This is a genomic window from Azonexus sp. GW821-FHT04F04 (assembly GCF_059420025.1).
Genome location: NZ_JBWKSX010000001.1, coordinates 449464 through 505430 on the forward strand (window position 1 = coordinate 449464; position 55967 = coordinate 505430).

The 55967-nt window shown below is 57.9% G+C and carries 59 protein-coding genes (2 of these 59 only partly in view); 33 read left to right on the forward strand and 26 right to left on the reverse strand.

The window, feature by feature from the left end:
• The 3 genes from pncC to AC07TV_RS02195 form a co-directional block, all read left to right on the forward strand.
• Nucleotides 1–257, forward strand: the 3' portion of a protein-coding gene (pncC, locus tag AC07TV_RS02185) for a nicotinamide-nucleotide amidase (RefSeq protein WP_494646756.1). It extends 244 nt beyond the left edge of the window; only the last 257 of its 501 coding nucleotides appear in the window; the start codon falls outside the window, past its left edge; its stop codon occupies nt 255–257.
• 82 nt (nt 258–339) lie between these two features.
• Nucleotides 340–1479: an FIST signal transduction protein gene (locus tag AC07TV_RS02190; protein ID WP_494646757.1), complete on the forward strand. Its 1140-nt coding sequence runs from the start codon at nt 340–342 to the stop codon at nt 1477–1479.
• Nucleotides 1476–4031: a response regulator gene (locus tag AC07TV_RS02195; protein ID WP_494646758.1), complete on the forward strand. Its 2556-nt coding sequence runs from the start codon at nt 1476–1478 to the stop codon at nt 4029–4031. Before AC07TV_RS02190 ends, AC07TV_RS02195 begins: the two co-directional genes overlap by 4 nt.
• Before the next feature lie 56 nt (nt 4032–4087).
• Here AC07TV_RS02195 and AC07TV_RS02200 read toward each other — a convergent pair whose 3' ends face one another.
• The 3 genes from AC07TV_RS02200 to ubiB form a co-directional block, all read right to left on the reverse strand.
• Nucleotides 4088–4528, reverse strand: coding sequence for a DUF302 domain-containing protein (locus AC07TV_RS02200; protein WP_494646759.1), 441 nt, complete (start codon nt 4526–4528; stop codon nt 4088–4090).
• An 87-nt stretch (nt 4529–4615) separates the two neighbouring features.
• A complete protein-coding gene (locus AC07TV_RS02205) occupies nt 4616–7894 on the reverse strand; it encodes a DEAD/DEAH box helicase (protein ID WP_494646760.1) in 3279 nt (1092 codons plus the stop codon).
• Nucleotides 7895–7900: 6 nt separating this feature from the next.
• A complete protein-coding gene (gene ubiB / locus AC07TV_RS02210; RefSeq protein WP_494646761.1) occupies nt 7901–9421 on the reverse strand; it encodes a ubiquinone biosynthesis regulatory protein kinase UbiB in 1521 nt (506 codons plus the stop codon).
• 209 nt (nt 9422–9630) lie between these two features.
• On the opposite strand from ubiB, the gene AC07TV_RS02215 reads away from it, so the two are divergent.
• From AC07TV_RS02215 to AC07TV_RS02280, 14 genes are all read left to right on the forward strand, one after another.
• Nucleotides 9631–11151, forward strand: a complete 1521-nt coding sequence (locus AC07TV_RS02215; protein WP_494646762.1) for a GGDEF domain-containing protein — start codon at nt 9631–9633, stop codon at nt 11149–11151.
• Between the two features lie 14 nt (nt 11152–11165).
• Nucleotides 11166–11672 carry a DNA-deoxyinosine glycosylase gene (locus AC07TV_RS02220; RefSeq protein WP_494646763.1) on the forward strand — a complete coding sequence of 169 codons (507 nt, stop codon included), beginning with the start codon at nt 11166–11168 and terminating at the stop codon, nt 11670–11672.
• Nucleotides 11673–11724: 52 nt separating this feature from the next.
• The gene (gene argS / locus AC07TV_RS02225) at nt 11725–13488 is read left to right on the forward strand and encodes an arginine--tRNA ligase (protein WP_494646764.1); all 1764 of its coding nucleotides are present in this window, start codon (nt 11725–11727) and stop codon (nt 13486–13488) included.
• A 9-nt stretch (nt 13489–13497) separates the two neighbouring features.
• Nucleotides 13498–14112 (forward strand): SPOR domain-containing protein, encoded by a 615-nt coding sequence (locus AC07TV_RS02230; protein ID WP_494646765.1) that lies wholly within the window; start codon nt 13498–13500, stop codon nt 14110–14112.
• A gap of 9 nt (nt 14113–14121) precedes the next feature.
• Nucleotides 14122–14769, forward strand: a complete 648-nt coding sequence (locus tag AC07TV_RS02235; RefSeq protein WP_494646766.1) for a thiol:disulfide interchange protein DsbA/DsbL — start codon at nt 14122–14124, stop codon at nt 14767–14769.
• Nucleotides 14770–15549 carry an SDR family oxidoreductase gene (locus AC07TV_RS02240; protein WP_494646767.1) on the forward strand — a complete coding sequence of 260 codons (780 nt, stop codon included), beginning with the start codon at nt 14770–14772 and terminating at the stop codon, nt 15547–15549.
• Nucleotides 15550–15553: 4 nt separating this feature from the next.
• A complete protein-coding gene (gene thiS, locus AC07TV_RS02245) occupies nt 15554–15757 on the forward strand; it encodes a sulfur carrier protein ThiS (RefSeq protein WP_494646768.1) in 204 nt (67 codons plus the stop codon).
• A 12-nt stretch (nt 15758–15769) separates the two neighbouring features.
• Nucleotides 15770–16552, forward strand: a complete 783-nt coding sequence (locus AC07TV_RS02250) for a thiazole synthase (RefSeq protein ID WP_494646769.1) — start codon at nt 15770–15772, stop codon at nt 16550–16552.
• The gene (gene trmB / locus AC07TV_RS02255) at nt 16549–17280 is read left to right on the forward strand and encodes a tRNA (guanosine(46)-N7)-methyltransferase TrmB (protein WP_494646770.1); all 732 of its coding nucleotides are present in this window, start codon (nt 16549–16551) and stop codon (nt 17278–17280) included. The genes AC07TV_RS02250 and trmB overlap by 4 nt, the downstream gene beginning before the upstream one ends.
• A gap of 64 nt (nt 17281–17344) precedes the next feature.
• Nucleotides 17345–17965 carry a c-type cytochrome gene (locus tag AC07TV_RS02260; protein WP_494646771.1) on the forward strand — a complete coding sequence of 207 codons (621 nt, stop codon included), beginning with the start codon at nt 17345–17347 and terminating at the stop codon, nt 17963–17965.
• A 203-nt stretch (nt 17966–18168) separates the two neighbouring features.
• Nucleotides 18169–19086, forward strand: coding sequence for a recombination-associated protein RdgC (locus AC07TV_RS02265; RefSeq protein ID WP_494646772.1), 918 nt, complete (start codon nt 18169–18171; stop codon nt 19084–19086).
• Nucleotides 19083–19481, forward strand: coding sequence for a YchJ family protein (locus AC07TV_RS02270; protein WP_494646773.1), 399 nt, complete (start codon nt 19083–19085; stop codon nt 19479–19481). The genes AC07TV_RS02265 and AC07TV_RS02270 overlap by 4 nt, the downstream gene beginning before the upstream one ends.
• A 16-nt stretch (nt 19482–19497) precedes the next feature.
• Nucleotides 19498–21177, forward strand: coding sequence for an ABC-F family ATP-binding cassette domain-containing protein (locus AC07TV_RS02275; protein WP_494646774.1), 1680 nt, complete (start codon nt 19498–19500; stop codon nt 21175–21177).
• An 83-nt stretch (nt 21178–21260) separates the two neighbouring features.
• Nucleotides 21261–21671, forward strand: coding sequence for a YidB family protein (locus tag AC07TV_RS02280; protein WP_494646775.1), 411 nt, complete (start codon nt 21261–21263; stop codon nt 21669–21671).
• On the opposite strand, the gene hemW is transcribed toward AC07TV_RS02280, so the two are convergent.
• Genes hemW through AC07TV_RS02305 form a run of 5 tightly spaced genes read right to left on the reverse strand, consistent with a single transcriptional unit; the run spans nt 21668 to nt 26059 of the window.
• Nucleotides 21668–22819 (reverse strand): radical SAM family heme chaperone HemW, encoded by a 1152-nt coding sequence (gene hemW / locus AC07TV_RS02285; RefSeq protein ID WP_494646776.1) that lies wholly within the window; start codon nt 22817–22819, stop codon nt 21668–21670. The two genes, AC07TV_RS02280 and hemW, sit on opposite strands and share 4 nt — an antisense overlap.
• Nucleotides 22820–22867: 48 nt before the next feature.
• The gene (rdgB, locus tag AC07TV_RS02290; RefSeq protein ID WP_494646777.1) at nt 22868–23455 is read right to left on the reverse strand and encodes an RdgB/HAM1 family non-canonical purine NTP pyrophosphatase; all 588 of its coding nucleotides are present in this window, start codon (nt 23453–23455) and stop codon (nt 22868–22870) included.
• Between the two features lie 8 nt (nt 23456–23463).
• The gene (gene rph / locus AC07TV_RS02295) at nt 23464–24180 is read right to left on the reverse strand and encodes a ribonuclease PH (protein WP_494646778.1); all 717 of its coding nucleotides are present in this window, start codon (nt 24178–24180) and stop codon (nt 23464–23466) included.
• A gap of 8 nt (nt 24181–24188) precedes the next feature.
• Nucleotides 24189–25115, reverse strand: coding sequence for a PP2C family protein-serine/threonine phosphatase (locus AC07TV_RS02300; RefSeq protein WP_494646779.1), 927 nt, complete (start codon nt 25113–25115; stop codon nt 24189–24191).
• Nucleotides 25112–26059, reverse strand: a complete 948-nt coding sequence (locus AC07TV_RS02305) for a serine/threonine protein kinase (protein WP_494646780.1) — start codon at nt 26057–26059, stop codon at nt 25112–25114. Before AC07TV_RS02305 ends, AC07TV_RS02300 begins: the two co-directional genes overlap by 4 nt.
• A 76-nt stretch (nt 26060–26135) precedes the next feature.
• Here AC07TV_RS02305 and AC07TV_RS02310 point away from each other — a divergent pair, with 76 nt between their 5' ends.
• The 5 genes from AC07TV_RS02310 (at nt 26136) to AC07TV_RS02330 (ending at nt 30939) form a co-directional block, all read left to right on the forward strand.
• Nucleotides 26136–27002 (forward strand): YicC/YloC family endoribonuclease, encoded by an 867-nt coding sequence (locus tag AC07TV_RS02310; RefSeq protein ID WP_494646781.1) that lies wholly within the window; start codon nt 26136–26138, stop codon nt 27000–27002.
• Nucleotides 27003–27169: 167 nt separating this feature from the next.
• Nucleotides 27170–27571, forward strand: coding sequence for an Arm DNA-binding domain-containing protein (locus AC07TV_RS02315; RefSeq protein WP_494646782.1), 402 nt, complete (start codon nt 27170–27172; stop codon nt 27569–27571).
• The gene (locus AC07TV_RS02320) at nt 27559–28836 is read left to right on the forward strand and encodes a tyrosine-type recombinase/integrase (RefSeq protein ID WP_494646783.1); all 1278 of its coding nucleotides are present in this window, start codon (nt 27559–27561) and stop codon (nt 28834–28836) included. Before AC07TV_RS02315 ends, AC07TV_RS02320 begins: the two co-directional genes overlap by 13 nt.
• Nucleotides 28837–28972: 136 nt before the next feature.
• Nucleotides 28973–29485: a hypothetical protein gene (locus AC07TV_RS02325; RefSeq protein WP_494646784.1), complete on the forward strand. Its 513-nt coding sequence runs from the start codon at nt 28973–28975 to the stop codon at nt 29483–29485.
• A 56-nt stretch (nt 29486–29541) separates the two neighbouring features.
• On the forward strand, nt 29542–30939 hold the full coding sequence (locus AC07TV_RS02330; protein ID WP_494646785.1) for an RES family NAD+ phosphorylase: 1398 nt from the start codon (nt 29542–29544) through the stop codon (nt 30937–30939).
• Here the strand turns inward: AC07TV_RS02330 and AC07TV_RS02335 are convergent.
• From AC07TV_RS02335 to AC07TV_RS02350, 4 genes are read right to left on the reverse strand one after another with little or no spacing between them, the layout of a single operon-like run.
• Nucleotides 30936–31550, reverse strand: coding sequence for a PIN domain-containing protein (locus AC07TV_RS02335; protein ID WP_494646786.1), 615 nt, complete (start codon nt 31548–31550; stop codon nt 30936–30938). The two genes, AC07TV_RS02330 and AC07TV_RS02335, sit on opposite strands and share 4 nt — an antisense overlap.
• Nucleotides 31525–32709 carry an ImmA/IrrE family metallo-endopeptidase gene (locus AC07TV_RS02340; protein WP_494646787.1) on the reverse strand — a complete coding sequence of 395 codons (1185 nt, stop codon included), beginning with the start codon at nt 32707–32709 and terminating at the stop codon, nt 31525–31527. The genes AC07TV_RS02335 and AC07TV_RS02340 overlap by 26 nt, the downstream gene beginning before the upstream one ends.
• On the reverse strand, nt 32706–34067 hold the full coding sequence (locus tag AC07TV_RS02345; RefSeq protein WP_494646788.1) for a 7-cyano-7-deazaguanine synthase: 1362 nt from the start codon (nt 34065–34067) through the stop codon (nt 32706–32708). Before AC07TV_RS02345 ends, AC07TV_RS02340 begins: the two co-directional genes overlap by 4 nt.
• The gene (locus tag AC07TV_RS02350; protein ID WP_494646789.1) at nt 34064–34627 is read right to left on the reverse strand and encodes a hypothetical protein; all 564 of its coding nucleotides are present in this window, start codon (nt 34625–34627) and stop codon (nt 34064–34066) included. The genes AC07TV_RS02345 and AC07TV_RS02350 overlap by 4 nt, the downstream gene beginning before the upstream one ends.
• Nucleotides 34628–34961: 334 nt before the next feature.
• On the opposite strand from AC07TV_RS02350, the gene AC07TV_RS02355 reads away from it, so the two are divergent.
• The 4 genes from AC07TV_RS02355 (at nt 34962) to AC07TV_RS02370 (ending at nt 38534) form a co-directional block, all read left to right on the forward strand.
• The gene (locus tag AC07TV_RS02355) at nt 34962–35309 is read left to right on the forward strand and encodes a hypothetical protein (RefSeq protein WP_494646790.1); all 348 of its coding nucleotides are present in this window, start codon (nt 34962–34964) and stop codon (nt 35307–35309) included.
• A gap of 168 nt (nt 35310–35477) precedes the next feature.
• The gene (locus tag AC07TV_RS02360) at nt 35478–36446 is read left to right on the forward strand and encodes a DUF932 domain-containing protein (protein WP_494646791.1); all 969 of its coding nucleotides are present in this window, start codon (nt 35478–35480) and stop codon (nt 36444–36446) included.
• Between the two features lie 87 nt (nt 36447–36533).
• The gene (locus AC07TV_RS02365) at nt 36534–37541 is read left to right on the forward strand and encodes a YqaJ viral recombinase family nuclease (protein WP_494646792.1); all 1008 of its coding nucleotides are present in this window, start codon (nt 36534–36536) and stop codon (nt 37539–37541) included.
• A gap of 75 nt (nt 37542–37616) precedes the next feature.
• Entirely contained in the window at nt 37617–38534 is a 918-nt protein-coding gene (locus tag AC07TV_RS02370; RefSeq protein WP_494646793.1) for a recombination directionality factor, read from the forward strand.
• A 10-nt stretch (nt 38535–38544) separates the two neighbouring features.
• Here AC07TV_RS02370 and AC07TV_RS02375 read toward each other — a convergent pair whose 3' ends face one another.
• On the reverse strand, nt 38545–38805 hold the full coding sequence (locus AC07TV_RS02375) for a helix-turn-helix domain-containing protein (protein WP_494646794.1): 261 nt from the start codon (nt 38803–38805) through the stop codon (nt 38545–38547).
• Between the two features lie 361 nt (nt 38806–39166).
• Here AC07TV_RS02375 and AC07TV_RS02380 point away from each other — a divergent pair, with 361 nt between their 5' ends.
• Entirely contained in the window at nt 39167–39976 is an 810-nt protein-coding gene (locus AC07TV_RS02380) for a hypothetical protein (RefSeq protein ID WP_494646795.1), read from the forward strand.
• Nucleotides 39977–40218: 242 nt separating this feature from the next.
• Here AC07TV_RS02380 and AC07TV_RS02385 read toward each other — a convergent pair whose 3' ends face one another.
• The 3 genes from AC07TV_RS02385 to AC07TV_RS02395 are packed head-to-tail and all read right to left on the reverse strand — an operon-like array spanning nt 40219 to nt 43355.
• Nucleotides 40219–40833 carry a response regulator transcription factor gene (locus tag AC07TV_RS02385; protein ID WP_494646796.1) on the reverse strand — a complete coding sequence of 205 codons (615 nt, stop codon included), beginning with the start codon at nt 40831–40833 and terminating at the stop codon, nt 40219–40221.
• Nucleotides 40826–42388, reverse strand: a complete 1563-nt coding sequence (locus tag AC07TV_RS02390; RefSeq protein ID WP_494646797.1) for an ATP-binding protein — start codon at nt 42386–42388, stop codon at nt 40826–40828. Before AC07TV_RS02390 ends, AC07TV_RS02385 begins: the two co-directional genes overlap by 8 nt.
• Nucleotides 42389–42398: 10 nt before the next feature.
• Entirely contained in the window at nt 42399–43355 is a 957-nt protein-coding gene (locus AC07TV_RS02395; protein ID WP_494646798.1) for a calcium/sodium antiporter, read from the reverse strand.
• Between the two features lie 177 nt (nt 43356–43532).
• On the opposite strand from AC07TV_RS02395, the gene AC07TV_RS02400 reads away from it, so the two are divergent.
• Genes AC07TV_RS02400 through AC07TV_RS02425 form a run of 6 tightly spaced genes read left to right on the forward strand, consistent with a single transcriptional unit; the run spans nt 43533 to nt 47672 of the window.
• Nucleotides 43533–44801 (forward strand): putative Na+/H+ antiporter, encoded by a 1269-nt coding sequence (locus tag AC07TV_RS02400; protein WP_494646799.1) that lies wholly within the window; start codon nt 43533–43535, stop codon nt 44799–44801.
• Nucleotides 44801–45169: a hypothetical protein gene (locus tag AC07TV_RS02405; RefSeq protein WP_494646800.1), complete on the forward strand. Its 369-nt coding sequence runs from the start codon at nt 44801–44803 to the stop codon at nt 45167–45169. Before AC07TV_RS02400 ends, AC07TV_RS02405 begins: the two co-directional genes overlap by 1 nt.
• A complete protein-coding gene (locus AC07TV_RS02410) occupies nt 45156–45533 on the forward strand; it encodes a hypothetical protein (RefSeq protein WP_494646801.1) in 378 nt (125 codons plus the stop codon). The genes AC07TV_RS02405 and AC07TV_RS02410 overlap by 14 nt, the downstream gene beginning before the upstream one ends.
• A 1-nt stretch (nt 45534) precedes the next feature.
• The gene (locus AC07TV_RS02415) at nt 45535–46029 is read left to right on the forward strand and encodes a universal stress protein (RefSeq protein WP_494646802.1); all 495 of its coding nucleotides are present in this window, start codon (nt 45535–45537) and stop codon (nt 46027–46029) included.
• A gap of 58 nt (nt 46030–46087) precedes the next feature.
• A complete protein-coding gene (rodA, locus tag AC07TV_RS02420) occupies nt 46088–47239 on the forward strand; it encodes a rod shape-determining protein RodA (protein WP_494646803.1) in 1152 nt (383 codons plus the stop codon).
• A 13-nt stretch (nt 47240–47252) separates the two neighbouring features.
• On the forward strand, nt 47253–47672 hold the full coding sequence (locus AC07TV_RS02425; protein ID WP_494646804.1) for an ExbD/TolR family protein: 420 nt from the start codon (nt 47253–47255) through the stop codon (nt 47670–47672).
• A gap of 78 nt (nt 47673–47750) precedes the next feature.
• Here AC07TV_RS02425 and AC07TV_RS02430 read toward each other — a convergent pair whose 3' ends face one another.
• The 10 genes from AC07TV_RS02430 to AC07TV_RS02475 form a co-directional block, all read right to left on the reverse strand.
• Nucleotides 47751–48374 (reverse strand): CBS domain-containing protein, encoded by a 624-nt coding sequence (locus AC07TV_RS02430; RefSeq protein WP_494646805.1) that lies wholly within the window; start codon nt 48372–48374, stop codon nt 47751–47753.
• 253 nt (nt 48375–48627) lie between these two features.
• On the reverse strand, nt 48628–49761 hold the full coding sequence (locus AC07TV_RS02435; protein WP_494646806.1) for an acyltransferase family protein: 1134 nt from the start codon (nt 49759–49761) through the stop codon (nt 48628–48630).
• 119 nt (nt 49762–49880) lie between these two features.
• Entirely contained in the window at nt 49881–50732 is an 852-nt protein-coding gene (locus AC07TV_RS02440) for an EamA family transporter (protein ID WP_494646807.1), read from the reverse strand.
• Complete coding sequence (gene phnP / locus AC07TV_RS02445; protein ID WP_494646808.1) at nt 50725–51495, reverse strand: phosphonate metabolism protein PhnP; 771 nt, start codon at nt 51493–51495, stop codon at nt 50725–50727. The genes AC07TV_RS02440 and phnP overlap by 8 nt, the downstream gene beginning before the upstream one ends.
• Nucleotides 51486–52052, reverse strand: a complete 567-nt coding sequence (gene phnN, locus AC07TV_RS02450) for a phosphonate metabolism protein/1,5-bisphosphokinase (PRPP-forming) PhnN (RefSeq protein ID WP_494646809.1) — start codon at nt 52050–52052, stop codon at nt 51486–51488. The genes phnP and phnN overlap by 10 nt, the downstream gene beginning before the upstream one ends.
• 11 nt (nt 52053–52063) lie before the next feature.
• Nucleotides 52064–53218, reverse strand: coding sequence for an alpha-D-ribose 1-methylphosphonate 5-triphosphate diphosphatase (locus AC07TV_RS02455; protein ID WP_494646810.1), 1155 nt, complete (start codon nt 53216–53218; stop codon nt 52064–52066).
• A complete protein-coding gene (gene phnL / locus AC07TV_RS02460) occupies nt 53215–53937 on the reverse strand; it encodes a phosphonate C-P lyase system protein PhnL (protein WP_494646811.1) in 723 nt (240 codons plus the stop codon). Before phnL ends, AC07TV_RS02455 begins: the two co-directional genes overlap by 4 nt.
• 10 nt (nt 53938–53947) lie before the next feature.
• A complete protein-coding gene (locus tag AC07TV_RS02465; RefSeq protein ID WP_494646812.1) occupies nt 53948–54778 on the reverse strand; it encodes an ATP-binding cassette domain-containing protein in 831 nt (276 codons plus the stop codon).
• Nucleotides 54775–55671, reverse strand: a complete 897-nt coding sequence (locus tag AC07TV_RS02470) for an alpha-D-ribose 1-methylphosphonate 5-phosphate C-P-lyase PhnJ (protein WP_494646813.1) — start codon at nt 55669–55671, stop codon at nt 54775–54777. Before AC07TV_RS02470 ends, AC07TV_RS02465 begins: the two co-directional genes overlap by 4 nt.
• Nucleotides 55668–55967: the end of a carbon-phosphorus lyase complex subunit PhnI gene (locus AC07TV_RS02475; RefSeq protein WP_494646814.1), read on the reverse strand. It continues 825 nt past the right edge of the window; only the last 300 of its 1125 coding nucleotides appear in the window; the start codon falls outside the window, past its right edge — the gene reads right to left on this strand; its stop codon occupies nt 55668–55670. The genes AC07TV_RS02470 and AC07TV_RS02475 overlap by 4 nt, the downstream gene beginning before the upstream one ends.

Here is a 55967-nt window from a genome sequence, read left to right on the forward strand (position 1 = left end):
GGGCCATGGCTCAGGGAGTTCTGGCAAACAGTCGAGCCGACTGGTCGGTGGCGATTACCGGCATTGCCGGGCCGGGAGGCGGTTCACCAGAAAAGCCAGTGGGGATGGTTTGTTTCGCCTGGGCCCGTAAAGACGGGGGGTGCGAGGCTCAGACCTGTCATTTCAGCGGCGACCGGGCCATGGTTCGCGAGCAATCCGTCCGCCACGCACTTGCCGGCCTGATCGACCGCCTGACCGCGGCTGTCTATATCGCTTGAGGCGGTCGGGGTTTTCCGGGATACTCGTAAACAATACAAAAATTCAAAAAATGCACCATGGAAAGTCGGCCGGGTGAGATCGATGCTTTACGTTGAACTGAATCGCGAGTCCATCGAGCAGGCGCTGAACGAATGGTCTCCGAGGCAAGCCGCGGCGGGGGTTGTCGCCTTGTTGCCGGAAGCGGAAAAAGACCGTCTGCCTGTATTGCAGGCAGCCTGCCGGCAGCATGGGTTGGCGTTGGCCGGGGGAATCTTTCCTGCGCTGATTCGGCAAGAAACTTTTTTGACCCATGGCGTCTGGCTGCTTTGCTTCGATCAGATGCCGCCGCATTTCTTGTTGCCTGCCGTGAACGCCACGGATAATGCTGCCAGCGCTGTTGTCGCGGCGGCACGTGAGGGCTTGAAGAACTGTCCGCCCGGGGCGCCAAAACCGACATTGTTCCTGCTCTTTGATGGCATGGTGCCGAACGTGGCCAGCATCCTTGACGACATCTATCTCGAACTCTCGAATCGTGTCGAATATGGCGGGGTCAACGCGGGGAGCGAGACTTTCCAGCCGATGCCTTGTCTGTTCGACGAAATACAGGTGGTCGGCGATGGCGTACTTGGCCTGCTGTTGCCCGGCAACATGGCGCCGACACTCGAGCATGGCTTCGCGCAGCCTGAGCAGGCGATGAGCGCGACGTCGACCGAAGGCAACCGGATCGCGATGATTGACTGGCGACCTGCATTCGACGTCTATCAGGAAATTATCAAGGCGCAATACGGCATCGATCTGCAGCGCGACAATTTCTACGAATACGCCGTACATTTTCCCTTCGGTATCCTGCGTGCCAATGGCGATGTCGTGGTGCGTATTCCCGTGGCTTTGACCGATGATGGTTCGCTCTATTGTGTCGGCGAAATTCCCGAGAATGCCATGCTGGTGTTGCTGCAGGCGCCGGCGGCGGGCGCGCACGGCTGCATTGTGCGGCTGGCTGATCGTCTGCGTGGCGCCCATGGCCCGATGCAGGGAGCTCAGGTGCTGACCTTTTATTGTGCCGGTCGGCGCATGCATCTTGGTAAAGATGCTGAAAAGGAACTGGCCGAGCTGCAGGCGGAAACGAGGGCTGGCGAGATGGGGGGCGCCCTCTCGCTGGGGGAAATCGGCAGCACGGTGCGCTGGGGCTACCCGATGTTCCACAATGCTACGCTGGTTTGTTCGCCTTGGCCGATGGCATGAACCGCGAGCAGATTCTCAGTGTTCTCTATGACCTTTCGCTGACGATAGGTGGCGAGCTAGGTCTCGATAGTCTGCTCAAAAAAACGCTGCAACGCCTGTTGTTTCATACATCTTTCCCGGCTGGTGTTGTCCTTGCCGCACCGAATGCCACTGAGTTCGGGATGTCGGCCATTCTGGAGAACTCCATCGGCGATTACCTGCTGGCCGAGCGTCACGGGACGCGTTTTAACTTGCCGAGTGGCCTGTTGTCCGGAAAGGTCAGGTTGCTGGATGATCCCGACTTGCTTCGTCCCTTGTCGATCGATCAAGCCTACAGCCATTGTCTTCTACTGCCGGTCGACGAGCGCTACACCATCCTGCTCCTGGCGCCTGCCGCACCCCCCTCCGATCTGCCGCTGACGCAGATATTCCAGCCGGTCCTCGCCAATCTGGCCAAGGCGATCATTCTTTGCCGCAATAATGAGCGCTTGACCCAGGCTCTGGCCGACGACCGCGATGACGCGCGGGCGGAACTGGCGGTGGCCTTGGCCCAAAGTGAACGTGAGCGGGCTTTTCTCGATTCGCTCTATGACGCGATTCCCGACCTGGCCTGGGTAAAGGATCCGAACGGCGTTTATCTGTCGTGCAATCCGGCCTTTTCCCGGCTTTACAATGCCAGCGAATATGACATTGTCGGTCGCACCGATGACGATTTCGTCAGCCATGAAATGGCCGAATTTTTCCGTGCCAATGACCGTGCGGCTGCTGCCGCTGGTGGTCCGACGGTGAATGAGGAGTGGCTGACCTTCGCCGATAACGGCTATCGTGGGCTGTTTGAGACCATCAAAACGCCGATGCGCGACAAAGACGGCTATTTGATCGGCGTGCTCGGCGTATCGCGAGAAATTACTGAGCGGCGCCGCATCGAGGAGGCCTTGCGCAAAAGCGAGGCGGAACTGGAGCAGCATCGGCGCCATCTTGAAGCGATGGTGGCTGAACGCACCCGCGATCTGGCGCAAGCCAATGCCAGACTTGAACAAACCCAGTTTGCGATGGACCGGGTCGGGCTGGGTATTCATTGGGTCGATGCTGACGGGCATTTTGTTTACGTCAATCATGTCGCGGCCGAAATGCTCGGGTATTCGGTCGACGAACTGCTTCACCTCAGCGTGCCCGATATCGACCCGACCATCCGGCCCGGCGGCTTTGCCGAGGCGACGACGGAAATGCGGCGAACCGGCGGGGCCAGCATGGATACGACGAACCAGCATCGCGACGGCCATCTGATCCCGGTGCACATCAACATCTATTACCGGCCGGAAAGTGCAACTGAACCAGCGCGCTACATCACCTTTGTCAGCGACATCAGTGAACGCAAGCGGGGCGAGCAGGAGTTGCGCGAGGCGAAGGATCTCGCCGAGTCGGCGACCAAGGCGAAGAGCGCCTTCCTGGCCAACATGAGCCATGAAATCCGGACGCCGATGAACGCCATCCTCGGCTCGGTGTACCTGATGCGTCGTGGCGGGGTGGATGACGCCTTGAGCGTGCCCTTGAATCGCATCGAAGCCTCGGGCCAGCATTTGCTGGCGATCATCGATGACATTCTTGATCTGTCGAAGATCGAAGCCGGGAAGCTGGTGCTCGAACAGGCGCCGCTTGTGCTGTCCCGCCTGATGAATGAAGTCGCCGAGATGCTGGCTGGGCGGGCGCGTGAGAAGAATCTGGCCTTGCGCGTCGAATCGGCGGTCTTGCCCGGCTGCCTGCTCGGTGACGCGACGCGGCTGCGCCAGGCGTTGCTCAACTATGCCAACAATGCGATCAAATTTACCGAGAGCGGCACGATCCGCCTGCGCAGCAAGGTGCTTGAGGAGAATGCCGACAGCGTGCTGATCCGGCTTGAGGTGTCGGATACCGGCATCGGTATCGAGCCGGACGCCTTGGTCCGGCTGTTTTCCCCGTTCGAGCAGGCCGATGCGTCGACCACCCGCAAGTACGGCGGCACTGGCCTTGGGCTGGCGATTACCCGGCATCTGGCCGTGTTGATGGGCGGCGAGGCAGGGGGCGAGAGCACACCCGGCAAGGGCAGTGTTTTCTGGATTACGGCGCGCCTGAAACGGCAGCTGGCCGAGGTCAGAAACCCGTCATCCCCGCTGCAGGGCGGCGATATCGAGGCCATGCTCAGCCGCAAATTTGCCGGGCGCCTGGTGCTGCTGGTCGAGGACGACCCGATCAATCTGGAAGTGGCGCAGATGCTGCTGGAAGATGTTGGCCTGGCGATCGATGTTGCCGAGGACGGGGCCAAAGCGGTCGCCAAGGTGGCCAGCAAGGAATATGCACTGGTCCTCATGGACATGCAGATGCCGCGTATGGACGGACTCGAGGCGACCAGGCGCATCCGCCAGCTGGCCAATCGCCAGGACTTGCCAATCCTGGCGATGACCGCCAATGCCTTTGCCGAGGACCGCGAACAATGTCTGCAGGCCGGCATGAATGACTTCGTCGCCAAACCGGTCAATCCGACTTTGCTCTATACGGCCCTTTACCACTGGCTCGGCGGCACACTGGTCGTCTGACCGAGTTTTTCCGGGCTTGCCACGGTCAACCGGAAAAAACCGCCAAATTTGAAGTCCTAAAGACCCGCTTCGGCGGCAATCGCCTGGAGCAGCGGGGCAACTATCTTGGCGGCGGGGCCTTTCGGCTGCCGATAGCTGACCCAGGTTGTATTTTTCTCGCCGGGCAGCGTGTAGATCGAGATCGCAAATGGACAGAACACGATGTTGTGCGGGTCCATTTCCATCATTTTGCGCGACAGACCGGCCGAGCAGAATTCGATGATTTCCGCCTGCTCGAAGATCTGACGCGTTGCGCCGATGTCACTGCCGGTGCGGTTCAGCATGTCGGCAATATGCGAGGTGTAATTGATCACCAGCCCGCGGTTTTCGATGGCCATGACGACAGCGTCGCGGGTGTCGGCAAAATTGCTGGTCAGCTTTCTCTTGACCATCCACTCTTCGGCCTGGGCCACTGTAGCGGCCAGCGCGAAGCAAAGCAGAAATGTGAGGTGGCGCATGTTGGTTCCTGTATTAGCGATTACTGATGCGCTCATTGTAGGCGATGTCCCTCGCCTGCGGTCGACGCGAAAAAACGGCCCAAAACCTTATTCTGGCAGCGGCTCGAACAGCGCGGCGAGATCGTCCGTGCCGAACTTGACGTCGACGCGATAGTCGTCTGACAGGATACCGGCAGCCAGTTCCGCCTTGCGTTCCTGCAGGGCGAGGATCTTTTCCTCGATGCTGCCGCTGACGATCAGCTTGTAGACGAACACTGGCTTGTCCTGGCCGAGGCGGTGGGCACGGTCGGTGGCCTGGTTTTCGACGGCCGGATTCCACCACGGATCGTAGTGGATCACGGTGTCGGCAGCGGTCAGGTTAAGGCCGACGCCACCAGCCTTGAGGCTGATCAGGAAGATCGGCACTTCGCCATCCTGGAAGCGGCGGATCGGCACTTCGCGGTCTACCGTGTCACCGGTCAGCGTGACGTAGGCGATGCCCATCTTGTCGAGTTCGTGCTCGATCAGGGCCAGCATGCTGGTGAATTGCGAGAAAACCAGAACCTTGCGGCCTTCATCGACCAGTTCGGGCAGCATCGCCATGAGCAGGTCGAGCTTGGCCCGTTCCGGCACCTTGCGGGCCGCCGTGGCCTTGACCAGGCGCGGGTCGCAGCAGACCTGACGGAGCTTGAGCAGGGCATCGAGGATGACGATCTGGCTGCGCGCAAAGCCGCGATTGGCAATTTCATCGCGGACCTTGGCATCCATCGCGGCGCGTACCGTTTCGTAGAGGTCGCGCTGGGCGCCTTCGAGTTCGACGCTGCGGATGATGATGGTTTTCGGCGGCAGTTCCTGGGCGACGTCTTCCTTTTTTCGGCGCAGGATGAAGGGCCGGATGCGGCGGGCGAGCAGGGTGCGGCGCCGGAGGTCGCCCTGCTTCTCGATCGGCGTCCGCCAGTGGCGGGTGAACTGCTTGCTGGTGCCGAGGAAGCCGGGGAGCAGGAAGTCGAACTGGCTCCACAGTTCCCCTAGGTGGTTCTCCAGCGGCGTACCGGTCAGGCACAGGCGATGCCGGGCATCGACCTTGCGCACCGCCTCGGCGCTCTGGCTCTGGGCGTTCTTGACCGTCTGCGCCTCGTCGAGAATGAGCAGGTGGTAACTGTGCTGCATCAATTCCTCAGCATCGCGCCAGAGCAGCGGATAGGTCGTCAGCACCACGTCGTGCTGCATGATTTGCGGGAACAGGACCTTGCGTTCCGGGCCGTGCAGTGACAGCACCTTGAGGCCGGGGGCGAAGCGCGCTGCCTCGTTCTTCCAGTTGAAGATCAGCGAGGTCGGCAGGATGATCAGCGCCGGCTTGTCGAGGCGCCCGGCTTCCTTTTCCATCAACAGATGGGCCAGCGTCTGGGCTGTTTTACCGAGACCCATGTCGTCGGCCAGGATGCCCGACAGATCGTGCTCGCGCAGGAACTGCAGCCAGGCCAGGCCTTCTTTCTGGTAGGGGCGCAGTTCGAGCTTGAAGCCGGCCGGCGGCTCGACGTCGCCGATACCCTGCGCCTTGAGCAGGCGCTCGGCCAGCGCCATGATGTCGCTCTGGCCGCGGAACTGCCAGCGGCTGATATCGGACAACTCGGCCAGGCGTGGTGCGTCGAAGCGCGACAGGCGTAGGGTATTGCCGCCGGTAAAGCCGTCGAACAGGTCGATCAGCGTCGCGGCCAGCGGCTTGAGACGACCGGCCGGGACGCGCAGGCGCTTGCCGCGGGCGGTGTAGAGATCAATGCCCTCGTCATCGGGAACGCGCTCGAGTTCGGCCGCTTCCAGCCAGCGCGGGTCGGTGCGGAACAGGTTGGCCAGCAAGGGCGCCAGCGGCAGACGCTCGCCCTCGACCATGACGCCCATGTCGAGGTTGAACCAGCCGTTGTCGGCCTCGTAAAGTTCGGCCTCCCAGCCATCGACCTCGATGACGTGGTGACGGAAATCCTCGGGGAATTCGACCTGCCAGCCAGCTTCCTTGAGACGCTGGGTACCATCCTGCATGAACGGCACCCAGCTGGCCTCTTCGGCCAGCCCGTAAATGCCTTCCGGCGGGCTACCAAAAGTGTGCAGCGTGTGCCCGGGGATCTTTTGCAGGCCACAGCCTTCAAGCGCCTGCAGCGCCTTGGCTTCATCTTCGGGGCGGCGCATCAGGCGGATGGTCTCGCCTTCCGGCAGGGTGATGAACTCGCTCTTTTCTTCGGGGCGAACCTCGGCATCGCCATAGCGGAAAATAATCTTGGCGACATCAAAGGGGCCGCCGCCGAAGTTCTGAGGATAGCTGCGCCAGGCCCGGTGGCCGTGCGTGTGCAGGGTTTCCAGTTGCAGGATCGGAATCAGCGGAGCGTCAACCAGGCGCAGGCGGGCGCCGGCATCGGAGCCGGGCAGCGGCAGGTCGGGCGCCAGTTCGGACAGTGCTTCGGCGACCAGCGCGGCTTCGTTGGCCGAGAGCGGCGGCAGCGAGAACAGGCGGTTGATCACGTCCGGGTTGCCGGTCACTTCCAGCGGCCCGGCCTCGCCCTCGGCCAGATCGATGTACCACGGGGGATCGACGGCGACGATCATCTCGGCAGATGGATCTGGCTTCAAATGCGGCCGCTGGAAACCCATGCCATCGACCTGCCAGCCGATGCTGGCCGGCCGGGTCGGGCCGGCGTTGAGCGGCAGCCCGAGGTCGTCCTCCGGGTAAAGCCGGTGGCTGGCCGCCATACGCTGCAGGATTTCGGCTCCATGCTTGGGGCCCAGGCCAAAGGCACGCAAGCCGGTTTCGTGGCCACGGTCAGCCCAGATCAGGCGCAGGATGCCGAGGTCTTCTTCATTGACGAACTGCGGCGGCGTGACCAGCGCCCGGTCCACCTTCCACCATTCCTCGGCGCTCTCCGGATACTTGCCCTTGCGGATCTCAATGCCGAACTGACGCTTGTCGGCCGTCCATTTCAGGATGTAGAAAAGTTGCTGGCGGGCGCTGGCCGGCCGGGCTTTCTTTTTGGCGACAGCGACCGAGACGCGGCGCAGGTCTTCGAGCCAGGACAGGGCGCTGCCACTGACCGGTTCCTTCGGATTGCGTTCTTCGATGGCCCTAAGCAGCATGGCGGCAACGTGCTTGCAATGTTTGCCGGCTGAGCAGGTGCAGCGGCTGATTACCGTCATTTCGCCGCTCTGGGCCTGACTCAGGTAAGCCTGTGCGACGTAAGGCTCGCTTGACGAACCGGGGACCAGGGCACGCATCTGGCTGCCTTCGATGGTCAGGTCGCGCACCAGGTCGACGTAGGGGCGGGCCTTGTTGATATCGCGTGTGGCGAACCACTCGGCGATGTTCTCTTCAGTGAAGGTGGTGAGGTTGACTACGGCCATCGGCGGTCAGGCAAGCAGCGCGCCGAGGAGCAGGGCGAGAAGCAAGGCGATAACGGCCAGCCAGCGGTTTTGCTGGTGCTGGGCAGCGATCAGGCGATCGATTTGCGGTTGCAGGTCAGGCCTGGCCGGCTGGGCCAGCGCCTGATGGACAAGGCGCGGCAGTTGCGGAATGGTGCGGGCCAGATAGGGAGCTTCCTGTTTGAAGCTGCGGATCAGTCCGCGCCAGCCAATCTGCTCACTCATCCAGCGCTCAAGGAAGGGCTTGGCGGTGGTCCACAGGTCGAGTTCCGGGTCGAGCTGGCGACCGAGGCCTTCGATGTTGAGCAGCGTTTTTTGCAGCATGACCAGTTGCGGCTGGATTTCGACGTTGAAACGGCGCGAAGTCTGGAACAGGCGGAGCAACACCTTGCCGAATGAAATGTCCTTGAGGGGACGATCAAATATTGGTTCGCAGACGGCGCGGATGGCGGCTTCGAACTCGTCGACCCGGGTGTCTTTTGGGGCCCAGCCGGATTCGATGTGCGCTTCGGCAACGCGTTTGTAGTCGCGGCGGAAGAAGGCCAGGAAGTTCTGCGCCAGGTAGTTCTTGTCGGAATCGGTCAGCGTGCCGACGATGCCGAAATCGAGCGCGATGTAGCGGCCATCCGGGGCGACGAAAATGTTGCCGGGATGCATGTCGGCATGAAAAAAGCCGTCGCGGAAAACCTGGGTGAAGAAAATTTCGACGCCGGCCGCAGACAGCTTGGAGAGGTCGATGCCATCGGCGCGCAGTTTGTCGATCTGCGAGATCGGCGTGCCCTTCATGCGCTCCATGACCATCACGGTCGACGTGCAGAAGTCCCAGTAAATCTCGGGGACGATCAGCAGCTTCGAATCGGTGAAGTTGCGGCGCAGTTGCGAGGCATTGGCTGCTTCGCGCATGAGGTCGAGCTCGTCGCGCAGGTACTTGGCAAATTCGGCGACCACTTCGCGTGGTTTCAGGCGCTTGCCATCGGCCCACAGCTTTTCTAGCAGCATGGCCAGGTTGTCCATGAGCGCCAGATCGTGCTCGATGACCGAAAGCATGTTGGGGCGCAATACCTTGACGGCTACTTCATGGCCGCCATCTTCGGCATGCAGCTTGGCGAAATGGACTTGGGCGATCGACGCCGAGGCGATTGGCGTCGGGTCGAATTCGGCAAAGACCTCGCTGGCTGGTCGGCCATAGGCCTTCTCTATTTCGGCGAGGGCGAGATCGGAGGCGAAAGGCGGGACGCGATCCTGCAGTTTGGCCAGTTCGTCGGCAATGTCCATCGGCATCAAGTCGCGTCGCGTAGACAGTACCTGGCCGAACTTGACGAAAATGGGCCCGAGCGATTCGAGGGCAAGGCGCAGGCGAACGGCGCGTGGCGTGGACAGGTCGCGCCAGAATTGCAGGGCGTTGGCGAGGCGTACCAGGCGACCGCTCGGCTCGTGTTCGAGCACCATTTCGTCGAGGCCGAAACGGCTGGCGACTGAGGCGATCTTGAGCAAACGAAAGAGACGCATGTGGACTGTAAACGCCGGCCGGGCCGGGCAAAATCGCTAAACGAGCATGTTAACACGCCAACGGCGGTTACGCCCCCGTGATTTGTGACTGTTTGAGGCGGCAGGGTGGGGCACCAACAATCTTGCAAGTTGGTGTGGGCAATAGGATAAACTCAATAATGAAACCTGCCGGTGTCATGCTTAGCCACCATTAGTCATTCGAAGCGTCGATGAACGAACCGAAACACCCCTCCGTTATTGCTCGTGAGGCGCTCAAGCGTCTGGCGACCAGTCAATTGGCTCCGACGCCGGCCAATTATCAGGCTTGCTACAATGAAATCGCCAATCTACCCAATCTGCCGCCGTTTCCTGAGGGGCCGCTACGCGAGTTGCTGAGTGACTTGCCGGCCCGGAATGAAGAGCAGGAGAGGCAGTTGGACAGGCTCGCCAGCGCAATTTCCAAGCGTAGCTGGCAGGGGATCAAAGAGTCCTTGGTTGCCTTTGCTCTGGCTGGCGAGTCCCGCGTCCTTGAGGGGGGTGTGCAACACCTTGCGCAGCCCTTGCCCCGTGAGTTCGCTGGCAAGCTGGCGCGTTTTGTCGAATGCGTGCTGCCGGCACTTGGTGAGGAAGACTCCCGGGTTCTCAGTGTGGCCGGCGAGTTGCTGCTGTTGCTGCGGCAGCCGACGGTAGATATTGCGCAGGTCCAGGCACTTTTTGGCAGCCTGACGCATCAGGCTGTCTTTGCGGCGGAGGAGCAGGTCGAGATCAAGGGCTCCCTGCTCAAGTTGCTGCATCTGATTATTGAAAATATCGGTGAATTAAGTACGGACGACAACTGGCTCAAGGGGCAGATCGACGGCCTGCTGGCCAGTGTGGCACCGCCGCTGACGCTGCGCCATCTTGATGAAATGGAGCGTCGCCTGCGCGACGTGATGGAAAAGCAGGGGCGTGCCAAGTCGCGTTCGGTCGAAGCGCAGGCAGAAATGCGCCAGATGCTTGCCGAGTTCATCGAGCGTTTGGGCGTGATGAACAAGTCGAGTACTGACTTCGAGGGGCGGATCGAAGCCAGCGCACGCCAGATCGAACAGATATCCAGCATCGGGGATCTGAAACCGCTGCTCGATGACGTCATCGCGGCGACGCATGCAATGGCCGAGGAGACGGCACACTCGCGTGAGCAATTGAAGAGCCTGCAGGACAAGGTGGTGGTTACCGAGGCAGAACTGATGCACCTGCACCAGGAGCTGGATAGTGCCAGCGCTCTTGCCCGCCACGATCCGCTGACCGATGCCCTGAATCGCAAGGGGCTGGATGAGGCCATGGAGCGTGAGGTTTCAAGCGTGCGGCGCAAGGAAACGCCTTTGTCGGTCAGCCTGCTCGATATCGACAATTTCAAGCGCTTGAACGATCGTCTCGGTCACGAGGCTGGCGACCGTGCCTTGGTTCATCTGGCCGATGTGGCACGTCGCAACATGCGGCCGAGCGATACGCTGGCCCGCTACGGCGGTGAAGAGTTCGTCGTCTTGATGCCGGAAACGACCCTTGATCAGGGCATCGAGGCAATGGCCCGCTTGCAGCGGGAGTTGACCAAGGCCATCTACATGGCGGGGAACGAGAAGATTCTGATTACCTTCAGTGCCGGGGTGGCCCAGCTGGCGGCCGACGAGTCGGGTACCGATGCCATCCGGCGGGCCGACCAGGCCATGTACCTGGCCAAGCGCGCCGGCAAGAACCGCGTGATGGGCGGCTGACAGCTGATTTTCGGGTGTCGCTGAGTCACTGTTTCCCACCGGTTGCCGACCCGTCGGCTCGGCTGCTCGTTCTTGGCAGCCTGCCGGGCAAGGCGTCGCTGGCGGCGCAGGAATATTATGCCTACCGGCAGAACGCCTTCTGGCGAATCATGGGTGATTTGATTGGCGCCGGACCCGCTTTGCCTTATCCCCAGCGGCTGGAAAAATTGCGGGCGGCGGGCATTGCGCTGTGGGATGTGATCGCGGCGGGTGAGCGCCCGGGTAGTCTCGATGCCGATATCGTCAAGGCCTCGGTTTGCGTTAACGATTTTTCAGCCTTTTTTGCCGTTCACCGTGGCATTCGTCGTGTTTTTTTCAATGGCGGTGCAGCTGAGGCGGCCTTTCGCCGTCATGTGCTGCCCGGATTGCCGGGGGCGGATTTGCAATTGATTCGCTTGCCGTCCACCAGTCCGGCCCATGCCGCCAGCAGTTACGCCGACAAGCTTGCGGCATGGTCGGCGATTGTTGCTCCGGCCAAATAAGTCGGGATCGGCAGCGTATAATCGACGTTTTGCAAATTTTCGCCCCAAATCAATGCCCCTAGACGTTAAATCCCAGCTGACCGCCCTCCTCCAACAGGCGCTGGCCAGCGTTGCGCCGACCGCAACCGATACCCCCATTCATCTGGAGCGTCCACGCGATCCGACGCACGGTGACTTCGCGACCAACCTGGCCATGCAGTTGGCCAAGGCGCTGAAGAAAAATCCGCGTGAGATTGCCCAGCAGTTGGTCAATGAACTGCCCGTCTCGGCGCTGGTCACCAAAGCCGATGTGGCCGGGGCCGGGTTCATCAATTTCACCCTCGATGCCGGCGCCAAGACCAGTGTCGTCAAGGCCGTGCTGGCCGAGGGAGAGAATTTCGGGCGGTCGACGCTGGGTGGCTGGCAGAAGGTGCAGGTCGAGTTCGTCTCGGCTAACCCGACCGGTCCGCTGCACGTTGGTCACGGCCGTGGCGCGGCTTATGGCGCCTCATTGTCCAACCTGCTGACTTTCGCCGGCTGGGATGTGACGCGCGAGTACTACGTCAACGACGCCGGCCGGCAGATGGATATCTTGGGCTTGTCGACCTGGCTGCGTTACCTGGCGCAGAACGGCGTCGACGTACCCTTCCTGCCCAATGCCTATCAAGGCGACTACGTGCGCGACATGGCCAAGCAGATGAGCGCGGCGCATGGCACCAAGTTCGTCCGTCCGGCGGCAGATGTTTTGGCCGGAACGCCCGGCTTGCCGGATGCCGAGCGGGCTGACGACGAGGCCAAGCGCCAGCGCGACCAGCATCTCGATGCCTTGATCGCTAACGCCAAGACCTTGCTCGGTGCCGACTGGACCTACGTCCATCAGCATGCCTTGTCCGAGCAGTTGGCCGATTGCCGCGACGATCTTGAGCAATTCGGCGTCCATTTCGACGTCTGGTTCTCCGAGCAGGCCCTGTTCGACACCGGTCTGGTTGCACGTTGCGTCGATCTGCTCGAAAAGAACGGCCATCTGTACGTGCAGAACGGTGCCCGCTGGTTCAAATCGACCACCTTTGGCGACGAGAAGGACCGCGTCGTCCAGCGCGAGAACGGTCTCTACACCTATTTCGCTTCGGACATCGCCTACCACCTCAACAAGTTCGAGCGTGGTTTCGACAAGGTCATCAATATCTGGGGCGCCGATCACCACGGCTACATTTCCCGCGTCAATGGCGCAATCACCGCCCTTGGTTTGGATGCCGGCAAGTTGCAGGTGGCGCTCGTCCAGTTTGCAGTGCTCTACCGCAATGGCCAGAAGGCGTCGATGTCGACGCGCTCAGGCGAGTTCGTCACCCTGCGCGAGCTGCGCGGCGAGGTCGGCAACGACGCCTGCCGTTTCTTCTACGCCCTGCGCAAGTCCGACCAGCACCTCGATTTCGACCTCGATCTAGCCAAGAGCCAGACCAACGAAAATCCGGTCTATTACATCCAGTACGCCCACGCCCGTATCTGCTCTGTGGTCAATCAGTGGGCTGGCGAACCGGCTGCACTGGAAGATGCCGACCTGTCGCTGCTCAGCAATCCCCGCGAACTGGCCATTGCCAGCAAGCTGACCGAGTTCCGCGACCTCATCGACAGTGCAGCCCGCGAACTGGCGCCGCACCTGATCGCCTTCTACCTGAAGGATCTGGCCGGCGAGTTCCATGGCTGGTACAACGCCGAGCGCATGCTGGTCGATGATGCAGCGCTGCGCGATGCCCGCGTCGCCCTGGCTATCGCCGTCCGCCAGACGATACGCAACGGACTGACCATTCTGGGCGTCAGCTGTCCGGAATCCATGTAAGGAATTGCCATGAGTCGCGATATGAAGCCCCGCAAGAGCCAGCCGGCAAAAAAGAAGTCGGCCGGCGGCACGCTGGTCGGCATGTTTATCGGTCTGGTCATCGGTATCGGCTTGGCGGCAGGCGTCGTCTGGTATCTCAACAAGTCGCCGCTGCCTTTTGTCGAGAAGGCCCAGCCGCCGGCCCGGGCTGACGCGGCCAATGGCAAGAACGGTCAGCCGAGCCAGCCGCTGGCGTTGCCCGGCAAGCCGGGTGATCCGATTCCGGAAAAACGTTTCCAGTTCTACGACATCCTGCCCGGCAAGGCCGACGCGGTGCCCGACAAGGCGCCCAAGCCGGATGCCAAGACGGAAGAACCGAAGAAGGACGAAGCCAAGAAAGACGAGCCCAAGGAGTCGAAGACGCCGCTCTTCCTGCAGGCCGGTTCGTTCAGTACGGCGCAGGATGCTGACAACCAAAAGGCCAAGCTGGCGTTTATGGGTATAGAGGCCGTTGTTCAGCAGGTGATGATTCAGGACAAGACCTTCTATCGGGTTCGTGTCGGTCCCTACACGAAGATAGATGAATTGAACAAAGTCCGTGCCGAGCTTGCCAAATCGGGTGTTGAAGCTCAACTAGCCAAATAGGAGTAGCGAATGAAGGATGCACGTCGTAGTTTCGTCGGTTCCATTTTTGCCCTTTTTTTCGGGTTGACCGTGGCAATGCCGTCTTTTGCTCAGGGCGCCGCGTTCACGCCGGTTAGTCCGGCCCAGCCGACCGAGGATCCGGCCAAGATCGAGGTGCTCGAGTTTTTCAGCTACGGCTGCCCGCATTGTGCCGATTTCAACCCGCTGTTGACCGCCTGGGCGGCCAAGCTGCCGTCCGACGTGGTCGTCAAGAAGGTGCCGATCACCTTCGGGCGCGCAGCCTGGGCCAACATCGCCAAGCTCTACTACGCGCTCGAAATCACCGGCGACCTGCATCGTCTTGAAGGCGACGTTTTCCGGGCGATTCATGGCGAGCGCATCAATCTGTTCGATGAAAGAACGCTGACCGAATGGGTCGTCAAGAAGGGTGTGGATGCCAAGAAATTTGGCGAAACCTTCAATTCCTTCGGTGTCATGAGCAAGGTCAAGCGTGCCGACCAGATGGCGCAGGCTTACAAGATCCAGGGCGTGCCGGCTTTGGCAGTCGATGGCAAGTTCCTGATCGGCGACATGGGTTTCAACGAGAAGCTGGCCGTGGCCGACAAGCTGATCGCTCAGGCGCGCAGCGAGAAATCCAAGGGCGCCGGCAAGAAATAATTGACGCTTAAAGTCTTCATCACGGGCGCCTCGTCGGGAATCGGCGAGGCGCTTGCCGTTTACTACGCCGCCGAGGGCGCCATCCTGGGCCTGGCGGCGCGGCGAAACGAGTTTCTCGAGGCATTGAACCAGCGTTTGGGCGGTCGGCATGCCTGTTACGCGCTTGATGTCAGTGATGCCCCGGCCCTGCATGCCGCTGCTACCGATTTCATTGCCCGCTTCGGCGCCCCGGACATCATCATCGCCAATGCTGGCGTTTCAGCCGGCACGCTGACCGAGTTCGAAGAGGATCTCGACGTCTTTCGTCGGGTCATGGATACCAATGTTTTCGGCATGGCGGCGACCTTCGCGCCCTTCATTCCGGCGATGAAGGCGGCTGGCGACGGCCGCAAAAGGCAGCGTCTGGTCGGCATCGCCTCGGTGGCTGGCATTCGTGGTTTGCCCGGCGCCGAGGCTTATTCGGCTTCGAAGGCGGCGGCCATCGCCTATCTGGAGAGCCTGCGTCTTGAAATGCGCCCGTACGGCATCAAGGTCGTCACCATTGCTCCGGGCTACATCGAATCCCCGATGACTGCGGTCAACCCCTACAAAATGCCGTTTTTGCTGCCGGTCGATCAGGCGGCATCCCGTTTCGCTACGGTGATCGCGCGGGGTACCAGCTATGCCGTCATTCCTTGGCCAATGGGCGTTGTCGCCAAAGTCCTGCGCGTCCTGCCTAACTGGCTATATGATCGCCTGTTCACAAGCGCCCCGCGCAAGCCGCGCGGCTTGTTAAAATAGCCCGATGCTAGAACTCAAGATCAATGGCGAAGCCCGCCAGTTTTCCGACACGCTGACCGTGACCGGCCTGATTGAGCAACTCGGCTACACCGGCAAGCGTATCGCTGTTGAACGCAACGGCGAAATTGTCCCCAAAAGCCAGCACGCCACGACGGCGCTGGTGTCGGGTGACCAACTTGAAATTGTCGTCGCCGTTGGCGGCGGTTAAGGAGCCTACCCCATGCATCAACTGACTATCGCCGGCAAGGCGTACCGTTCCCGTTTGCTGGTCGGCACCGGCAAGTACAAGGATTTCGCCGAAACCCGTGCCGCCATCGACGCCTCCGGTTCGGAGATCGTCACCGTGGCGATCCGCCGCATGAACATCGGCCAGGACCCGAGCCAGCCCAATTTGCTCGACGCCCTGCCACCCTCGCAATTCACCATCCTGCCCAATACCGCCGGCTGCTACACCGCCGACGATGCCGTGCGCACCCTGCGTCTGGCCCGCGAACTGCTCGACGGTCATCCGCTGTGCAAACTTGAGGTGCTCGGCGACCCAACCAGCCTTTTTCCGAACATGCCGGAAACCCTGAAGGCGGCCGAAACCCTGGTCAAGGATGGCTTTCACGTCATGGTCTACTGCTCGGACGACCCGATCCAAGCCAAGATGCTCGAAGAAATCGGTTGCGTCGCGGTCATGCCGCTCGCTTCGCTGATCGGCTCCGGCATGGGCATCCTCAATCCGTGGAATCTGCGCCTGATCATCGACAACGCCAAGGTGCCAGTGATCGTCGATGCCGGTGTCGGCACGGCTTCTGACGCCGCGATTGCCATGGAGCTTGGCTGTGACGGCGTGCTGATGAACACCGCCATTGCCCATGCCAAGAACCCCGTTCTCATGGCCAGCGCCATGAAGAAGGGGGTCGAAGCGGGCCGCGAGGCTTATCTGGCCGGCCGCATGCCGCGCAAACTCTACTCGGCCGACCCGTCGTCGCCGACTTCCGGATTGATCGGCTCATGAGCGCTACCCCCCTGATTCAACCGGCTGCCGTCGGTGAAGGCGTCTACGAAGAAGGCCGCGAAGGCTACGGCCACATCAAAAGCTACGTCCGTCGCGCCGGCCGCATGTCCTCGGCCCAGGAAAACTACTACGCCGAGATGATGCCGAAGATCGGCGTCGTCTACGCCCCGCAGCCCATCGACCTGGCCACGGTCTACGGCCGAAATGCCCCGAAAATCCTCGAAATCGGCACCGGCATGGGTGAAACCACGGCCAGGATTGCCGATGCCAATCGCGACAACGATTACCTCGGCGTCGAAGTGCACGTGCCGGGCGTGGGCGCCCTGTGCAAGCAGATCGCCGAGCGCGAACTGACTAACCTGCGCATCTGCCAGCACGACGCCGTCGAAGTCGTCCGCGACATGCTGCCCGAAGCCTCGCTCGATGGCGTCCATGTCTTTTTCCCCGACCCGTGGCACAAGGCTCGCCACAACAAACGTCGGCTCATCCAGTCGCCCTTCGTCGCGCTGCTCGCCTCGCGCCTCAAGCCGGGCGGCTATTTCCACTGCGCCACCGACTGGGAAGAGTACGCCCACCAGATGCTGGAAGTCCTCTCGGCCGAACCGACTTTGGTCAACAGCGCCGACGGCTTTGCGCCGCGCCCCGACTACCGTCCGCTGACCAAATTCGAGAACCGCGGCATCCGCCTGGGTCATGGCGTTTGGGATGTGATTTTCCGGAAAAAATAGCTGCCTGATTGATGGCTCCTGAGTAGAATGAGAGTCGGTGTTTGTCAGAAAAAATGAGGAAATCATGAAAAAAATGAAAATTGCCGTCAGCGGTATATTGCTTCCCATCCTGGCCCTTGCGCTGTCTTCTGCCCCCGCACTTGCCGCCGATCGTTCTGGTAAGGAAGTCGTCGACACGGTCTGCGCTGCCTGCCATACGACTGGCAAGGATGGCGCCCCCAAAATCGGCGATCAGTCCGCCTGGGCAGAACGTGCCGCCAAAGGTCTGGACAAGTTGACGCAGAATGCCATTACCGGTGTTCGCAATATGCCGGCCCACGGCGGTCAAGCCGCCTTGACCGATCTCGAGATGACGCGTGCCGTTGGTTACATGGTTAGCGGCGGCAAGGCCGCCGATGCGAAGAAGGTCGCCAAGACCGCGAAGTCGCGCACTGGCGAACAGGTGGTCAAGGAGCGTTGCCAGGAATGCCACAGCAGTGGCAAACAGGGCGCGCCGAAGCTGGGTGATATGAACGACTGGAAACCGCGTTTGCAAAATGGCGTCGATCCTTTGGTCAAGTCCGCTATCAACGGCCACAACTCGATGCCGGCCCGTGGTGGTCTGGCCAATCTGAGCGATGCCGAAATGAAGGCCGCCGTCGAGTTCATGGTCAGCAAGACGGGCGGCGCTGCCGCCAGCAAGTAAGCCCCGGCGGCCTGCCGGCCGCCAGATCGGCAAAATGCCGGCATCGCTCGATGTCGGCATTTTTATTTTTGCCGGGGCAAGACGGCCGCCTGTTCAGGCATCTGGCGATGCGTGTCCGGGCGGTAGTCGTCGGCTCGTCATGCGCCAACGATGGCGGGCTGTTAAACTCTCGCGCCTCAATGACAGCAAACCGGGAATGATTCATGTGGTTCCGTAATCTCCAGCTTTACCGCCTGCCGACGCCTTGGGCAGTCGATCTCGCCAAATTCGAAGAGCAACTGGCCCGTGGCCCGTTCGTGAAGTGCCCGAGCAACCAGCCGATGAGCCGGGGCTGGGTGTCGCCGCGCCGCGATGGCGCGCTGGTTTATTCGCTCGGCCAGCAGTGGATGATCGCCCTGAGCGTCGAGCAGCGCCTGCTGCCATCGTCGGTGGTCAATGACGAAGTCAAGGAGCGCGCCGAACTGGTCGAAGCCCAGCAGGGCTACGCGCCAGGGCGCAAGCAGCTCAAGGAATTGCGCGAGCGCGTCACGGAAGAACTGATGCCGCGCGCCTTCACCCGCCGCCGCACGACCTACGTCTGGCTTGATCCGCAAAACGGCTGGTTCTGCGTCGATGCCGGCAGCCCGGCCAAGGCCGAAGAGGTCATCGAGCATCTGCGCCATTGCCTCGACGACTTCCCGCTGACCATGCTCCACACCCAGGTTTCACCGCAAGCCGCGATGGCCGACTGGCTGGCGGGCGGCGACGCGCCGGCCGGTTTCACCATCGACCGCGATTGCGAACTGAAGGCGGCCGGCGAGGAAAAGGCCGCAGTGCGTTACGTTCGTCACCCGCTCGACGGCGACGAGATCAGCGGCGAGATCAAGGCTCACCTGGCGGCCGGCAAGATGCCGACCAAGCTGGCACTGACCTGGGACGACCGCATCTCCTTCGTCCTTGGCGAAAAGCTCGAAATCAAGCGCCTCGCCTTCCTCGACCTGCTCAAGGAAGAGGCCGAGAAATCGGCCGAACACGCCGACGAGCAATTCGACGCCGATTTCGCGCTGATGACCGGCGAGCTGTCGCGTTTCCTGCCACAACTGCTCGAAGCGCTGGGCGGCGAGGTCGTTGAAGCGCAATGAAGGATATAGACGCCTGCCCCTGTGGCAGCGGCAGGCGTTATGCCGAATGCTGCGGTCAACTGCATTTTTCGGCCAAAAATGAAATGACGCCGGAGGCGCTGATGCGTTCGCGCTACAGCGCCTACGTGCTCAAGCTGGCCGATTACCTGCTGGCCAGCTGGCATCCCTCGACCCGGCCGGCCAGCATGGACCTGGCCGAGGACGACGGCACCAAATGGCTCGGGCTGGAAATCAAACGCTGTCAGCAGCAGGATGAAAATCACGCCACCGTCGAATTCGTCGCCCGCTATCGCATCGCCGGGCGCGGCCATCGCCTGCACGAACTGAGCCGTTTTGTCCGCGAGGACGGCCGCTGGTTTTACCTTGATGGCGACATTGACGCGCCCACCCTCTGAAGAAAACGAACACCCCATGATCATCCTCAAGAACGTCACCCTGCGCCGCAGCTCGAAAGTGCTGCTCGACAAGGCCTCCGTCACCATCAACCCCGGTGAGAAGGTCGGCCTGGTCGGTCGCAATGGTGCCGGCAAGTCGACGCTGTTCGCGCTGCTCAACGGCACGCTGCATGAGGATGGCGGCGATTATTCGATCCCCAAGCAATGGCAGATGGGCCAGGTGGCGCAGGACATGCCGGAAACCGAGCAATCGGCCACCGACTTCGTCATCGACGGCGACACCAAGCTGCTCGCCGCCCGCAACGAGGTGCACGACGCCGAAGCCAGCGACGATGGCATGCGCATGGCCGAGGCCTACATGGCCTTGAACGACGCCGGCGAGCACGATGCCGAAGCGCGCGCCCAGTCCTTGATCCTCGGCCTCGGCTTCAAGGTTTCCGAGCTGCACAACCCGGTCAACAGCTTCTCCGGCGGCTGGCGCATGCGTCTGCAACTGGCCCGCGCCCTGATGTGCCCGTCCGACATCCTGCTCCTCGACGAACCGACCAACCACCTCGACCTCGACGCCCTCGTCTGGTTGGAGGCGTGGCTCAAGCGCTACCAGGGCACGCTGGTCATGATCAGCCACGACCGCGAATTCCTCGACGCCATCACCGGCGTCACGCTGCACATCGACAACGCCAAGCTGGTCCGCTACGGCGGCAACTACAGCAAGTTCGAAGACATGCGCGCCGAGCAGATGCTGCTCCAGCAGGCGACGATGGCCAAGCAGGCCGAGAAGATCGCCCACCTGCAATCTTTCATCAACCGCTTCAAGGCCAAGGCCAGCAAGGCCAAGCAGGCACAGAGCCGGGTCAAGGCGCTCGACCGCATGGAAAAGATCGCGCCGGTGCTGGCCGATGCCGAATTCACCTTCGAGTTCCAGGAGCCGCAGAACCTGCCCAATCCCATGCTGTCGATGATGGATGTCACCATCGGCTACCCGCCGGCCGAAGAAGCGCCGGCCGGCACGCCGCCGACCGTCATCGTGCGCGGCATCAACCGTTCGGTGATGGCCGGCCAGCGCATCGGCATCCTGGGTGCCAACGGCCAGGGCAAGTCCACGCTGGTCAAGACCATTGCCCGCGACCTCAAGGCGATCAGCGGCGACGTGACCGAAGGCAAGGGCCTCAACATCGGCTACTTCGCCCAGCAGGAACTCGACGTGTTGCGCCCGCAGGACACACCGCTCGAACACATGGTTCGGCTGGCCAAGGAGGCTATCGCCAACGGCCGCAGCAACGTGCCGGGTCGCGAGCAGGAATTGCGCAACTTCCTCGGCACCTTCAATTTTGGCGGCGAGATGGTCAAGCAGGCGGTCGGCACCATGAGCGGCGGCGAAAAGGCCCGCCTCGTGCTGTGCATGATCGTCTGGCAACGGCCCAACCTGCTACTGCTCGACGAGCCGACCAACCACCTCGACCTCAACACCCGCGAGGCGCTGGCCGTCGCCCTCAACGAATTCGAAGGCACCGTCATGCTGGTCAGCCACGACCGGGCGCTGCTACGTTCGGTCTGCGACGAATTCTGGCTGGTTTCCAAGGGCGGCGTGGCGCCGTTCGACGGCGACCTGGAAGACTACCAGCGCTACCTGCTCGACGAAGCCAAGCGCGTGCGCGAAGAGGCGTCAGCGGCGCAGAAGAAGCTCGCTGCCTAGCCAGCTGCTTTTCGCAAATATTCACAATTGGCGTCATGCCGCTGGATTAGGATTGTTCCACTTAACTTTTTTGAGGAACAATCATGGGTCTTCTTGATTCCGTCGTCGGCGCTCTGGCTGGCGGACAGTCGGGTGGCGAAAGCCCCTTGTTGAACGTTGTCATGCAACTGATCAACAACCCGCAGACCGGTGGTCTGGGCGGTCTGGTCCAGTCCTTCCAGCAGGGTGGTCTGGGCAGTATCGTCAATTCATGGGTTTCCACCGGCCAGAACTTGCCGATCTCGGCCGAGCAGATTCAGGCGGTGCTTGGCGGCGGTCAGTTGCAGAACATTGCCGCGCAATTGGGCATGTCGACGGAGCAAGCATCCGGCGGTTTGGCCGATCTGCTGCCGCAACTGGTCGACAAGCTGACCCCGAATGGCCAGGTGCCCGAAGGTGGCGATCTGCTGGCTCAGGGGCTGGATATGCTGAAAAAGGGTGGTCTGTTCAGCTAAAGAAAACGTTCGAGCAGAACGTTGAGAAAGCGCCGACCCTTCGCGGTCGGTGCAATTTTTTCCGGGCCGATTTCGAGCAGGCCATCGGCCTCGGCTGCCTTCAGTTCCGACTGGATGCCGATCATGGGCTGCGCTGTCCGTGCTTCGTATAGCGACGGGTGAAAACCGTCGGACAGCCTAAGCGCATTCATCATGAACTCGAAGGGCAGGCTCTTGGCCTCGACCTGTGTTTCTTCCTGCACGGCGTTGCCGCTGCGGATGTTGTCGAGATAGGCCTTCGGGTGCTTCCAGCGCATCTGGCGTAGCACGCGGTCGTGCAGCGTCAGCTTGGAGTGGGCTCCGGCGCCGATGCCGAGGTAGTCGCCGAAATACCAGTAATTGAGGTTGTGTTTGCACTGCTTGCCGCGCTGGGCGAAGGCCGAGGTTTCGTAATTGCTGAAACCTGCGGTGGCCAGGCGAGCCTCGATGCTTTCCTGCATGTCGGCGCAGATGTCGCCTTCCGGCAATTCGGGCGGAAAGGCGGCGAATCGGGTGTTCGGCTCCAGTGTGAGCTGGTAGCAGGAGAGGTGCGAGGGCGAAAACGACAGGGCGGTTTCGACGTCGGTGAGCGCTTGCTCATGCGTCTGGCCCGGCAGGCCGTACATGAGGTCGAGGTTGAAGGAGTCGAAATGCTCGCCGGCCAGCTGCGCCGCGCGTCTGGCTTCGGCGGCGCCGTGAATGCGGCCGAGGGCATTGAGATGGTCGTCGTTGAAGCTCTGGATGCCAAGTGACAGGCGATTGACGCCAGCCGCGCGGAAGCCGGCAAATTTCTCGGCCTCGACCGTGCCCGGGTTGGCTTCGAGGGTGATCTCGGCATCCGGTGCCAGCATGGCCAGCGCCCGGAAGGCGGCGATCAGTTCGTCGATGGCCGCCGGCGAGAGCAGGCTGGGCGTACCGCCGCCGAAGAAAACGCTGAGCACCGGCCGGCCCCAGATCAGCGGCAGGGCGGATTGCAGGTCGGCGATCAGGGCATCGACGTATTCGCGCTCGGGAATCGTCCCGTTGGCCTCATGCGAGTTGAAATCGCAGTACGGGCACTTTTGCACGCACCACGGCACATGGACGTAGAGCGCCAGCGGCGGCGAAACGCGGAATTCCAGGTTTGCCACGGTCGACCGGGATTTCTGGCTAAAAATGGGAATTGTGCGAGCCACGGTTTACAGCGTCGGCAGGCGGGCGATCAGTTTTTGCATGGCCTGGCCGCGATGCGACAGCTTGTTCTTGATCGCGCCATCCAGTTCGGCCGCCGTCTGGCAATGCGTCGGGACGTAGAACAGCGGGTCGTAGCCGAAGCCGTCGGCACCGCGCTGGGCTTCGAGGATGGTGCCGTGCCACTCGCCTTCGGCGATGATTGGCTGCGGGTCGTCAGCCGAGCGGACGAGGACCAGCACGCAGGCGAAATGGGCGCGACGGTCATCTTGGCCGGCGAGGTCGGCGAGCAATTTTTCGTTGTTGCGGGCATCCGATTTCGGCTCGCCGGCATAGCGGGCCGAATAGACGCCGGGGGCGCCGCCGAGGGCGGCAACGCACAGGCCGGAATCGTCGGCCAGCGCAGGCAGGCCGGAGGCCTGGGCGGCATGGCGGGCCTTGGCCAGCGCGTTCTCGACGAAAGTGCAATGCGGCTCCTCGGCCTCCGGAATGCCGAGCTGGCCTTGCGGAATGATTTCGAAGCCGAGCGGCGCCAGCAGCGCGTTGAGCTCCTTCATCTTCTTGGCGTTGTTCGAGGCGAGGACGAGCTTTTTCATGGCGGAACTCACGCAGCCAGGGCGCTTTGCTGGGCCGCAGTCAGCTGGCGGATGCCCATCGTCGCGAGATCGACGAGGACGCTCATCTGCTCGCGAGTGAACGGTTCGCCTTCGGCCGTGCCCTGAATTTCGACGATGCCGCCGTTGCCGGTCATCACAACATTCATGTCGGTGTCGCAGTCGGAGTCTTCCGGGTAGTCAAGGTCGAGGACCGGGGCGCCCTTGTAGATGCCGACCGAAATGGCGGCGACGTGGTCGCGCACCGGATTGGCCGGCAGCTTGCCGGCCTTGACCAGCCCTTCGCAGGCTTCGTAAAGGGCGACCCAGGCGCCGGTGATCGAGGCGCAGCGGGTGCCGCCGTCGGCCTGCAGGACGTCGCAATCGAGCGTGATCTGGCGTTCGCCGAGGGCCTTGAGGTCGGTTACGGCGCGCAGGCTACGGCCGATCAGACGCTGGATTTCCTGCGTCCGGCCGGTCTGCTTGCCCTTTGCCGCTTCGCGCGACGAGCGGGTGTGCGTGGCGCGCGGCAGCATGCCGTACTCGGCCGTCACCCAGCCCTGACCCTTGCCGCGCAGAAACGGCGGCAGGTTTTCTTCGACGCTGGCCGTGCATAGCACGCGGGTGTCGCCCATTTCGATGAGCACCGAGCCTTCGGCATGGCGCGTGAAATTGCGAGTGATTTTTATGGTGCGGAGCTGGTCCGGCTGACGTTGGCTGGGGCGCATGCGTGTCCTTATTTTTTTGGCGTGTTGGGGTTGTATTTGTCGATGGCGGAGCGGATTTCGTCGATCGCCTTTTCGATTTCGTCGTCGCTCAGATCGCTCTTGTAGGCGGGGTTGCGGCCGAACTCGTCGAGGTGGGTGCTGACTTCGTCCTGGGTCATTGTCTGGGTCGAAATGGCGCTGCTCGCCGTTTCGACGTAGGCGTCTTCCCAGCGCACGGCGACGACGGACAGGTTGTCGCCGTGGGCGCCGCCCTTGAGTTCGGCCTGGTTGAGCAGCATCGGTACGGCCTGCAGCAGATTGGCGCCCTTCAGGGCGACCGCCATCATCTCGCCGGGCATTTCGCCCCACAGGCCGTCGGTAGCGAGCAGGACGACGTCGCCATGGTCAAGCGGTGTCTTGCGCGAGAACTCGATTTCCGGCGGATGCGGGCTGCCCAGGCAGCTGTAGATCTTGTTGCGGTCCGGATGAAACACGGCCTGCGCTTCGGTGATCATGCCTTCTTCGACGAGCAGCCGAATGCGCGAATGATCCTTGGTCTGGGTGACGACCTTGCCATCGCGGATCAGATACAGCCGCGAGTCGCCGGCATGCGCCCAGTAGGCGACATTGTCCTGGATGATGCAGGCGACGCAGGTCGTGCGCGGCGTGTCCTTCAGGCGGTGGCGGGCGGTGTAATCAAGAATCGCATGGTGGGCGTTGGTCATGCCCTTTTGCAGGAAGCGGAAGGGGTCGCCGAGCACCGGGCGCGCCTCGCGCTGGAAAGCGTCGGCCAGCGTCTGAACGGCGATCTGGGCGGCGACTTCACCGTAGTGATGGCCGCCCATGCCGTCGGCGACGACCATCAGCAGCGCATCGCGCGAGTAGCAATAGGTCGTCCGGTCCTCGTTGTTGGCCCGGCCGCCCTGACGGCTTTCCTGATAGATGGTGAATCTCATTGCATCGGCTTCCTGAGTTTATCGACGAAGCGGCCAATCCAGCTCGGTGACGGCTTCGGGCGGGGTGGGGTGACGGTCTCGACGAGCGCCTTTTGCAGGGCAAAAACGCTTTGTGGACGGTAAAGATGGTTGAGGTTGAGGCACCAGTCGATGATTTCTAGCAGGCGGTCGGAAAACTGGCCGTCCCAGCGCATCATGGCCGGCGCCAGGGTGTCCTTCTTCATGCGCGAATCGGCGGCTTGCGGCGCGCTGCCGGCCAGGCAGGCGTACATCGAGGCGCCGACGCTGTAAATGTCGCTCCACGGTCCGAGATCCTTGCGCGAACCGTAATGCTCGGGCGAGGCAAAGCCCGGGGTGTACATCGGTTTGAGGATGGGCTGGTCAGTGATCAGCGTCTGGCGGGCGGCGCCGAAGTCGATGAGGACCGGCGTATTGTCGCCGCGCAGGTAAATGTTCGAGGGCTTGAGGTCGAGGTGTAGCAGCTTGTTCGAGTGCACTTCGCGCAGGCCATTGAGCATGCGGGTAAACACGCCGCGCATGAAACGCTCGGAAATATGGCCCTGATGTTTCTGGATGAACTCCTGCAACGTCCGGCCGTGCTCGTACTCCATGACCATGTAAACCGTATCGTTGGCGCGAAAAAAATTCAAAACGCGAATCACGTTGGGGTGCGAGAGGCGGGCCAGGGCACGGCCTTCCTCGAAAAAGCACTTCATGCCATAGCGGAAGGCACCCAGATGCTCGGCGGAAATGACCGGGTTGATTTCACCGCGCGTGCGCAGGGCAAGGCTGTTCGGCAGGTATTCCTTGATGGCAACCTGCCGGCCGGCCGTGTCGGTCGCCAGATAGACAATGGAAAAGCCGCCAAGCGAAAGTTGGCGGTCTATTGTGTACTCTTCCAGCAGGTGACCGTTGGGTAACGGCTGATTGGCTTGTTGCGCCATGGAGCTCGCGGTTATGATGCAATTTCAGGCATTTTCGGGCGTGTTGTCCGGACTGTAAAGCAAGGGATTCCCGATAATGATTTGTAGTATGACCGGTTATGCCGTTAAAACACGTGATTTAGAGCACGGAACGCTGCAACTCGAGCTAAAAAGCGTTAATTCACGCTATCTCGATTTCCATTTCCGGGTGGCCGAAGATCTTCGCGCGCTGGAAATTCCGCTGCGCGAACTGCTCGCCGCGCGGATCAATCGCGGCAAGGTCGAGTGCCGTCTCTCCTTCAATGCGGCGGCGGCCAAGGCCGATCAGCTCAAAATCAACGGCGAGTTGCTGGCCACGCTGAAGTCGCTGAACGAACGCGTACGCGGCGAAATGCCCGAGGCGACGCCGCTGTCAGTTAACGAAACCCTGCGCTGGCCCGGCATGTTCGGCGAACAGAATGTTGACTTCGCCGCCCTGAGCCCCGAAGTCATGGCTCTGGCGCGCGACGCGCTGGTCGATTTCACGGCAACCCGCGGCCGCGAAGGCGACAAGCTGGCTGAAACCATCATCGACCGCGTCAACGCCATGCGCGACATCGTCCGCCGCGTCGCACCCCGTATCCCCGAGGCGCAGGCCATCTACACCGAAAAGCTGCGCCAGCGTCTGACCGAGGCGCTGGGCGGTGCCAGCGACGACCGCGTCCTCCAGGAGGTTGCCGTCTTCGCGACACGCATCGATGTGGCCGAAGAGCTTGCGCGTTTGACCACCCACCTCGATGAAGTCGAGCGCGTGCTCAAGCAGGGCGGCGCCTGTGGCAAGCGCCTCGATTTCCTGATGCAGGAACTCAACCGCGAAGCCAATACGCTCGGTTCGAAATCGGCGATCACCGAGGTGTCGCAGGCGTCGATGGAACTCAAACTGCTCATCGAGCAAATGCGCGAGCAGATCCAGAATTTGGAGTGAAGGATCAACTCGTCTCACACGGAGTTTCAATCAACCTAAAACCCCCTGGAAATGGGGGTTTTTCATTTTTTGTGGTTGCATGTCATCTCACAAGAGCGCACCATTTGTGTGTACCGAAGTGTGTATTTTTTACAAATTCACCATTTAGAAATTAGTACACGCACCCAATGGAAAAGCTTACAGACGAACTCATTGCCGAATGGATCAAAAGCGACCAGCGATTTGAAATGCGCGGCGATGGTGGTGGCTTGTACCTAGGCTTCAGACCCGATCAAAAGCATCCTGTTTGGCTATTCAGGTTTCGCCAATTTGGCGAGCAGCACAAACTTACGCTGGGCAACTACCCTGCCATCTCACTCGAAGCCGCACGGGAACTGGCTCGTAGTTATCGGAAACTGATCGATAGCGATGAGAACGTGATTGCAGCGGTCGGAAACAAACGACGTAAAGATAGCGATCACGAGTTAGCAAGAACTTTTTCTGCTCTGCTCAGAGAAGCTAGCTTACATGGTGCAAAGCGCATGACAGTAACGATCGAATTTGACGGAGAGGAATCATGGGCAAGTTAACGGACATACAAATACGTGCCTGGATCAGAAGCGGTGAGCGTTTTGAAGGTCGATCCGACGGCGATGGCCTCTATCTAAGCTTTCCCGCCAGCGCCGGTTCCCCTGTATGGAAGTTTCGATATCGCTTTGCCGGCAAGCAACGCATTATGAACATGGGGAGCTTTGCCTCGTTGTCATTGGCTAAAGCTCGCGAAACAGCACGGGAACTCTCTGCAAAAGTTGCCCTTGGGCATGATGTCGCTGGCGAAAAGCAGGAGAGAAAACGCGAGGCTATTGAGAAGATTGAGGCAGAGAAAGCTGCTTGGACGGTTAATCAACTATGCGATCAGTTTTATGAGCGGGTTATTTTGCCCAAGTGGAAGCATGCGGACATTGTTCGTCGCCGCATTGAGAATGATATCAAGCCAAAGCTTGGCAAGATGAAAGCCGAAGATGTTAAGCCTCGCGATATTGACGACATGCTCCAGGCTATCGTTAAACGTGGCGCACCAACTGTCGCAAACGATGTGTTGCGTTGGACAAAGCGAATTTTCAACTTCGCCATTAAGCGGCACATTGTTGAGAACAACCCTGCCAGTGCATTTGACCCTTCCGATGCCGGCGGGAAAGAAGAAAGCCGTGAGCGTTGGCTAACGAGCGAAGAAATTATTAAGGTTTTCGCTGCCATGCGCGATATGTTGGGATGCTTCTCAATCGAGAATATGTATGCAATTCGGTTGCTGTTGTTGCTTGCTGTCCGAAAGGAAGAGCTTGTCGCTGCCCCTTGGGCAGAGTTCGACTTGGATAAGGCGATTTGGCACTTGCCTGAGGAAAGAACCAAGACAAGCGCCGCGATCGACATTCCTTTACCGCCGATGGCTGTAGAAACGCTCAAAGAGTTGCATCGATTGGCCAGTGGCAGCAAATATGTATTTCCTGCTCGAAAGATGCAGCACCGCATGATCCCGCATATTGATTTGAACACCCTGAATGCAGCGCTGGCCAAACATATTCGTCCTAAGCTGAAGGACGTCGAAAATTTCACAATTCACGACTTCCGGCGTACAGCACGAACGCATTTGGCTGCGTTAGGCGTCGATCCATTCGTCGCAGAGCGCTGTCTCAATCACAAAATCAAAGGGGTGGAAGGAATCTACAACCGCCATGATTATTTTGATGAGCGCAAGGATGCTCTTTGCAAATGGGCGCAGGTGCTTTCGGCTCTGGAGCAAGGCAAAACCGATTACAACGTAGTTCCCATGAAGAAAAAGGCTGCTGTGGCCTAACGATGTGACAGCGAATCCTTGCCAATCGCTCGGGAAGGCATGTCAGCTAAATAGGTGGCGGGCTTCCAAATTTAATCGCTGCAACAAGCATTGGGAGTGTCGGGGATAGAATGCAGGTATCAAACGGGAGGGGATCGTGGAAGATGTCTATCTAAATACGGGCAAAATTATTGTCCGTGCTCGCTACCTCGAATCTCAGCTTAAAGCTGAAACAGGTAGCAAAGCATGCGGAATACACGATGTTGTATCCGGAATGGCGGATAGCGAAGGTATCGCTACCTCGATAGTCAAGAAGCTGCGGTTTGTTGCGTCAGTACGTAACAATGCAGCACATGACGTCAAATTTGATATCACACCTGAAAATATGAGCGCTTTTAATGCTGCATGCGATGAAATCGAAGCTTACTTTGCTTGGAAAGGGCACGACGAAGATAGGGATACTGTTGTGACCTATGATTCTTTCGCGGGGGTATTTGACCAAATGCATCGCGAATTAGAGGAAGCTCTGGCCCGAAGTAGTGCTAATAATGAGCCTGTCAAAGAGAATAAAACGTTCGTACCCGAATCATCTGTGAAGAAAAATGCCCGCAAGGCGATGCATTTTGGCCTTGAGTTGGCGACCCTGTTCTTTAAGTCACCGTACCGCTAACTCCGGGGGATTTCGTTGTTGATTTTGAAATCGTGGAAAAAATAGGAGGGTAATATTTGCCAGGTGATAAGCGGATTTGCTCAGGCTGTATTACGGATCCATTCCTTCAGGAAACAATAGATCAAAGCCAAGACACTGATCAATCGTGTGACTACTGCGGTGGTGATCGGCCAACGATCGATATGTTTTCCGTGGCCGAGATGTGCGACAGGGTAATTGAGAACTTTTATGAGGTATCAAGCCAATCTGAAGCTGTGATCCACCATGGATGGCCTGCTGATGGCGATGACCTTCGTGATGTCTTGGATTCGCTGCTCGATCTGCCAACAGATGCCGGAGATGATCTTGCTGACCTTCTTCTCGGAATATGGTTCGACTACAGCTGCCACGAACACAGATACGGAGAAGATCCTTCGTTCATTAAAAAATCCAGCCTTGCCCGGACCTTGAGCCATGCCTGGCAGCAAATGGAGGAAAGCCTTCGCCATGAAGCCCGCTTTCTAAATCCCAAAGCTGCCAACCTTCTCGAGGATGTGTTTGGCTCAATACTTAACGATAGAACGTATCAGGGCACCAGTGTAGTGGAGGAATTGGGCACAGGAAGCGCATACGACATTTTGTATCGAGCTCGTGTTTTCCAGACCCTCGATACCTTGGAGAGCGCATTTGAGCACCCCGAGCGTCACTTTGGACCTCCGCCGCCAGGAAAAGGAACGGCTGGTCGAATGAACGCCAAGGGTGTGCCGGTATTCTACGGGGCCACAAAGCCTGAAATCGCTATTTCAGAGGTCCGACCACCGGTTGGCAGCCACGTAGTTGTTGCTCAATTCAAGATTGTTCGCACGCTCAAGGTATTGGATCTTCGGCAGTTAGGTACGGTCCGCCTCAAACCTGAGTCAAGTCTGTTCGATCCAGAAACCATCAAGCAGGCAACCAGAAGGGATTTTCTTCGAGACCTTACCCGTCAAATCGTTACACCGGTTGTGCCAGAACTCGAAGATCATCGGTATGTGGTGACCCAGGCAATTGCTGATTTCCTGTCTACGCATCCGAAGCTCAATCTTGACGGTATTATTTTTCCATCTGCTCAGCTTTCTGATGTAACGGATCAACCCGGAAGCAACGTGATTCTGTTTAACAAAGCATCACGAGTTCTCTATTCTGATGAGCGCTATGGGAAGCGGACTTGCGTTTCCTTGTATGAATATGACGAGGATTCGCCGGATGGCAGACTAGAACCTTCCATTACTACAAAAGAGAACCTTATAGAAAAAGACGCAGATGTTTGGGATTGGGGTGTTTCTGAGCGTTACCAACCGGCCCTGCAACTTGATTTAGATGCAATCTCAATCGTTGAGGTTGAAGGTGTGAATTACAACGTTAGCTCATATGAAGTCGGCCACACAGTTGATAAAACGAAAAAAGGTGAACCGGAGAATGAGCCGGATTTCTAGTTGGCCATGCGTACCGCTTTAGGTAAGCTGATACACCCAACTGCTCGATCTTTACCGATAACGCTCATCACTGAAGAAAGTCTATCTTCGGGGACTCGCATGCGAGCAGTGACCAGTGCGTTATAGATAGCCTCAGCTTGTGCGTTACACCCAATGGCATTGAGAATTAGATTGTCCAGCAGAAGATCAACTGTTGAGAGCAGCCGAAGTATTGGAAAGCGCTCGCCACAAATTCTTCGTGCTTTCCTTTCGTCGATTACAGCGATGCCGCCTACTGCGATGGCGTACGCAATCGTGGCGGCTTCTCCGTCATCTAAAGTACTGGACGCGTTGCCATCAACTAGTGCCTCATAAACGTCCAGGCAGTTTTCAGTCAAGGCCACTGGAGATACTAGGCTTCTGCCGACCAGTTCTTGCAGTAGCTTGGCATCGAGATGGCCGTTTCGAGTACCGCCTTCCAGCTCATCAATTGCATTGTTTGTGACGACCACCATACTAGGCAGCGCGGATATGATTTCGGCCGCTCGATTGGTGGCATTGAGATTGATTGCCACACTTGCATCGATAACCAAAATGGTCTGGTGATCAGTGAGAAAGCTTGACGAGATCATTTGCCTCGCTCTCCTCCATTTCGACGCCATCTAGTAGTTCTCGTATCTCGTGGCGGTCAAGCTGGAGGAGTCTTGCAAGTTGCCCCTCACTGAAAATTTCCTGTTTCCATGCCTCTCGCGCGAGCAAAGAAAGACGCTGCGGAACTAGCTGAAATGCATCTGCAGCATATTGGTTACGATCAGGCAGTGATCCGAGTACTTGTTGTGCCTGTTCATCAGTGATTCCACCATTCGCCGAAAACCAGTCCCAGGTTCCTGCCTTAGCGAGCTTTAGTTCCTCCAGCCGTCGGACCATTGCTTCTCTTGAAATGCCAAACGTGTAAGCGAGCAGAATAACATGGCGGCGCGTTAGGTGAGTTTGGCCTGCGGTGATCTCAGCAAAGCGCTGTCGAATTTCGCGCGCAGGAGAGAGAAAGCACCGCTGGAAAGCATTTGCATATCGTTCCTCTCGGGAGGCGAATAGCTCGTGTTCGGTGTATATCTCTGGAGTCCTGCGAGCAGAAATAAAGTGCCCAAGTTCGTGTGCGGCAGTTTGTTTTAGGCGGGATGGCGGGTGATTCGCATTCAGCAAGATGCTCCCGCCAGTAGCATCATCAAATGCAAACAAGCCTGAAATGCGAGCATCGAGCGGCCGGATATAGACACGAAGCCCCAATTGGAGGCTAAGTATCGAAATAATATCGACGACGGGGCCTGGCCCAAGTCCGAGCCAGTCGCGCAGTTCTTGCGCGTCTTGTTCGGCCTGAGAATAAACATCCCCTGGCAAAATTGGCCTTTCTGGTGGGTAGTTGGACTGCCGAATTACACCGAGGACATTTTCAAGTTCGACCTCTGCCTGAACCAAATTATTCAATAAGCGAGCAGCACCTTCGACCGCTGCATCGGTATGCGGCGCTAGCTTCCTGAAGCGAGGGACCATATCTACATGTATGGCCTCGCGTCGCAGAATTGCATTGGCAGACGTGTTGTAGAGCTTGGTTAGCTTTTGTAGTTCATCTATCCGAATTTTTCTTTTGCCTTGTTCGAGCGCGACAATCGTAGTGCGTGCTACACCAATTGCATCAGCAGCAGCGGCCTGAGTCTGTTTCGTAGCCTCGCGCGCAATGCGAAGTCGTTCGCCGATTTCGGTATCAGTCAGTTTGTTGTTACTCTCAGTCATGATCTCGTTCGTACCCACTTCTTAATGAATGAGTGCGCTCCTAGGGAGTCCACGTAGTGTTTCCATTCCGTAGCGTGGCGTTCAAGCAGGGCCGCGAGCTTAGCCGAGGCCTCATCTCCTGTCAGCCCAAGTGCCGAAGAAAATAGCCTTGCGTGACGTTGAACAACTGGTCTTGCCATAAGACCGTCCATATCCGCTAAGTGATCAAGGTGAAGCACACCAGCAATCGCATACTGCTCATAGGCTGGGTTTATTTTGGTAAAGCCAGGGACCACAGCTTCTCTGAGCGTTGGGGCACTCAGGTTTTCACAGATGTAGTTTTCGGGATCGTCTTCTAGACCGGCTGCGTGGATACTCAAGCGCCGTAGCATGCAGGCAGCACAAATCCCACATTGTCGACGATGACCACCAATAGAGCTCCACTGGCTACTACGCCAGCATGATTTGGTACTTCTCCAGTCAGCGCTACCTGCAATGGTCACAAATTCCCGTAGCGTTTCTCCTTTGGTGGACCAGAGACGAGGAAAGACGTATTTAATAGACTGTCCAAATAAGGCAGTTACGAATAGTTCCATCCGCTTAGTAAAAAGAGGGTGGTTACGATAGTCAGGGTATGCGTGCCCAACTGATATCAAAGCTGGTCCTATAGCACCTTGGCCGCTTTCTGGAATCACGATCTCATCGGCACCACTTAGGTACGCAGCAATACCGCTAATCATCGAGAACTTAAATCCGCGATTACGTGCGCTGGTTTCTTTGTCTTTGCAAGGAATCTGGATTTGGTACGGAACAGCGGCAAATGCTTGGCGCTTGCGCTGACTTTTGGGTAGGTCTGCCCCTACTCGTACGCGTATGAGTTCTTGACCTATTTTGTCACCGACAATAGCTCCGACAGCCAGCGAGTCCATCCCGTCGCTATACGCCAAGATAGTGGAGGCCTTGAAATCGAAATCCAGATGATTTTGCTTGGGAGCAGGGGCTTCTGAGTTTCGTTTTTTGAATGAAATTTGCCATTGGTCACCAGTCAGGAAGCCGATAGCTTCATGGAGTGCACCAAATATCGCGGACGAGTCCCAGTGGTTTGGATCGTGAACGGGAATACGAAGAGAAATATTGCGGCGCCAACCATGACTGGGACGCTTGACGATTCGGTCTCCGAATTCAATTGCTGCAGCCACAACCATCGCATCGAAAACCAAAGGGCTCCACCTTGAAAACGAGTAAGACTCCAGGCCTTCCGTTGAAAAATGAAATATTTCCTCCAGAGCAAAGGCCAAATAGCCAGAACGTGGCCGCTGCCCATCTAGGAGAAAATCGATTTTTCGCTCAGGGATGTACATGTTGGATTTGTTGTTCATAGCGGAGGGCCGGCGTCGATACCGAGATTGCGTGGCAAGCTCTTTATCGTGCTCTGTCTTGCACTACCCGCAAGCATTTCGCCTGCAATATTTTCAAAGTTGCACTGCTGAAAGGCCGCGCCGAGGCGATTACGTACAAAATTTGCATCTTTGCTGCCAGCTTCGCGGAGGTAGTGTTCCTCAATGCTGCGACTGGCATTAAAGGAATAGCCCGCGAGTGCATCCCTAAGCACAATGATGCTAGCAGGCTTCCCCGTTATTCCTGCGTTCAGCGTGTCTATCGCACAGTCAATAAGGGTGTTACCGGCAGATGAGCCTCTACAGGATCCTCGAAGGTCTTCTAGCCTATCGATTTGGGTGTCACTGAAGAAGCTCGCCTGACCCTTGCCGTCGAGAATTTGACAAATTTCCGCCAACGGCGCCTCAAGGAATTCTTTCTTCAGAGCGTGAGCAAATGCCTCTCCTACCTCGTTAACGGGGTAGGCCTCCTTTGCGGCACGTTCTGCTAGGGTCTTCCAGTGTTTTCGTAACGGTAAGCTTCTATGAGGTCCATCGCTCATGATCACCCTCCAATGTCAGATACTTTCTTATTTTTATCTGACAATGTCAACTTCGAATTAGTGCAACAAACCGGGAGTGCGTTTCAGGTATCCATTCGGAAATGGTTTCGTGTTTTAACTTGCATGGAAGTACTGCTTCGTTAGGGATCACAGATATTTTTGGTCATATATCACCTCATTGAGAAGGTGATCGTCTGCCGCAAAACATGACAGATCGGCCATATCCAAGCATTTGGCTGCGCAGCACCTCACTCCTAATCCCGTTCAAATCAGCGAATGCCAGCGATGGTGTTCGCTGGTTTCGTTCGTCCTTTCCTTCACGAGGAGTCAGACAATGAACATTCAATGCCCAAACTGTCGCTCTGCGCGTATCACAACCCGAAATCGCGCCAAAAAGGCTGGTGGCGTCATCGGCACAGTCGGTGGTGCAGCGAGCGGTGCTGTAGGCGCACTTTCCGGTAGTGAGATAGGCATGACCGTCGGCATCGTTGCCGGTCCGCCCGGTATGGTCGTCGGCAGTTTTCTGGGTGCCGTTATCGGTGCCATGCTGGGCGGCACAACCGGTGCTCTGGCCGGTGCCAAATTAGGCGAGGTCGTTGATGACCGCATTCTCGACAACTATCTCTGTCTAGCTTGCCGCTATACCTTCAGCAGCCTACCTGCTGAGGCACCACGTATTTAACCTGCAGCACTGTCAGCAAATCATCCCACCTGACTGGTGGACGTCTGTCTCGTTCTGAGCAGACCAGACTCTCCGTTACTCGCAGTATTCCACTCCTTCGTTGTACTGACCGCCGCTGTTTGTTCCCAGCGGCACTGTCGCGTCCGCATTTTATTGAAAGGAATCACCATGGCACACCTCGTTCAACAAATGGCCTATGTCGGCGCCGAACCCTGGCACGGTCTCGGCAATCATCTTCCCGCAAAACAACCCATCGAAGTCTGGCAAAAAGAAGCCGGCATGGACTGGCAGATCAAGGAAAGTCCGGTCCGCTTCATGGCAGACAGCATTGGCAGTCTGGGCAGCATTAATTCGTTCGAGGACCAAAAGGTGCTCTATCGCTCTGATACCAAGGAAGCCCTGTCCGTGGTGTCTCAGCGCTATCAAGTGGTCCAGCCCCGCGAAGTCCTGGAGTTCTACCGTGATCTGACTGACATCTCCGGCTATGAGCTAGAGACGGCCGGTGTGCTCAAAGGAGGCAAGAAGTTTTGGGCCTTGGCCAAGACCGGTCAATCGACAGCCCTCAAGGGTAACGACCAAGTTAGGGGTTATCTCTTGTTGGCCACGTCGTGTGACGGAAGTTTGGCGACGGTGGCCACCCCGACCACTGTTCGCGTCGTCTGCAACAACACGCTGACCATCGCGGTGAATGGTGCTAGTCAGGCGATCAAGGTGCCGCACAGCACTCGCTTCGATCCGCAAGCAGTTAAGCAGCAGCTCGGCATTTCCGTTTCTCAGTTTGATGGATTTATGTATCGCATGCGCACCCTGGCAGAACGCAAGGTGAAGAGTCATGAAGCGATGAACTACTTCCTGCGCGTGATGTGTGATGTCCAGCCCGGTGCCATCGATCCAGCGGGTCTCGCCAACGAACGCGCCTTGAAACGCGTCCAGGCACTCTACGACGGCCAAGGAAAAGGCGCAGATCTCGATGCCGCCAAGGGAACTGCGTGGGGGTTACTCAACGCCGTGACGGAATATGTGGATCACGAACGTCGTGCCCGCAGCACCGAGTACCGAATCGATTCCGCGTGGTTTGGGCAAGGCGCTGTCATCAAACAGCGAGCCCTCGATACCGCTCTGCAGCTCGTCGCCTAACTCACCGTTTCCGCATTCATCCATCGCAAACGCCCAGTTCAGCTTTTGGCTGACTGGGCATTTTGCATTTCTGGAAGGAGTACAACCATGCAACCACAAGCCGTACCTAATGCCAGTCCGATCAAGAATCGTCCAGCACTCAAGCTGGTCAAAACCAAGGAATTGCCACGGGAAGACTGGCTGGCCGTTCGCAAGCAGGGGATAGGTAGTTCGGATGCTGCTACTGCCATTGGTCTCAACCCCTATCAATCGCCTCTCGAACTGTGGCTCATTAAAACGGGTCGTGATGGTGGATTGCCCAAGGCAGATCCGCACGATGAAGAGAGCCCCCTATATTGGGGAAATATCCTTGAGCCCATCGTCGCCGCCCATTACACCAAGCGCACTGGCAATCGGGTACGGCGCATCAACGCGGTGTTGCAGCATCCTGATCCCGGCCTGCCTTGGATGCTGGCCAACATCGACCGTGAGGTCACGGGTGCGCCAGATGTCCAGATTCTCGAATGCAAAACCGCCGGCATCAATGGCGCTCGCCTCTGGAAGGAAGGCGTACCCGAGTATGTGCAGCTCCAAGTTCATCACCAGTTGGCAGTCACCGGCAAGCAGGCTGCCGATGTCGCGGTGCTATTGGGTGGACAGCATCTGGAGATCCATCGGATCGAGCGTGACGAAGCCCTGATCTCTCGTCTCATTGAGCTCGAACGGCAGTTCTGGCATTTCGTTGAAACCGATACGCCACCACCGGCCGATGGCTCCGATTCGGCCGATATCGCTTTGCGTTGTCTCTATCCAGAAGACAAGGGCCAAACCTTGGACTTCAAGGAGGAACGCAATCTGTCAGCCTGCTTTGCCGATCTGGTAGCTGTGCGTCAGGCGATTGCCGAACAGGAAAAGCTCGAAGCCCAGCTCAAGCAAACCTTGCAACAAGCCATGGGAGAGGCCAGTCGGGCTGATTTCGAAACTGGCAGCGTGACCTGGAAGAAGTCAAAGGACAGCGTGGTCATGGATATGTCTAGCTTGCTCAAGGATCAACCTGATCTGCAACAACGCTATGCCGCGACCAAGCCTGGTAGCCGGCGCTTTCTCATCGTTTGAATTTCAACCCACACGTTGCTCATGCCGACCTTGGTCAGCGTGAGCAATCGGCAATTTTTACAGGAGCCACAAATTATGCTGAAGGGACTTGCTATCACTCCGCCCGTACTGGGTCGGATTTCCATCGGTAAGGTCGTCGAAAAAGCCGGCAAGCGCCTGCCGGAGAAGGACGACCAATTCACAATCACCTCACAGGTGCAAAACAAGGATGGCTGGTTGGTTCATCCGCTTGATGAAGGGCTGCGCAAGGAGCAGGGCGGCAAGATACGGAGCATTCCGATTCGGCTGCTGTTCAACGATCCCGATCTCAATTTTCGGGCCGAGTACAGTTACTTCGACAGAAATACCGGCAGGCCACTGTGCGTTGGAAATGGGGAAAGCTGCAAACGGCAGAGCGAAGATGGGATCAAAAGCCTGCCTTGTCCGTCACCGGATGGTTGCGCACTAGCCAAGGGCGGAAATTGCAAACCCTATGGCCGCTTGAATGTTGCGCTGGCCGACGATGATCCACTGGGAAGTTTTGTTTTTCGGACGACTGGCTTCAACAGCATCCGTACGCTGGCGGCGCGACTGCAGTACTTCCAGGCCATTTCGGGTGATCGGCTGTCCTGCCTGCCGCTGGAGCTGAGGTTGCGCGGCAAATCAACGCGGCAGAGCCACGGAACTCCAATCTACTACGTGGACATCACCGTGCGTAGTGGCCTGTCTGTCGAGGATGCATTGACGGAGGCAAAGCAATTGGACGAGGCTAGGCAGATGGCAGGATTCAACCAAGTAGCGTTGGATGAAGTGGCCCGTCTCGGTCTAGGGAATGGCGCTTTCGAGGAGAGCGAGGAAGATAGCGGCGCGGTCGTGGAAGAGTTTTTCCCGGCCAATTCAGTCACCGAAAACCATGTTTTATCTTCGGATGTGGCAGAAAACTCAGTCGGTCAGCACGAGTCTTCACTTCTTGAAAAGCTTGAAAGAGCAGGCCAACGAGGGAAGTCAGCTTGACCTTTCTGCCTTAAATGGGCGAATTGAATGTCCCTGCTTTCGCCCGGTACTGATCCAGAAAAGCGCTGATTTCCAAGGACAGGATGTCAGCGATCTGGACAAACTCGGTGACGTCCAATCGACGATCACCAGACTCGTATTTCGATACGTAGCTTTGTGGCTTGCCGAGCTTGGTCGCAACTTGCACTTGCGTCATTCCAGCATCTTCACGAGCTTGCGTGAGCAATTCTCGAAAGATCGTGTATTGACGGGAGTGGAGCGACTTAACCATGACGTCACGGTAATGCTCGCTTGAGAAATATCCCGATATGGGATATTTTGCAAAAATGCAAACGTGCTCATGCCAATCCCCTAGTTATCTGCAATTTGTCGTTCTTTGTGCCCTCAATGCTTGTCAGAAATGGGCCCTTGAATTTCAGAAAGGTATGTCATGTTCAACCAATCCCCGCTTGAAACACTGGCCTCGTTCGCTATCACCTTTGTTGCTGGCGCTATTTCCGTGCTCGCTGTGTCGGCCTACGGGAAATGGATGAAGCATCAGGTGTAGCTGGCTGCTACTACCCCAATTTCGGCGGTATCGAGAAGCAACGAAGCAGTGAGTTGCTAATCCCCGTTCATTGAAAGGAATGATTTTGAAAAAGTTATTTTGCATAACCGCTGCCGCCTCGATACTCGCGGGCTGTGGTGGGCCCAATCTGAATTGTGACGATGCTGAATTCAAGGACCAGGTTGTCGATCATTACAACCGTACGGTTTTGGAGAGCATCAAGAAAAGCTTGGTTTCAAGTGCAGAAGGGGTTCTCGAAAACCCTGTCGATGCCGTGAACAAGGATGTCTTTGGAAAAATCGCAGGCATTCGGTTGTCCGACGTACGTCAGCTCTCTCAGAGTAGCGAAAGCAAAGAAGCTATCTGCTCTGCGAATTACACGGTGACTGTCGATGGCCAGGAATTCAAAAATACGATCAGATACAGATTGGAGTATCTGCTTGATTCGAAGAAGACCTCGGTTCATGTGTTCAATGACGATACCGGGAACGTGTCGCTCACTATTGGCAAGGCGATTGTTAAATACGCCGACGCATTTCGGTCGGCGAATACAGAAATTCGCATGCAGCGTGAAACGAAGCGTATTGACGACTTCAGCGCGATCGAGAGCCTCTATGTCAGCGCCAAAGAGTCGGCGGAGAAGCCGTATGAACAATGCCTTGATAAAGTAGATGGTCTTGAGGCGAGAAGTCGATGCGAAACCAGTCTCGTCGAGAACAAGTACAAGATTTATCGCGATTTGATTGGCGCACTGCCCTCTAAGCTTGATCAATGCGTCAACATGCGAGCCTTCGCGTTGTATATGGAGAATGAAGGCAAATCCAGAAGTGATCAAAAGCCTTTGTTGTCCAGCGACATCAATCAATGGAAAGAGGAGTGCAAGCGGTCCTCCTGAGTGTGCTTTGATGCCCTTCTTTGCTATGCGCTACGTCGGTTGTGCCAAACGGGAGAACTTTAGAGGCACAAGCTGAGTAACGGCAACTGATGGAAATACGGCAAGGGGACTTCGGTCCCCTTGTTTTCATTGAGCTTGTTTTTTGGTTTGAGATATTGTTTTTCGAGCGAATTGGTTTGTTTAGCGCAGAACGAATGACCGTGCCTCAAGTCACGCACCATCTGTAAGACAACAATCATTTGCTAACCAATACTTCCTGATTGTAGGTTTAGCCGAACCAGGTCGGCAACATTACTGACGCCGAGCTTGTCCATCATCCGGGCCTTATGAACCTCAACCGTGCGTGGACTGATACCCAGTTCGGCGGCGATTTCGCGGTTGTGCAGGCCCGCCACGACCCGATCCATCACCTCAAGTTCGCGGGGCGTCAGCGTGGATAGCAGGCGTTCCACCTGGTCCCGGTTCATCACGGCGACGACTTTGGCCTGTTGTCTGGAAAAAGCATCGGCAATGCCGGCCAGCAACTTCTTGTGGTCGATTGGCTTTTCCAGAAAATCGATTGCGAGTGCCCGAAACGCCTCGCGCGCCGACGCCACGTCGCCATGCCCGGTCATGACGATTACCGGCAACTCGCTTCCCAGCCCGGCCAGATGTTTCTGCAGTGCCAAGCCGTCCATGCCCGGCATTCGGATGTCGAGCAGCACACATCCTTGCCATTCCTTCCTGTAGGCCTTCAGGAAGCTCTCCGCATCACCAAAAACAGCCACCCGGTAGTCTTGAATACCGAGCAGCAAACTCAGCGCATCGCGCACGGAAGGATCGTCATCGACGATAAAGACGGTCAGGTTATTAGACATTTTTCACAGACTCATGAATGGGCAGAACGAGCTTGAAGATTCCGTGGTCGGCCACTTCCCCCCAGAGCGTGCCGCCATGGGTTTCGACGATGGCACGGCTGATCACCAGCCCCAGGCCAAGCCCGCTGGATTTTGACGACTGGAAAGGCTCGAAGAGCGTGCCGGCCACCTTGCCGGAGAGACCCGCTCCCGTATCCTCGATAACGACGGAGACGCGGGAGCCCGGCAGCAACTCGCTGTTCAGGCTGACGATACGTTGCACGCAGTCGGCCTGACCTACCGCATCAAAGGCATTGGCCAGCAAGTTGCGCAACACCACTTCCATCTGCAAACGATCGGCCAACAGCACTGCCTCCGGGATTTTCCCGACGTTGAAGGCAATACGCTGTGCGCTCGCTTTCTCCCGATAATGGCGAATGGCCTGATCGACGATCTCAGACAAGCGGACTGACTCCAGCTTGGTGGCACCGGTCCGGAAGAAATCCCGCAATCGCCGAACCACTTCCCCGGCCCGTCCAGACTCCAGCAACATGCCGCGAATGGCCGCATTGAGTCGTTCGCCCTGTTCGCCTCGTTCTAGCAGCATTTCGCAGGATGAGGCATAGGCGGCCAGGGCAGTCAGCGGCTGATTCAGTTCATGTGCCAGGGCGCCGGCCATCTCACCGGCCGCCGCTAGGCGTAGCGTCTGTTTCAGTTCGTCACTGGTGCGGCGTTGTTCATCGACCACGCTGCCAATGAAGAAACCGATCAGGGCCATGGCCAGCGACAGCATTTGCAATTCGGCCAGGGTGACCGCGCTGTAGTTGAGCGTCTGCACGGCAGCGACGACCTCAATTTGCAACAACGAAGCCGAGAGGATCGCACCGGCCATCCCTTGCCGGGCTGAAGCCCAGATGATCGGCAGGAAGAGTAGATAGAACAACTTGAAACCACTGTCGTCGCCGAGGTCAAAAGCTACCCACAGGGCGAGCAGGCTGAGAGCGACGTAGCCTAGCGTTTCCCAGCACAGGATGGATGATCGGAGCAGGACGCGTCCCCGCTCGCTGCTCAACCACCAGAACAGCGGCATCGCCACCGTGATCCCCACGCCGTCACCCACCCAGAATTGCAGTACGCCAGCCTGCCATCCTCCGGCAGGTAATAAGCCCAGAAGATGCAGGCTGGTCAGATAAAGCAGGCTGATCAACAGCGTTCCACCAGCGATCGGTACGATCCACGCGAGAAGGGACACCCGGTCATCCAGCAGGTTGGAAGGCACCAGGCGACGGCGCAGATATTCCCCCAGGGCGATGTAGCCGGCAGCGAGAATCAATGCGGATACAAGGCTGGCCCACCAGGACTGGGGAATGCCGCGCACCAGCCATTCGCTTAATACGACGGTACCGATCAGTGGCAACCATCCGGCTGAGCCTCGGCGCAGCAGGAAGACCAGCCCCAGTGCCGGCGCCGGATTCCACGGCGTAATGTTCAGGCCATGCAAGGGATGGATGAAGCTCGCCGCATCGAGTGCGATGTAGAGTGCGGCGAAACTTACGTGCAGAAAGAGCGTATTCACAATGGGTCTATCAATTGGGTGGGTAACGACCAGCCGCCAGCGTGGCCCAGATGAAGATGCCGTAAATGCCGAACAATAGCAGGCAGCGCTGCCGGGGAATAACTCCGCTGCGATTGGGTGGCAGGCGTAGTAAAGCGGCTATTCCGCAAACCAGGGTCACGGCGATTTCCTGCAAGGGTAAGGTAATCGGATGGAGGGTGGCGGCGACACCCACGATGGCCAGTCCGTTGAACAGGTTGCTGCCGATCAGGGTTCCGACGCCGATATCGTCGTGTCCGCGCAGCCGTGACAGGATAACGGTCACCAATTCCGGCAGCGAAGTGCCGATGGCGACCACCAAGGCGCCGATCACGTAGGTATCGATTCCCAGTGTAGCGGCAATACCCGTGGCACCCATCACGAACAGGCGACCGGCAGCCATTAAGGCCCCCAACCCCAAAGCGCCGAGTCCGAGCGTGGTCAGCGTGCTTGAAGCCGGCGATGAATGCGCTTCGAAAGACTCATGACGACGTTGCAAAGTTGCACGAACGATCAGTCCGAGCCATGTTGAGAACAGCAGAAGGAGGATCAAACCGTCCGCACGGGACAGCTGCCCATCCAAGGCGAGTATCAAGGTCAGTAGCGGTGCCAGAAGCGCCAGTTTGAAATCTCCCCGGAAATCCTCGTTGCTTGGGCGTATGGGGCCGAACCACAAGGCAATCCCGAAGATGAGGGCAATATTGACGACATTGCTGCCGAGTGCATCCCCCAAGCCGATTTCCGGTTGCCCCGAGAGTGCCGCCATCGTCGAGACGGTAAGTTCTGGAGTGGACGTGGCAAAGGCGGCGATGGTCGTAGCTACGAGCGCATTGGGTACCTGGAGCCGCTTGGCTAACGCAATAATGGCCTTGAGGAAGGCTTCTCCGCCGATTGCCGCCAGCCCAACGGCTGCGATGATGGCGACAAGATCGAAAACCGCGATCGGCATGACATGTCCTGACATGGTTCACCCGGCTCCCTCTTGGAACCGGAAGGAATAATTTAACCGAGGCTGCGCAATAAGGCAGTGAGGAGGTCGCGTAGGTGAAACCCGTACGCGCCTCCCGAATTATCGTGAGCGCTGCGGATGGCTATAGTCAGTGCCATCCATAGCCCCTCTGAAATCATGTCCAGCGCCGTCGTCTCGACCCCCGAAATCATTGCTGCCGCGATCTTCGCCATCGCCGTTCTGCATACCTTCTCGACCAAATTCTTCGCCCACCTGGCGCACGTGCAACCGCGTCACGCCGGCTTGTGGCATTTGCTGGCAGAGGTTGAGGTGGTCTTCGGATTCTGGGCCTTTGTGCTGGTTGCGGCGCTTTTCTGGCTTTCCGGCAAGGATGCGGCTGTCGACTATCTGGAGGCGCGCAATTTCACCGAACCGATGTTCGTCTTCGTGATCATGGTTATTGCCGCCAGTCGCCCGATCCTGAATGTCGTCATGACAACTGTACGTCTGATCGCCTCGATGATTCCGATCCAGCGGGCGGTGGCGGTTTACTTCCTCTGCTTGTCAGTTGTGCCGATGCTCGGTTCGTTCATTACCGAACCGGCCGCCATGACCTTGGCAGCACTGATGTTGCGCGATAGCTATTTCCAGCAACACCTGTCGAATCGGCTCAAGTACGCCACGATCGGCTTGTTGTTCGTCAATATTTCCATCGGTGGCACCATGACCAATTTTGCTGCGCCGCCGGTCCTGATGGTGGCCAGCAAGTGGCAATGGGATAGTTTGTTCATGCTTTCCCATTTTGGCTGGAAGGCTGCTTTCGCAGTCTTTGTGAATGCCGCCGTGCTGACCTGGTTTTTCCGGCATGAGATTGCCGCAAAGGGTAAGGCGGATGGTGCAGCCAATCAACCTCATGTCCCGAAAACCGTCGCCGGCATCCATCTCCTGTTCCTGGTCGGCGTCGTTCTGTTCGCTCACCATGCCGTCGTATTCATGGGGCTTTTCCTGTTTTTCCTGGGCTATACCGAGGCCTACAAGCAGCATCAGGACCGACTGATTCTCCGTGAGGGCTTGCTGGTCGCTTTCTTCCTGGCCGGACTAGTGGTGCTTGGTGGATTGCAGCGATGGTGGTTGCAGAGTGCGCTAACCGGTGTCGAACCGACGGTGCTTTATTTCCTGGCCACCGCCTTGACGGCGATCACCGATAACGCAGCGCTGACTTATCTGGCATCGCTGGTGGAAGGTGTCTCGGCGGAATTCAAATACGCCATCGTCGCCGGCGCCGTGACGGGCGGCGGCCTGACCATCATTGCCAACGCGCCCAACCCGGCGGGTGTTGCCATCCTGAAGTCGAGTTTCGACGATGAATCGGTAAGCCCGCTGGGCTTGTTCCTGGCTGCTCTGCCACCAACCTTCGTCGCGATCTTTGCATTCATGGTGTTGTGATGGCCGAAGAAAGCCTGATTCTTCGTTCCCCCTACCTGCAATGGTTGCTTGCGCATCTATTCCCGCGTCTGCGTGAATGGTCGGTGCAGGAGTGGCCGGCGGTTCTGGGCAAGGCACGGCGGATGGAGTTTGACCGACTGGAGCAGATCGCCACCTTGGCGGGGGTCATTGTGGTGGCCTGGCAGGTTGAACCAGTCGCGTCGCTCGGGGCATCGGCACTCATTTCCTATTTGCTGCAGTTCGTCTATCTGGCGCCCGTGCTGCTACTTGTACTGGGGCCTTTCTTCGTACGCCGAATCCGACGAGGCTTGAATGAGGCAGTGCGAAACCGGGGTACCGGCGCTGAGGCAAGAGATGGTCAGCAATAGCCTGATCCTTCGTTCGCCTTACCTGCAATGGCTACTGGTTCAGCTATTTCCAAAGTTGCGTCTGTTTCCGGTCCGCGAATGGCCTGCCGTCCTGAGCAAAGTTCAAGAAGCGGAGTTCGATCAATTCGAGCGTATTGGCATTATTGCAGCGGTGGTGATTTCGGCCTGGTTTCTCCGGCCGGCAGCGGATGCGGAAACCACCGTGCCTTTTGCCTTCCTCTCGCAACTGGTGCTGTCGCTACCACTGCTCCTGATTCTGGCCGGTCCATTTTTCTTGCGCCGGATTCGGCGATGTCTGGATGCCGAAGCCAAGGCCAAAGCTTTGCACGACGGGATAGCGAACTCATCCCAGAAAGGGAACTGACATGGGGAATCTTGCCATCATGAAACACCTGAGTCCTGACCACCCGGCCAAAGCCCTGGTCCGCTTGCTCATCCCGATCGATGCCACCGATGAGTCCCGCTGGGGGCTCGCGTATGCCTCGCGCCTCGCCAGGGCCGGTGTTCAGGTGGAGGTCTGTCTGCTGTTCGTTGCCGAGCCCGTTCGAAACTGGGAGGTTTTGCGCTTCTACACCGAAGACGAGGTACGCAAACACTTTCAGGAGCGTTCGGCGATTTTCCTGGGCGAAGCTGAGAAAATCCTTTCCGAGGCCGGGATCACCAGTCGAACCTATTTCCGCGAAGCAGATGCCGTAGGCGGCGTAATCGACATGGCCGAAGAACTGAACTGCTCGGAAGTCGTCGTGCCGAGGACGCACTGGCTAGGGCTCTTCCCTTCCGGGCTGGGTCCAAAACTGATTAACCGACATTGCACCATCCCCGTCACACTGATCAACGCGGATGGCTCTACCGAAGTTTGACCGACCACGATTCCCTCGTGGAGGAAGTTTTTGAGGCGGGCAACCGCCTCCTTTTTTTATGAACCACAGTTTTTTAGATATAGCCCGGATTCAATGGCGGCGCCTGTTGGCACCTCTTGATCCGATCTTGTTTGCACTCGCGTTCGTGCTGCTGGCCTACGCCTCAGTCATTCTTGTCAGCGCTTCGCCGCAGCGCCTCCAGGCACATGCACTGAACCTTGGCGTGGCTCTCGTCTGTCTGGTGGTCGCTGCGCATACGCCGCCACAACGTTTGAGGGCTATGGCCCCTTGGCTATATCTGGTCGGAATTGTATTGCTGGTCGCCGTAGCGCTATTTGGTGATGTGTCGAAAGGCGCCCGCCGCTGGCTCAACCTTGGTTTTGCCCGGGTGCAGCCATCAGAGATACTGAAAATTGCCATGCCACTTATGCTGGCCTGGTTTTATCACCAGCGCGATGCGGTTGCGAGCAGTCGTGATCATGCCTTAGCGCTGCTCATGCTTATCGTTCCAGTGCTACTGATTGCCCGTCAGCCGGACCTCGGAACAGGAATATTGGTTTTTCTGTCCGGATTTTTTGTGTTGTTCTTCGCCGGAATTCCGTGGAAATGGATCGCTCCATTGGTGGTCGCTGGTATCGCACTCATCCTGACGCTTCTGATCTTCGGGGATACGCTGTGCCAAAAGGACTATGCCTGGCCGTTGCTCAAGGAGTATCAGAAGCACCGGGTTTGCACCATGCTGAACCCAACCTCCGATCCGCTGGGTAAGGGGTTTCACATCATCCAGTCAATCATTGCTGTGGGCTCAGGCGGTCTCTGGGGAAAAGGCTGGGGCATGGGAACCCAGGCGCAACTGGATTTCCTTCCCGAGCGGCATACCGATTTCATTTTTGCCGTGCTTGCCGAAGAGTTCGGGCTGGCCGGGGCTTTGACGCTGCTGGTGTTGTACCTGTTGGTGATTGCCCGTGGCCTGAGTATTTCAATGGGAGCCAAGGACCGGTTTGGTCGATATCTGGCCGGAAGCCTGACCTTGGGGGTATTTGCCTACGCTTTCGTCAACATGGGCATGGTGACAGGCCTGCTGCCTGTCGTCGGCGTACCGCTGCCGTTCGTGAGCTACGGCGGTACCGCGCTTGTCATCTTGAGCATTTCTCTCGGCATGCTGATGTCGGTTGCCAGCCAGAGAACGCTTGCCAAAAAGACTGTTTAGGGAAGGACAGACCATGCGCTTTCGGCGGCGAAAAAAACAGGATGATCCGGAGATAAATCTGGTGGCGATGATCGATGTGTTGCTTGTTCTGATCATCTTCCTGATGCTCACGACGACGTATACCAAGTTCTCGGGAGCGAAAATTGATCTGCCAATGGCGGAACGGAGCGTGCCACCTGCAAAGCCAGAGTCAGTTGAGATAAGCATCTCGATTTCTGGAACACTGTTTGTCAATACAGAAGCGCTACCTGACAGCCGCATTGAAACAGTCGCAAGCGCCCTGAAATCGAACGCTGGCAATAACGCGGATGCCATCATCGTCATCAATGCCGATGCGAAAGCACCGCACCAAAGTGTTATCGATGTGATGCAGGCTGCTCAATCGGCTGGATTTGCTCGTATTTCGTTCGCCACTCAAAACGGAGTTCGCTAAGTAAATAGCCTTTCACAGTTCACTGATTCGCAGCTTTTTTCCGGAAACGCATGCGGCCAGTTCAGGATTCCTTCATGTTCATCGCCATAGGCTGACTGGCGGATCAGTGACGACTGCTTGCAGGATGTCGCTACGCGATATGAAACCCACCAAGTTTGAACTTTGATCAATGATTGGAACACCGGCGACCCCGTGGCTAAGCATCACGGCGGCAATTCGACGAATGTCGGTTACGGCTGCGGCAGCTATGACGGGCGAGGTCATCACATCGCGCACCTGGCGGCTTAATGACTCAACAACCCGGCCCGCATCGATATTGATACCGGTTAACAGGTCCCGTTCGCTGACGATGCCGACCAACCTTGATCTATCGTCCATAACCGGAGCCTGATGGATGCGATTTTTGCTCAATACCTGCCAGGCGTATGCAAGGGAATCGCCGTCAGAAAGGGTAATGACCGCACGTTGCATGATATGGCCAGCGTGATAGAGAGGCCCACGCTCTATGTCTGGGGGAAGCATCCTGCGGTAGGCGGTTACAGCAGCCTGTTGTGATGGTGTACTCTTGAGTTCGAGGGCCAAGGCACTATCGTCGCGTACAATCTTTGGTGTCGATTGAATCCTATCAAGGGCATGAATGCGGTCCATTTCCTCCAGCGTTCCACTGAAGGTCACACCTGTCACTCCATAGACGGTGAACATGATCTTTCATCCTCGTCGACTGCCTAAGAAAGGTCCGGATGTTTGCCTTTTACGCAGATCACCGGGACATTCGCCATTACTTGAATTGCATCGAAATATGACTCACCCGATAATTTTTAGTATGGCTCAGGTAACAACTGGATTTCCAGTTTTCCCTCCTTGCCGGTCTTGGTTTGGCTGTTCTTGAAGCGCTAACGAATCATAAAAACCCACTCTTGGCACAACAGAGCAAGGCCAGAACAGACCCTCTCACTCAACCAGCTTCCAACACTTCTGCTCCATGCCGTTGGCGCAGCTTCAACTGTTTTTTCTTTTTCCTTCCGGCCAAAGCCGAAGGCGTTTCAACGAATCGGAAAAATATTTCAGCAGCAACAATACTCGCTATGAACGCTACAAGTAGGCCAATTGCCGCTTCGGTCGGACCAGTCCAATTGAGCTTCGCCCATAGTGTCGCCACCAAGAGAAGGACAGGAAAGTGAACCAGGAAAAGGCTATATGAGATATCTCCCAATCGGCGAACCAAACCGAACTTGACGGGGAGTTTGTTGTGACCAGTCGTTTCGGCAAGAAAGACAATCAGGCCCACCGCAGAAGCGATACCAAGTCTCCAGCGCCATTCATACAACATGGCGACAAGGAGTAATAGCAGATAGAGCCAGAATTCGAGTTTCAATCCAACCCGCTCCCGGCTACGCTGAATGACGACACCGAAGAAGAAGTACGGGAAAAAGTAGAGAAACCAGTTATCCCACTGTTCATCCAGATTGAAGTAGAACAGCGAAGCGATAGAGATGCCCCATCCAAGAAGGCCGCACAAGTCGACTTTTCGATGAATGATGGAATCTCGAATCCATAGCAACACGACATAGGCGAAGCACATCTGAAAGTTGATGCAGACAAACCACAGCCCAGCCGAAAGTTGCTCATAGCCAAGCACTCCTTGCAGGAAGAAGAGGTGGGCAAGAAACTGGGGGATGGATATCGGCTGGCCGAGGACTTCATCGGGAACCCACCCTCTCGCTAAAGTTAGGATGGGGATTGTCATTACAATCACGGCAACATAGGGTATGCCCAGCCGGAGATAGCGGCTCACCATGAATGCACTCACACCACGTAGCGTCCATTTGTGATGGGCCAGGCTGCGAGCCAGTACATACCCGCCGATCACGAAAAATACCTGGGTTGCCCTGGCATGCTCTTGCAGCCAATCCAGCGGATCGCCGAGAAGCGGCGACGCCCATTCGCGAAGTGGGGGATAGATGGCATAGTGATGCCAAAGAATTGTGATGGCTGCAACAGCTCGAAGGAGCGTGATGAGTGAAAGGCTCTCCCCGTTTTTGCTGTCTGCTTGCCGATACTTTTGTTCAGAACTGCCGAGTAAGAACAAGCCACACCCTTTCCGTACTGCTTTGTTTCGAATCGAAGGGCGGAATTTTAGTCAGGTGGGGTTTTGGAAGCTATGCGGGCGAGCCGTAAGTGAATCACTTATCCCCAAGCAAATGAACATCAAAGTGTCGTAATGACTAAACCTAAAGCCACCACTACCGCTCCGATCAGTCTTCGACCCCAGTCTTGGCGTTCCTTGAACCACGTTAGCGAGATGATGCAGGCAATCACGATGCCGCCGTTCGTATAGGTGACAACTTCCGCTGACGGGAGAGTTCGCATCGCATGAATGACCAGTGCGTAAGCTGTGCCAATGCATAGCCCACCAACGAGCATGGCTGTCGTGTTGATTCGCTTTTCTGGCACCCAGTGCCCGGTTTTCTGCTTCATCGTCCACGAGATGCTGAGCCAGGCAGCAAAGTAGCCAATCGACACAAAGCCGATCAGGCCGTCAAATCCGGGAACGCTTCCTGTAGCGGCTTTGTCGCTCAATGAATAAATGCTGGTCGCCAGCATCGCCACGAAAGCCCATGGCAGTGCTTTTCGGTCGGCAGCATTGCGCAACGCACTCCAGGACAGTAGCCAGAGCCCGATAACACTGACGCCGATCCCCAGCCAAACATTGGTACTTAGTGACTCTCCCGTGAGCAGCACACTCCATAGCGCTATTAGTAGCGGCGAACTGCGGACCAGCGGATAAACCAGTGCCACGGGTGCGTGTTCGTACGCCTTGCGCAAGCCCCAGAAATAAATCACGTTGGCTACCGCCGACATGGCCAGCAACCCAGCAAAAGTCGGCGTCCACGTGACGCTGGCAATCAGGGCTGGAAGCCCGATTGGGCCGAGCAGGAGCAGATGCGCCAACAGCACCCACCACAACGGAAAGGCATCAGCGGGCTGTCGTCGGGCAATGAGATTCCAGGTCACGTGCATGCCCACTGAAACCGCCACAGCGAGCATCGCTTCACTCATTCCCGGCGCCCAGTTCAGCCACTTCGCCATCGGTGGCTATCGATACCCCAAGCGGCAAAGGCAAACCATCGTTGGACAACTGCCAGTCGTCGAAAGTATGTCCGATATGGGTCAGCCAGGCATGGTTTGGCCGCAGGCGATCGATGATGTCCAGTGCCGCCTGCCAATCGTTGTGATTTTTAGGCGTACTTCCCGGAGGAAACGAGCAATCGATGGCCAGGTCATGCGCGCCCCAAGCGCACAACCATTCCTCCGTTTTGGGTGGCAAGCCGAGGGTATCGGTCAGGTAGGCAAAGCGGCTACCATCAGGCCCTTCTATGGCGTAGCCGACGGTCGGTTTTGAATGGATCAGTGGCAGGGGTGTTAGGCGACAATCGCCCACCTGAAAACTTTCGAATTTCTCGGCTGTATTGAATCGCAGCACGCCGGGATTACGATACAGGTCGGCACAGCCCTCCGTATCGGGTGGCCCCCAGACCTCGATATCCTGTCCGACGCCCCAGCGAATGTGAAATAAGCCTTGCACATGATCGGGATGGAAATGCGTCAGTGCAATGGCGTTCAGACTGCCTGATGGGAAGCGATGGCCGAGATCCATCAGACCCGCATCAAGCAGAATGCAGGTCGTCCCGGTTTCGATAAAGGCGCAGCACGGTTGCCGAGTAGCGCCAGGTTGATCGGTGGCCCGCTTACAAGCGCGGCAAGAGCATCCGTACAGTGGAACACCACCAGCCGCACCAGTCCCGAGAAAGCTTATGCGCATGCCAACGCTCTGCTGTGCGACTGAATCAAACTGACCAGCGCATCACCGGCCGTATCGAGTGAGCTTTCATTGCGGATAATTTCCGAGAAGCAACCACGAAGCCGTAATTCCCGATTACGTTGCAGACGCTGCTCGATTTCTTCCGGTGTTTCGCGGGAACGGGCACTGAGGCGATCACGCAAAGTCTCCTCGGAGACTTCAATCAACACCGGAAGAAGTTCCGGATAGCGTTGGCGTGCTGAAGACAAATACTCTCGTGAACCATTCACTACGACCGTAACCCCCTTAGCCAACCATTGATTGATCTCGATACCGATACCGTAGCGGAGGCCATGGCTTTGCCAATGCAGTGCAAACAAGTTTGACTGGTTACGCGCGGCAAACTCGTCCGGGGACAGGGCGACGTGGTTTTCTCCGCCGGCATCCGCCAGACGGGTAATGTAGCGGTGGGCAAAACAGATGCCGGGGTGCTTCGCCAGTTTTTCGCGGGCGTATTGCATCAGGCTGTCCTTGCCACTGCCCGATGCGCCGACGACATAGATCAGAGGGGCTTTCACTGGACGGCTCCTCAGGCGTGGTCAAAATGCGCGGTCAAGGCCGGCTTGCCGCCAGACCAGACCCGCTCGGCCTGCGGCAAGCCCCCCAACTGCTTGACGGCGATCAGGTCAGCGCGTTTGCCCACGGCGATTTCGCCGCGATCCGACAATCCGGCAGCGCGTGCCGGATTGCGGGTGACCAGCGCAACCGCCTGTGGCAACGTGATGCCGGCCAGTTCCGGCAGGCGCATGACGGAAGGCAGGAGTGCCGCCGGTGAATAGTCGCCGCACAAGCAATCGGCTACCCCGGCTAGCACGGCATCAAGGGCGCGCATGTTGCCCGATTGCGATTTGCCACGCAGGATGTTGGGTGCGCCGAACAAGGTGGAAAGTCCTTGTGCCTGCGCCGCCTGAGCCGTCTCCAGATTGATCGGGAACTCGGAGACAACAGCCCCCAGCGCCTTGACGGCAGCGACCTTGGCCGGCGAATCGTCGTCATGGCTGGCAATGGCGACACCCAGCGCACGCGCTTCATCGGCCAGCGTTTGCATGCGGCCCAACGCACCCTGAGCCGCATCGGCCTTTCGTTTGAGAATGTCGTCGAGCGCCGCTTCGTCTGTTTTGTAGGTCTTGGCAAGATATTGGCGGTAGGCCTCGACATCCCTGAATTGCCCCTGGCCCGGGCTGTGATCCATGAAAGAAATCAGGTGGGCCAGCCCATCGGCCAGAAGCGCCGACAGATAAGGTGGCGCCGTCTCGTCGGTGATCTCGTAGCGCGCGTGAACCCGGTTGTCGATCAAGGCATGCGGCTGCCAGTCATGAATGGCGCGGGCAATCTCGGCGGCAAAGGCATTATTCCTGACACCCAGTTCATGATTGGCGAAGGAAAGGGCATGAAAAACCGTGGTGATACCAGCGGCAGCATTGCGTTTGTCCGCCTGGGCACAGGCGAAATCCAGCGGAAAATGTACGCCAGGCCGGGGTTCAACTTCTTTCTCCAGCGCGTCGCAATGCAGGTCGATCAGACCGGGCATCAGGATGCGGCCGGCGAGATTCATTTCCAAGGCGCCGGTTGTGGTTTCAGGGTCAATGGCGACGATCCGGTCGCCTTCGATCAGTACGGCAAGATCGTTGCGGGTTTCATTGGCCAGCACGACGCTGGCGTGGGTTAGCAGAATACGGTTCATGATGCACAAGTCTCCAGAAGGTCGGACACAGCAACGGGCGGCGCCAGTTCGGTCACACGGTCGCCAAGTCGGTGGACCAGGTCGGGATGATGAAAAATGGCGAGCATGGCAACACCCTCGCGCTTGATGGCTTGCAGCAAATCCACCACGCGGTCCGTTGTTGCGGGGTCGAGACTCGCGGTCGGTTCGTCAAGTAGCAGCAGCCGTGGGCGGGCGATCAAGCCTCGCGCCAGATTGATGCGCTGCTTCTCTCCACCTGAAAAGGTTGCTGGCGGTACTGCCCACAGTCGCTCGGGTACATTGAGCAGTGACAGCAGTTCGCGGGCCTTGGCGAGTGCTATCTCCCGGGTTTCTCCACGCGTAATCAAAGGCTCGGCAACGACATCGAGTGCCGATTTGCGTGGCAGGCAGTGAAGAAACTGCGTCACAAAGCCGATTTCGGCATGGCGCAACTGGAGCATCTGGTGCTCCGAAACCTGGGCCAGATCAATCCGGTGCCCCCCGATATCCTGGTACAGAATGCGTCCGCTACTCGGCAAGTAGGTGCGATAAACGCACTTCAACACCGAGGATTTGCCGGCCCCGGTCGGGCCGACCAGTGCCGTCAGTTGCCCGGCATGAACGGATAGATCGACGTTGGCGCAAGAGGGGATGAGCTTGTTCTGGTCATGCAACAGAAAATGCTTGCTCAATCCCTCGATTTTCAGAATGGCTTCCATGGCTAGTTCCTCACAAAGCGGATGCCACCAGCCGCTGCGTATAGGCGTGCTGGGGATCTTCAAGAATCTGATCGGTCAGGCCGGTCTCGATGATGCGGCCGTACTTCATGACAATCGTTCGTCCGGCCAGCAGGCGAATGACGCCAAGGTCATGAGTCACGACGATCATGGCCGTGTTCAACTCCTGCTGGATTTCAAGAATCAGGTCGAGAATGCGGGCCTGCACCGACAAATCCAGGCCGGTCGTCACCTCGTCGAGATAGAGCAAGGGCGGTTGTGTCGCCAGCGCCTTGGCGATCTGAACCCGCTGCTGCATCCCGCCGGAAAACTTCTTGGGCGATTCGTCCATCCGCTCCGGGAGGACTTCGGTGCGGGCGAGCAAGCGACGCGCCCGATCGCGGATTTCACCGTAATGGGTGTGATCGCTCATCAGCAGACGTTCCGCGATGTTGCCACCCGCCGAGACGTTGAAATTGAGTCCCAGGTGCGGGTTTTGATAAACCATGCCCAGCCGGTGATTGCGCAGCCAACGCTGCTCGGCCGCGTTCAGGGCAAACAGGTTCCATTGCCGTGCTTCATCGAAGACGACGGCTTCTCCGGCACTCGGCGCATCGTCGAAATAAAGCGTTTTGACGACAGTTGATTTGCCGCTGCCAGACTCGCCCATGATGCCGAGAATTTCGCCTGCGTGCAGGTCGAAACTCACGCCATGCGCGGCAACGACCGAACCGCATTGCGGACAGATGTTGGTATCCGCCTCGGGGCCTGTGTTTTCTATGCAAGCGGGGCAGCCTCGACCATGAATCTTGGTCAGGTTGCGGACTTCCAGGATTTTTTTCATGCACTCACCTCGTGTGCCGGCTCAGCCAGTCGTTGGTTGCAGTAGTCGGAATCCGAGCACTGCCACGTTTTGCTGCCGTCATCAGCGATCAGTTCATCAAGGAAGCTGTTCGTCGCACCGCAACGGCAACAAGGGCGACGGCTGCCGTGTTCGTCACGGAAATCCTCGGTCCTGAATGGCACGTCGTCGAACACCAGCGGCTCCGCCACGCTATAAGGTGGGACGGCATAGATTTTCTTTTCCCGTCCGGCACCCAGCAGGATCAGCGCCTTTGAGCGATGCAGGCGCGGAATGTCGTAACGGGGAATCGGGCTGGGGTCGATGACATAGTGACCATTGATGCGTGTCGGGTAGCGGTGCGAAATGGTGATTTCGTCAAACTGCACGATGTCCTCGTACAACTTGGTCAGCAGCCGCGAATAGTCGCCTTCGCCATGCATGACCTTGCGCTTGGCTTCGGAGGGTTCGACCACGACCAGCGGATCGGGGTAAGGAACTTGCAAAACCAGTACCTGCTCTTCCGTCAGTTGAACTTCTGGAATCCGGTGACGGGACTGGATGAGCGTCGCTTCGCTCGTCTGCTCCGTGGTATCGACACCCGGGCAGGTCAGTTCGACAAAGTGGCGAAGATTGACGGCATTGACCGAATCATCCGATCCCTGGTCGATGACCTTCAGCGTGTCGTCGGTGCCGATCAAGGATAGTGTCAGTTGCAGGCCACCGGTGCCAAAGCCTCGTCCCATCGGCATCTCGCGCGAGGCGTACGGCGTCTGGTAACCGGGGATGGCGATGGCTTTCAGGATGGTGCGCCGGACTTCGCGCTTGGCGAATTCATCGAGAAAGCCAAAGCTGTAGTTCGCCTCGTCCAGCGGTAGTTCATAGGTGGAATTCACGCTTTTTCTCCCTGGCGCGGTGCTTGGCTCTGGCTGGCTTTTGCCTGCGTCGTTCGCAGACGATCCATGTCGGACTGGAAGGTCACGTAATGCGGCATCTTGTAGTGGCTGGCGAAGCCCATCGAATCGACGCCATCGACATGCAGCAGCACGAACTCCGGATCTTCGGAGGGATTGCGTGGGCCGTCGCGCATGCCCTTTTGCAGTGCCCGGTCGAGGATGGCCATGGCAATCGCCTTGACCTCGTTATGACCGAAACAAGCCCCGTAGCCGAGCGTGAAGACCGGCGGAGCATC

Excerpts from the sequence above, each read along its gene's own strand:
- AC07TV_RS02190 (WP_494646757.1), top strand. The coding sequence starts at position 340 with ATGCTTTACGTTGAACTGAATCGCGAGTCCATCGAGCAGGCGCTGAAC.
- AC07TV_RS02195 (WP_494646758.1), top strand. The coding sequence starts at position 1,476 with ATGAACCGCGAGCAGATTCTCAGTGTTCTCTATGACCTTTCGCTGACG.
- AC07TV_RS02200 (WP_494646759.1), bottom strand. The coding sequence starts at position 4,528 with ATGCGCCACCTCACATTTCTGCTTTGCTTCGCGCTGGCCGCTACAGTG.
- AC07TV_RS02205 (WP_494646760.1), bottom strand. The coding sequence starts at position 7,894 with ATGGCCGTAGTCAACCTCACCACCTTCACTGAAGAGAACATCGCCGAG.
- ubiB (WP_494646761.1), bottom strand. The coding sequence starts at position 9,421 with ATGCGTCTCTTTCGTTTGCTCAAGATCGCCTCAGTCGCCAGCCGTTTC.
- AC07TV_RS02215 (WP_494646762.1), top strand. The coding sequence starts at position 9,631 with ATGAACGAACCGAAACACCCCTCCGTTATTGCTCGTGAGGCGCTCAAG.
- argS (WP_494646764.1), top strand. The coding sequence starts at position 11,725 with ATGCCCCTAGACGTTAAATCCCAGCTGACCGCCCTCCTCCAACAGGCG.
- AC07TV_RS02230 (WP_494646765.1), top strand. The coding sequence starts at position 13,498 with ATGAGTCGCGATATGAAGCCCCGCAAGAGCCAGCCGGCAAAAAAGAAG.
- AC07TV_RS02235 (WP_494646766.1), top strand. The coding sequence starts at position 14,122 with ATGAAGGATGCACGTCGTAGTTTCGTCGGTTCCATTTTTGCCCTTTTT.
- thiS (WP_494646768.1), top strand. The coding sequence starts at position 15,554 with ATGCTAGAACTCAAGATCAATGGCGAAGCCCGCCAGTTTTCCGACACG.
- AC07TV_RS02250 (WP_494646769.1), top strand. The coding sequence starts at position 15,770 with ATGCATCAACTGACTATCGCCGGCAAGGCGTACCGTTCCCGTTTGCTG.
- trmB (WP_494646770.1), top strand. The coding sequence starts at position 16,549 with ATGAGCGCTACCCCCCTGATTCAACCGGCTGCCGTCGGTGAAGGCGTC.
- AC07TV_RS02260 (WP_494646771.1), top strand. The coding sequence starts at position 17,345 with ATGAAAAAAATGAAAATTGCCGTCAGCGGTATATTGCTTCCCATCCTG.
- AC07TV_RS02265 (WP_494646772.1), top strand. The coding sequence starts at position 18,169 with ATGTGGTTCCGTAATCTCCAGCTTTACCGCCTGCCGACGCCTTGGGCA.
- AC07TV_RS02270 (WP_494646773.1), top strand. The coding sequence starts at position 19,083 with ATGAAGGATATAGACGCCTGCCCCTGTGGCAGCGGCAGGCGTTATGCC.
- AC07TV_RS02275 (WP_494646774.1), top strand. The coding sequence starts at position 19,498 with ATGATCATCCTCAAGAACGTCACCCTGCGCCGCAGCTCGAAAGTGCTG.
- AC07TV_RS02280 (WP_494646775.1), top strand. The coding sequence starts at position 21,261 with ATGGGTCTTCTTGATTCCGTCGTCGGCGCTCTGGCTGGCGGACAGTCG.
- rdgB (WP_494646777.1), bottom strand. The coding sequence starts at position 23,455 with ATGAAAAAGCTCGTCCTCGCCTCGAACAACGCCAAGAAGATGAAGGAG.
- rph (WP_494646778.1), bottom strand. The coding sequence starts at position 24,180 with ATGCGCCCCAGCCAACGTCAGCCGGACCAGCTCCGCACCATAAAAATC.
- AC07TV_RS02300 (WP_494646779.1), bottom strand. The coding sequence starts at position 25,115 with ATGAGATTCACCATCTATCAGGAAAGCCGTCAGGGCGGCCGGGCCAAC.
- AC07TV_RS02305 (WP_494646780.1), bottom strand. The coding sequence starts at position 26,059 with ATGGCGCAACAAGCCAATCAGCCGTTACCCAACGGTCACCTGCTGGAA.
- AC07TV_RS02310 (WP_494646781.1), top strand. The coding sequence starts at position 26,136 with ATGATTTGTAGTATGACCGGTTATGCCGTTAAAACACGTGATTTAGAG.
- AC07TV_RS02315 (WP_494646782.1), top strand. The coding sequence starts at position 27,170 with ATGGAAAAGCTTACAGACGAACTCATTGCCGAATGGATCAAAAGCGAC.
- AC07TV_RS02320 (WP_494646783.1), top strand. The coding sequence starts at position 27,559 with ATGGGCAAGTTAACGGACATACAAATACGTGCCTGGATCAGAAGCGGT.
- AC07TV_RS02335 (WP_494646786.1), bottom strand. The coding sequence starts at position 31,550 with ATGATCTCGTCAAGCTTTCTCACTGATCACCAGACCATTTTGGTTATC.
- AC07TV_RS02340 (WP_494646787.1), bottom strand. The coding sequence starts at position 32,709 with ATGACTGAGAGTAACAACAAACTGACTGATACCGAAATCGGCGAACGA.
- AC07TV_RS02345 (WP_494646788.1), bottom strand. The coding sequence starts at position 34,067 with ATGAACAACAAATCCAACATGTACATCCCTGAGCGAAAAATCGATTTT.
- AC07TV_RS02350 (WP_494646789.1), bottom strand. The coding sequence starts at position 34,627 with ATGAGCGATGGACCTCATAGAAGCTTACCGTTACGAAAACACTGGAAG.
- AC07TV_RS02355 (WP_494646790.1), top strand. The coding sequence starts at position 34,962 with ATGAACATTCAATGCCCAAACTGTCGCTCTGCGCGTATCACAACCCGA.
- AC07TV_RS02360 (WP_494646791.1), top strand. The coding sequence starts at position 35,478 with ATGGCACACCTCGTTCAACAAATGGCCTATGTCGGCGCCGAACCCTGG.
- AC07TV_RS02365 (WP_494646792.1), top strand. The coding sequence starts at position 36,534 with ATGCAACCACAAGCCGTACCTAATGCCAGTCCGATCAAGAATCGTCCA.
- AC07TV_RS02370 (WP_494646793.1), top strand. The coding sequence starts at position 37,617 with ATGCTGAAGGGACTTGCTATCACTCCGCCCGTACTGGGTCGGATTTCC.
- AC07TV_RS02375 (WP_494646794.1), bottom strand. The coding sequence starts at position 38,805 with ATGGTTAAGTCGCTCCACTCCCGTCAATACACGATCTTTCGAGAATTG.
- AC07TV_RS02385 (WP_494646796.1), bottom strand. The coding sequence starts at position 40,833 with ATGTCTAATAACCTGACCGTCTTTATCGTCGATGACGATCCTTCCGTG.
- AC07TV_RS02395 (WP_494646798.1), bottom strand. The coding sequence starts at position 43,355 with ATGCCGATCGCGGTTTTCGATCTTGTCGCCATCATCGCAGCCGTTGGG.
- AC07TV_RS02400 (WP_494646799.1), top strand. The coding sequence starts at position 43,533 with ATGTCCAGCGCCGTCGTCTCGACCCCCGAAATCATTGCTGCCGCGATC.
- AC07TV_RS02405 (WP_494646800.1), top strand. The coding sequence starts at position 44,801 with ATGGCCGAAGAAAGCCTGATTCTTCGTTCCCCCTACCTGCAATGGTTG.
- AC07TV_RS02410 (WP_494646801.1), top strand. The coding sequence starts at position 45,156 with ATGGTCAGCAATAGCCTGATCCTTCGTTCGCCTTACCTGCAATGGCTA.
- AC07TV_RS02415 (WP_494646802.1), top strand. The coding sequence starts at position 45,535 with ATGGGGAATCTTGCCATCATGAAACACCTGAGTCCTGACCACCCGGCC.
- rodA (WP_494646803.1), top strand. The coding sequence starts at position 46,088 with ATGAACCACAGTTTTTTAGATATAGCCCGGATTCAATGGCGGCGCCTG.
- AC07TV_RS02425 (WP_494646804.1), top strand. The coding sequence starts at position 47,253 with ATGCGCTTTCGGCGGCGAAAAAAACAGGATGATCCGGAGATAAATCTG.
- AC07TV_RS02430 (WP_494646805.1), bottom strand. The coding sequence starts at position 48,374 with ATGTTCACCGTCTATGGAGTGACAGGTGTGACCTTCAGTGGAACGCTG.
- AC07TV_RS02440 (WP_494646807.1), bottom strand. The coding sequence starts at position 50,732 with ATGAGTGAAGCGATGCTCGCTGTGGCGGTTTCAGTGGGCATGCACGTG.
- phnP (WP_494646808.1), bottom strand. The coding sequence starts at position 51,495 with ATGCGCATAAGCTTTCTCGGGACTGGTGCGGCTGGTGGTGTTCCACTG.
- AC07TV_RS02455 (WP_494646810.1), bottom strand. The coding sequence starts at position 53,218 with ATGAACCGTATTCTGCTAACCCACGCCAGCGTCGTGCTGGCCAATGAA.
- phnL (WP_494646811.1), bottom strand. The coding sequence starts at position 53,937 with ATGGAAGCCATTCTGAAAATCGAGGGATTGAGCAAGCATTTTCTGTTG.
- AC07TV_RS02465 (WP_494646812.1), bottom strand. The coding sequence starts at position 54,778 with ATGAAAAAAATCCTGGAAGTCCGCAACCTGACCAAGATTCATGGTCGA.